59 protein-coding genes and 1 tRNA gene (2 of these 60 cut by a window edge) are annotated in these 56,584 nt (G+C 68.4%); 30 read left to right on the top strand and 30 right to left on the bottom strand.

The window, feature by feature from the left end; translation table 11 throughout:
• Positions 1-194: the end of an actin-like salactin gene (locus RYH79_RS11690; RefSeq protein ID WP_370899301.1), read on the top strand. Its footprint begins 868 nt before the window's first position; the window shows 194 of its 1,062 coding nt (coding positions 869-1,062); the start codon falls outside the window, past its left edge; the stop codon is at positions 192-194.
• A 7-nt stretch (positions 195-201) separates the two neighbouring features.
• Entirely contained in the window at positions 202-834 is a 633-nt protein-coding gene (locus RYH79_RS11695; RefSeq protein ID WP_370899303.1) for a hypothetical protein, read from the top strand.
• Here the strand turns inward: RYH79_RS11695 and RYH79_RS11700 are convergent.
• The 4 genes from RYH79_RS11700 to azf all read right to left on the bottom strand — a co-directional run bounded on the left by RYH79_RS11700 (position 795) and on the right by azf (position 4,395).
• A complete protein-coding gene (locus RYH79_RS11700) occupies positions 795-1,931 on the bottom strand; it encodes a CBS domain-containing protein (protein WP_370899305.1) in 1,137 nt (378 codons plus the stop codon). The genes RYH79_RS11695 and RYH79_RS11700 overlap by 40 nt on opposite strands.
• 152 nt (positions 1,932-2,083) lie before the next feature.
• Positions 2,084-2,407, bottom strand: a complete 324-nt coding sequence (locus RYH79_RS11705) for a zinc ribbon domain-containing protein (protein WP_370899307.1) — start codon at positions 2,405-2,407, stop codon at positions 2,084-2,086.
• Between the two features lie 63 nt (positions 2,408-2,470).
• Entirely contained in the window at positions 2,471-3,514 is a 1,044-nt protein-coding gene (locus RYH79_RS11710; protein WP_370899309.1) for a nucleoside hydrolase, read from the bottom strand.
• A gap of 107 nt (positions 3,515-3,621) precedes the next feature.
• Complete coding sequence (gene azf, locus RYH79_RS11715) at positions 3,622-4,395, bottom strand: NAD-dependent glucose-6-phosphate dehydrogenase Azf (protein WP_370899311.1); 774 nt, start codon at positions 4,393-4,395, stop codon at positions 3,622-3,624.
• A 256-nt stretch (positions 4,396-4,651) separates the two neighbouring features.
• Here azf and RYH79_RS11720 point away from each other — a divergent pair, with 256 nt between their 5' ends.
• From RYH79_RS11720 to RYH79_RS11735, 4 genes are all read left to right on the top strand, one after another.
• Positions 4,652-5,014: a dihydroneopterin aldolase family protein gene (locus RYH79_RS11720; RefSeq protein ID WP_370899313.1), complete on the top strand. Its 363-nt coding sequence runs from the start codon at positions 4,652-4,654 to the stop codon at positions 5,012-5,014.
• On the top strand, positions 5,011-5,175 hold the full coding sequence (locus tag RYH79_RS11725) for a hypothetical protein (protein ID WP_370899315.1): 165 nt from the start codon (positions 5,011-5,013) through the stop codon (positions 5,173-5,175). The genes RYH79_RS11720 and RYH79_RS11725 overlap by 4 nt, the downstream gene beginning before the upstream one ends.
• Positions 5,176-5,233: 58 nt before the next feature.
• Positions 5,234-5,656 (top strand): DUF5790 family protein, encoded by a 423-nt coding sequence (locus tag RYH79_RS11730; protein WP_370899317.1) that lies wholly within the window; start codon positions 5,234-5,236, stop codon positions 5,654-5,656.
• Positions 5,657-5,746: 90 nt separating this feature from the next.
• Positions 5,747-7,186: a CRTAC1 family protein gene (locus RYH79_RS11735; protein WP_370899319.1), complete on the top strand. Its 1,440-nt coding sequence runs from the start codon at positions 5,747-5,749 to the stop codon at positions 7,184-7,186.
• 10 nt (positions 7,187-7,196) lie between these two features.
• On the opposite strand, the gene RYH79_RS11740 is transcribed toward RYH79_RS11735, so the two are convergent.
• Both RYH79_RS11740 and RYH79_RS11745 read right to left on the bottom strand, forming a co-directional pair.
• On the bottom strand, positions 7,197-8,918 hold the full coding sequence (locus tag RYH79_RS11740; RefSeq protein ID WP_370899321.1) for a glutamate--tRNA ligase: 1,722 nt from the start codon (positions 8,916-8,918) through the stop codon (positions 7,197-7,199).
• Positions 8,919-9,179: 261 nt separating this feature from the next.
• Complete coding sequence (locus RYH79_RS11745; RefSeq protein WP_370899323.1) at positions 9,180-10,226, bottom strand: glycosyltransferase family 4 protein; 1,047 nt, start codon at positions 10,224-10,226, stop codon at positions 9,180-9,182.
• 112 nt (positions 10,227-10,338) lie between these two features.
• On the opposite strand from RYH79_RS11745, the gene RYH79_RS11750 reads away from it, so the two are divergent.
• The 4 genes from RYH79_RS11750 to meaB are packed head-to-tail and all read left to right on the top strand — an operon-like array spanning position 10,339 to position 14,548.
• Positions 10,339-12,174 carry a S9 family peptidase gene (locus tag RYH79_RS11750; RefSeq protein WP_370899325.1) on the top strand — a complete coding sequence of 612 codons (1,836 nt, stop codon included), beginning with the start codon at positions 10,339-10,341 and terminating at the stop codon, positions 12,172-12,174.
• Between the two features lie 37 nt (positions 12,175-12,211).
• Positions 12,212-12,931, top strand: a complete 720-nt coding sequence (locus tag RYH79_RS11755) for a DUF4013 domain-containing protein (RefSeq protein ID WP_370899327.1) — start codon at positions 12,212-12,214, stop codon at positions 12,929-12,931.
• Between the two features lie 31 nt (positions 12,932-12,962).
• Positions 12,963-13,388, top strand: a complete 426-nt coding sequence (locus RYH79_RS11760; RefSeq protein ID WP_370899329.1) for a cobalamin B12-binding domain-containing protein — start codon at positions 12,963-12,965, stop codon at positions 13,386-13,388.
• A complete protein-coding gene (meaB, locus tag RYH79_RS11765) occupies positions 13,385-14,548 on the top strand; it encodes a methylmalonyl Co-A mutase-associated GTPase MeaB (protein WP_370899331.1) in 1,164 nt (387 codons plus the stop codon). Before RYH79_RS11760 ends, meaB begins: the two co-directional genes overlap by 4 nt.
• A 6-nt stretch (positions 14,549-14,554) precedes the next feature.
• On the opposite strand, the gene RYH79_RS11770 is transcribed toward meaB, so the two are convergent.
• The 3 genes from RYH79_RS11770 to RYH79_RS11780 form a co-directional block, all read right to left on the bottom strand.
• Positions 14,555-16,243 carry an ATP-binding protein gene (locus tag RYH79_RS11770; protein ID WP_370899333.1) on the bottom strand — a complete coding sequence of 563 codons (1,689 nt, stop codon included), beginning with the start codon at positions 16,241-16,243 and terminating at the stop codon, positions 14,555-14,557.
• A gap of 73 nt (positions 16,244-16,316) precedes the next feature.
• Positions 16,317-18,992, bottom strand: coding sequence for an outer membrane protein assembly factor BamB family protein (locus tag RYH79_RS11775; protein WP_370899335.1), 2,676 nt, complete (start codon positions 18,990-18,992; stop codon positions 16,317-16,319).
• Positions 18,993-19,111: 119 nt separating this feature from the next.
• Positions 19,112-19,738, bottom strand: coding sequence for a plastocyanin/azurin family copper-binding protein (locus RYH79_RS11780; protein ID WP_370899337.1), 627 nt, complete (start codon positions 19,736-19,738; stop codon positions 19,112-19,114).
• A gap of 100 nt (positions 19,739-19,838) precedes the next feature.
• Here RYH79_RS11780 and RYH79_RS11785 point away from each other — a divergent pair, with 100 nt between their 5' ends.
• From RYH79_RS11785 to RYH79_RS11805, 5 genes are all read left to right on the top strand, one after another.
• On the top strand, positions 19,839-22,007 hold the full coding sequence (locus tag RYH79_RS11785; protein WP_370899339.1) for an ATP-dependent DNA helicase: 2,169 nt from the start codon (positions 19,839-19,841) through the stop codon (positions 22,005-22,007).
• Positions 22,008-22,091: 84 nt separating this feature from the next.
• The gene (locus tag RYH79_RS11790; protein WP_370899341.1) at positions 22,092-22,886 is read left to right on the top strand and encodes an alpha/beta fold hydrolase; all 795 of its coding nucleotides are present in this window, start codon (positions 22,092-22,094) and stop codon (positions 22,884-22,886) included.
• Positions 22,887-22,961: 75 nt separating this feature from the next.
• A complete protein-coding gene (locus tag RYH79_RS11795; RefSeq protein WP_370899343.1) occupies positions 22,962-24,227 on the top strand; it encodes a Zn-dependent hydrolase in 1,266 nt (421 codons plus the stop codon).
• Between the two features lie 42 nt (positions 24,228-24,269).
• A complete protein-coding gene (gene tatA / locus RYH79_RS11800; RefSeq protein WP_370899345.1) occupies positions 24,270-24,530 on the top strand; it encodes a twin-arginine translocase TatA/TatE family subunit in 261 nt (86 codons plus the stop codon).
• A 54-nt stretch (positions 24,531-24,584) separates the two neighbouring features.
• A tRNA-Arg gene (locus tag RYH79_RS11805) sits at positions 24,585-24,657 on the top strand.
• 362 nt (positions 24,658-25,019) lie between these two features.
• On the opposite strand, the gene RYH79_RS11810 is transcribed toward RYH79_RS11805, so the two are convergent.
• Positions 25,020-26,435, bottom strand: coding sequence for a ribbon-helix-helix protein, CopG family (locus RYH79_RS11810; protein WP_370899347.1), 1,416 nt, complete (start codon positions 26,433-26,435; stop codon positions 25,020-25,022).
• Positions 26,436-26,566: 131 nt separating this feature from the next.
• On the opposite strand from RYH79_RS11810, the gene RYH79_RS11815 reads away from it, so the two are divergent.
• Positions 26,567-26,851 carry a hypothetical protein gene (locus RYH79_RS11815; RefSeq protein ID WP_370899349.1) on the top strand — a complete coding sequence of 95 codons (285 nt, stop codon included), beginning with the start codon at positions 26,567-26,569 and terminating at the stop codon, positions 26,849-26,851.
• Here RYH79_RS11815 and RYH79_RS11820 read toward each other — a convergent pair.
• Positions 26,848-27,405, bottom strand: coding sequence for a hypothetical protein (locus RYH79_RS11820; protein WP_370899351.1), 558 nt, complete (start codon positions 27,403-27,405; stop codon positions 26,848-26,850). The genes RYH79_RS11815 and RYH79_RS11820 overlap by 4 nt on opposite strands.
• A 95-nt stretch (positions 27,406-27,500) precedes the next feature.
• On the opposite strand from RYH79_RS11820, the gene RYH79_RS11825 reads away from it, so the two are divergent.
• Both RYH79_RS11825 and RYH79_RS11830 read left to right on the top strand, forming a co-directional pair.
• The gene (locus tag RYH79_RS11825; protein ID WP_370899353.1) at positions 27,501-28,829 is read left to right on the top strand and encodes a dihydroorotase; all 1,329 of its coding nucleotides are present in this window, start codon (positions 27,501-27,503) and stop codon (positions 28,827-28,829) included.
• 39 nt (positions 28,830-28,868) lie between these two features.
• Positions 28,869-29,273 (top strand): hypothetical protein, encoded by a 405-nt coding sequence (locus RYH79_RS11830; RefSeq protein ID WP_370899355.1) that lies wholly within the window; start codon positions 28,869-28,871, stop codon positions 29,271-29,273.
• 15 nt (positions 29,274-29,288) lie between these two features.
• Here RYH79_RS11830 and RYH79_RS11835 read toward each other — a convergent pair whose 3' ends face one another.
• A complete protein-coding gene (locus tag RYH79_RS11835) occupies positions 29,289-29,720 on the bottom strand; it encodes an Hsp20/alpha crystallin family protein (protein WP_370899357.1) in 432 nt (143 codons plus the stop codon).
• Positions 29,721-29,881: 161 nt separating this feature from the next.
• Here RYH79_RS11835 and RYH79_RS11840 point away from each other — a divergent pair, with 161 nt between their 5' ends.
• Both RYH79_RS11840 and RYH79_RS11845 read left to right on the top strand, forming a co-directional pair.
• The gene (locus tag RYH79_RS11840; RefSeq protein ID WP_370899359.1) at positions 29,882-30,511 is read left to right on the top strand and encodes a VOC family protein; all 630 of its coding nucleotides are present in this window, start codon (positions 29,882-29,884) and stop codon (positions 30,509-30,511) included.
• Positions 30,512-30,956: 445 nt separating this feature from the next.
• Positions 30,957-32,153, top strand: a complete 1,197-nt coding sequence (locus tag RYH79_RS11845) for a mechanosensitive ion channel family protein (protein ID WP_370899361.1) — start codon at positions 30,957-30,959, stop codon at positions 32,151-32,153.
• Positions 32,154-32,156: 3 nt separating this feature from the next.
• Here RYH79_RS11845 and RYH79_RS11850 read toward each other — a convergent pair whose 3' ends face one another.
• The 7 genes from RYH79_RS11850 to RYH79_RS11880 all read right to left on the bottom strand — a co-directional run bounded on the left by RYH79_RS11850 (position 32,157) and on the right by RYH79_RS11880 (position 37,367).
• Positions 32,157-32,552, bottom strand: a complete 396-nt coding sequence (locus tag RYH79_RS11850; protein ID WP_370899363.1) for a universal stress protein — start codon at positions 32,550-32,552, stop codon at positions 32,157-32,159.
• Between the two features lie 31 nt (positions 32,553-32,583).
• On the bottom strand, positions 32,584-33,486 hold the full coding sequence (locus tag RYH79_RS11855; protein WP_370899365.1) for an MBL fold metallo-hydrolase: 903 nt from the start codon (positions 33,484-33,486) through the stop codon (positions 32,584-32,586).
• Between the two features lie 60 nt (positions 33,487-33,546).
• Entirely contained in the window at positions 33,547-34,311 is a 765-nt protein-coding gene (locus RYH79_RS11860) for a cytochrome b family protein (RefSeq protein WP_370899367.1), read from the bottom strand.
• A 22-nt stretch (positions 34,312-34,333) separates the two neighbouring features.
• On the bottom strand, positions 34,334-35,140 hold the full coding sequence (locus RYH79_RS11865; RefSeq protein WP_370899369.1) for a cytochrome b: 807 nt from the start codon (positions 35,138-35,140) through the stop codon (positions 34,334-34,336).
• Between the two features lie 4 nt (positions 35,141-35,144).
• On the bottom strand, positions 35,145-35,531 hold the full coding sequence (locus tag RYH79_RS11870) for a DUF7318 family protein (RefSeq protein WP_370899371.1): 387 nt from the start codon (positions 35,529-35,531) through the stop codon (positions 35,145-35,147).
• A gap of 6 nt (positions 35,532-35,537) precedes the next feature.
• Positions 35,538-36,185, bottom strand: a complete 648-nt coding sequence (locus RYH79_RS11875) for a plastocyanin/azurin family copper-binding protein (protein WP_370899373.1) — start codon at positions 36,183-36,185, stop codon at positions 35,538-35,540.
• A gap of 156 nt (positions 36,186-36,341) precedes the next feature.
• Complete coding sequence (locus tag RYH79_RS11880) at positions 36,342-37,367, bottom strand: DUF7319 domain-containing protein (RefSeq protein WP_370899375.1); 1,026 nt, start codon at positions 37,365-37,367, stop codon at positions 36,342-36,344.
• A 106-nt stretch (positions 37,368-37,473) separates the two neighbouring features.
• Here RYH79_RS11880 and RYH79_RS11885 point away from each other — a divergent pair, with 106 nt between their 5' ends.
• Positions 37,474-37,671 (top strand): hypothetical protein, encoded by a 198-nt coding sequence (locus RYH79_RS11885; protein WP_370899377.1) that lies wholly within the window; start codon positions 37,474-37,476, stop codon positions 37,669-37,671.
• Positions 37,672-37,764: 93 nt separating this feature from the next.
• Positions 37,765-38,244: a DUF7321 family protein gene (locus RYH79_RS11890; RefSeq protein ID WP_370899379.1), complete on the top strand. Its 480-nt coding sequence runs from the start codon at positions 37,765-37,767 to the stop codon at positions 38,242-38,244.
• Here the strand turns inward: RYH79_RS11890 and nth are convergent.
• Entirely contained in the window at positions 38,241-38,930 is a 690-nt protein-coding gene (gene nth, locus RYH79_RS11895) for an endonuclease III (RefSeq protein ID WP_370899381.1), read from the bottom strand. The two genes, RYH79_RS11890 and nth, sit on opposite strands and share 4 nt — an antisense overlap.
• 90 nt (positions 38,931-39,020) lie before the next feature.
• On the opposite strand from nth, the gene RYH79_RS11900 reads away from it, so the two are divergent.
• Positions 39,021-39,614 (top strand): DUF7529 family protein, encoded by a 594-nt coding sequence (locus RYH79_RS11900; RefSeq protein ID WP_370899383.1) that lies wholly within the window; start codon positions 39,021-39,023, stop codon positions 39,612-39,614.
• Between the two features lie 221 nt (positions 39,615-39,835).
• Here the strand turns inward: RYH79_RS11900 and RYH79_RS11905 are convergent, their stop codons facing one another.
• The 4 genes from RYH79_RS11905 to RYH79_RS11920 form a co-directional block, all read right to left on the bottom strand.
• The gene (locus RYH79_RS11905; protein ID WP_370899385.1) at positions 39,836-40,699 is read right to left on the bottom strand and encodes a topoisomerase DNA-binding C4 zinc finger domain-containing protein; all 864 of its coding nucleotides are present in this window, start codon (positions 40,697-40,699) and stop codon (positions 39,836-39,838) included.
• Positions 40,700-40,796: 97 nt separating this feature from the next.
• Positions 40,797-43,229 (bottom strand): DEAD/DEAH box helicase, encoded by a 2,433-nt coding sequence (locus RYH79_RS11910; RefSeq protein ID WP_370899387.1) that lies wholly within the window; start codon positions 43,227-43,229, stop codon positions 40,797-40,799.
• A 180-nt stretch (positions 43,230-43,409) separates the two neighbouring features.
• Entirely contained in the window at positions 43,410-44,258 is an 849-nt protein-coding gene (locus RYH79_RS11915; RefSeq protein WP_370899389.1) for an ABC transporter permease, read from the bottom strand.
• Complete coding sequence (locus RYH79_RS11920) at positions 44,255-45,199, bottom strand: ABC transporter ATP-binding protein (protein ID WP_370899391.1); 945 nt, start codon at positions 45,197-45,199, stop codon at positions 44,255-44,257. The genes RYH79_RS11915 and RYH79_RS11920 overlap by 4 nt, the downstream gene beginning before the upstream one ends.
• A 149-nt stretch (positions 45,200-45,348) precedes the next feature.
• Here RYH79_RS11920 and RYH79_RS11925 point away from each other — a divergent pair, with 149 nt between their 5' ends.
• Positions 45,349-46,566: an outer membrane protein assembly factor BamB family protein gene (locus RYH79_RS11925; RefSeq protein ID WP_370899393.1), complete on the top strand. Its 1,218-nt coding sequence runs from the start codon at positions 45,349-45,351 to the stop codon at positions 46,564-46,566.
• Positions 46,567-46,627: 61 nt separating this feature from the next.
• Positions 46,628-47,053 carry a PPC domain-containing DNA-binding protein gene (locus tag RYH79_RS11930; RefSeq protein WP_370899395.1) on the top strand — a complete coding sequence of 142 codons (426 nt, stop codon included), beginning with the start codon at positions 46,628-46,630 and terminating at the stop codon, positions 47,051-47,053.
• Positions 47,054-47,062: 9 nt separating this feature from the next.
• Here the strand turns inward: RYH79_RS11930 and RYH79_RS11935 are convergent, their stop codons facing one another.
• Complete coding sequence (locus RYH79_RS11935) at positions 47,063-47,587, bottom strand: DUF7984 family protein (RefSeq protein ID WP_370899396.1); 525 nt, start codon at positions 47,585-47,587, stop codon at positions 47,063-47,065.
• A 213-nt stretch (positions 47,588-47,800) separates the two neighbouring features.
• On the opposite strand from RYH79_RS11935, the gene RYH79_RS11940 reads away from it, so the two are divergent.
• Positions 47,801-49,723, top strand: a complete 1,923-nt coding sequence (locus RYH79_RS11940) for a beta-CASP ribonuclease aCPSF1 (protein ID WP_370899398.1) — start codon at positions 47,801-47,803, stop codon at positions 49,721-49,723.
• 1 nt (position 49,724) lies between these two features.
• Here RYH79_RS11940 and RYH79_RS11945 read toward each other — a convergent pair whose 3' ends face one another.
• The 3 genes from RYH79_RS11945 to RYH79_RS11955 form a co-directional block, all read right to left on the bottom strand.
• Positions 49,725-50,102: a hypothetical protein gene (locus RYH79_RS11945; protein ID WP_370899400.1), complete on the bottom strand. Its 378-nt coding sequence runs from the start codon at positions 50,100-50,102 to the stop codon at positions 49,725-49,727.
• A gap of 268 nt (positions 50,103-50,370) precedes the next feature.
• Positions 50,371-50,733 (bottom strand): hypothetical protein, encoded by a 363-nt coding sequence (locus tag RYH79_RS11950; protein ID WP_370899402.1) that lies wholly within the window; start codon positions 50,731-50,733, stop codon positions 50,371-50,373.
• Positions 50,734-50,744: 11 nt separating this feature from the next.
• Positions 50,745-51,899: a hypothetical protein gene (locus RYH79_RS11955; protein WP_370899404.1), complete on the bottom strand. Its 1,155-nt coding sequence runs from the start codon at positions 51,897-51,899 to the stop codon at positions 50,745-50,747.
• Between the two features lie 245 nt (positions 51,900-52,144).
• Here RYH79_RS11955 and RYH79_RS11960 point away from each other — a divergent pair, with 245 nt between their 5' ends.
• The gene (locus RYH79_RS11960) at positions 52,145-52,489 is read left to right on the top strand and encodes a hypothetical protein (protein WP_370899406.1); all 345 of its coding nucleotides are present in this window, start codon (positions 52,145-52,147) and stop codon (positions 52,487-52,489) included.
• A gap of 35 nt (positions 52,490-52,524) precedes the next feature.
• Here RYH79_RS11960 and RYH79_RS11965 read toward each other — a convergent pair whose 3' ends face one another.
• The gene (locus tag RYH79_RS11965) at positions 52,525-52,851 is read right to left on the bottom strand and encodes an MTH1187 family thiamine-binding protein (protein ID WP_370899408.1); all 327 of its coding nucleotides are present in this window, start codon (positions 52,849-52,851) and stop codon (positions 52,525-52,527) included.
• 101 nt (positions 52,852-52,952) lie between these two features.
• On the opposite strand from RYH79_RS11965, the gene RYH79_RS11970 reads away from it, so the two are divergent.
• The 3 genes from RYH79_RS11970 (at position 52,953) to RYH79_RS11980 (ending at position 55,347) form a co-directional block, all read left to right on the top strand.
• Positions 52,953-54,011, top strand: coding sequence for a YihY/virulence factor BrkB family protein (locus tag RYH79_RS11970; protein WP_370899410.1), 1,059 nt, complete (start codon positions 52,953-52,955; stop codon positions 54,009-54,011).
• A 26-nt stretch (positions 54,012-54,037) separates the two neighbouring features.
• Complete coding sequence (locus RYH79_RS11975; protein ID WP_370899412.1) at positions 54,038-54,310, top strand: hypothetical protein; 273 nt, start codon at positions 54,038-54,040, stop codon at positions 54,308-54,310.
• A gap of 203 nt (positions 54,311-54,513) precedes the next feature.
• A complete protein-coding gene (locus tag RYH79_RS11980) occupies positions 54,514-55,347 on the top strand; it encodes an NAD+ synthase (protein WP_370899414.1) in 834 nt (277 codons plus the stop codon).
• A 7-nt stretch (positions 55,348-55,354) separates the two neighbouring features.
• On the opposite strand, the gene RYH79_RS11985 is transcribed toward RYH79_RS11980, so the two are convergent.
• Positions 55,355-56,584 carry the 3' portion of a succinic semialdehyde dehydrogenase gene (locus RYH79_RS11985; RefSeq protein WP_370899416.1) on the bottom strand. 351 nt of this gene lie beyond the right edge of the window, so only the last 1,230 of its 1,581 coding nucleotides appear in the window; its start codon lies off the right edge, out of view; it ends in the stop codon at positions 55,355-55,357.

The raw sequence follows: 56,584 nt of genomic DNA on the forward strand, positions 1-56,584 counted from the left end.
CGTACCAGATGGCGTTGTCGAGCCCCATCGCGCTCACCGGCGGGATGGCGTGTCTCCCGGGGCTCCCGGAGGCGTTCGAGGAACGACTCGCCGCGGAGCTCGACCGCGAGGTGGACGTCGTGACGCCGCCCGCGCCGGACACGGCCGCCGCCGAAGGGGCGATGCGGATTGCCAAGCGACTCACCGGCGACTGAGCCGGGCGTGGACGGGAGTTCGCGGGCGGCCCGTCCGGACGGCGGGGGGGTGCCGGAGCGTGTCGCCGCGCTCACCTACGCCGGCGAGGAGCCGACTGCGACGCTGCCCGTCCGGGACGGCTGTGTCGTCGCCACGACCCACCGACTGCTCGTGTACACGCCCGAGGGAGACGGGGCGAACCTCCGGGCGGTCGAAGCGCCGAACGTCGTCGGCTTCGCGGCCGGCGTCCGCGGCCGGCCGACGGTCCAACGTGTCGGCGTGTTCGGCGTGTTGGCGGGACTCACCGGGCTCGTCGCCGGGCGGCTCGTCGACTTCGAGAGCCCGGCAGACGCCGTCCCGACGGACGTTGGCGTGCTCGGTGTCGGGGGGCTCTTCCGGACGATCGCGGACGCGGTCGCGTTGTTGACGCTACTGGACGAGGCGCTGACGTTGTTCGGCGCGGTCGCACTGCTGGCGGGTGGGGTCGCGCTCGCGGCCGCCGTCGCCGGACGACGGCAGACGGTGGTCGTCGCGGTCGCCGGCGGGCCGGACGTGCAGGTGCCGGCCGGACGCACGGACGCCGACGACGTGCGGGCGTTCGCAGAACGGGTCGGGGTCGACTACAGCCCGCCCAGCTTCCGGATGAGCTGGCCGCGGTAGCGCTCGTCGGCCACGACGCCCTTCAGCTCCAACACGTTCCGCTCCAGCTTGTCGAGGGCCACTCGGAAGGCGTTCTCGGCGCCGTACCCCTCGCCGGAGCCGGCGACCTGGCCGTGGCTCGTCCGCAGCCGGATCTGACACTGGAGCAACGGCGTCCCGCGCAGCTTCTCTTTGTGTTCGTGGAACCGAACGTGTGCGTGGACGACCGTCATCTCCTGGTACTTCTCGGCCACCTCGGCGATGGAGCTACGCACGGCCTCGCGGTCGAGCGTCTCCAGTAGGGCCACGTTCGTGATCTGCACGTCCAGCGTCTCTTCTTCGGTGAACGTCAGCGCGCGCAGCACGTCCGTCTTGGTGACGACCCCCGTCGCGTCGTCGTCTGTGTCGCCGGTGACGACCAAGCCCGCCACGTCGTCGTCCAGCATCCGCTGGACGGCCGCCTCGGTGGTCTCGTCCGTCGTCGCGGTGATCACCGGCGCGGTCATCAGGTCGTACACCGGGATGTCCAGCATCCGGTCTAGGTCGCCGCTGCGGTCACCCCGCCCCTGGCGGTCGTCGTCGCGGACGACGAAGTCCACGATGTCGTGGGGAGTGAGGATCCCCGTGAGTCCGCCGTCGTCGACGACCGGGAGCCGGGAGATGCCGTGTTCTCGGAGCCGGTTGATCGCCTGGCCGACGTTGGCGTCCTCGTGGATCGTGATCGGCTCTTCCGTGTAGATGTCGCCGACAGTGATCGCGTCGAGGCTGTCGAGCACTGCCTCCAAGATGGCATCGGCCGTCACGACGCCGTACAGGCCGCCGTCGTCGTAGACGGGCGCCAGCTTCACGCCCCCTTCGACGAGCACGCGGGCCACCTCGCGCACGTCCTCCCCGCGGTCGACCGAGGGCGCGGACTTCGCCAGCGCCGACGCCTTCGTCTTCTCTTCGACACGAGACCGGATCAGGTCCCGCTCGCCGATCACGCCCGTCACCTCGCCGTCCGCGACGACGACGACCCCGCGGGGCGCGTCACGGTCGAACAACGACTGAATCTGCCCCAGTCGCTCGTCGGGGGCGACCTCCACGAACTCCTGGACGGCAATGTCGGTGATATCCATGGGTCTCCCTGGAGGTACGCCGCGCCGTGTCTTCAATATTCGTTTCTCACTCGTCGTCTGGGACTCGACGACAGATTCGACTCACGACCGCGTTCGCGGCCGTCTCGCGGCCCCTCTCGCCGGGGTGGAGCACCGCGAGCGTCTCGCGGTCGTCACTCCCCGTCCGGCTCCGTCCCACACGCCGGACACGTCTCACCGGGCGCCCGCAACACCCCACACGACGGACAGCCGACGGGGCCGGAACTCCGGGCGGGCGGCCCGTCGGTCCCGTCCGACAGGAACGGGTTCGCGTCACTGCCAGGGCCGACGACCCCGCCCGGGCCACGGTCCACCTCGGCGCGGGCCAACACCTCGTCGACGAGCCGGTCGTCACGCAGACGGAGCAGTCCGCGCCACAGCCCCAGGAACAACAACGACGGAACGAGGGTCATCCCCAGTGTGACCAGGAGCGCGAGGACTGCGGAACTCGGTGCCACGACAACTGTTCACAGGCCGCAATCGGCTTCAGCCTGACGCCGGCCGTCGTGGCGACTGTCCGGTTACTCCTCGGTCGTCTCCGGCGCTACGGGGCGTCGACGATCCGGGTCCCGCGCCAGCAGGAGCCCGCCGAGCCGCTCGCGGAACGCCGTCGGGTCCACCGCGCGGACGACGCGCGTCGGCGTGTGTGTGTCGTTCTCTCCTGCCGCATCGGACGCGTCGTTCGCCTCCGGCGCGTCGGGCGCGCTGTCGAACACGCTGTGGCCGCGGGTGAGCCCCTCGCGGTCGTCCACCCGGACCGCGCCGGTCGCGGTCTCCGCCACGAGTTCCGGGTGGGCCGCGACCGCCGCCGCGAGCGCGTCCGGCTGTGCCACCCGTTCCGGGCCGGGTGTCGTCCGGCTCCGCTCGCGGGCCGTCGCCGTCGCCGCGGTGAAAAAGTCCGCCAGCTCCGTGTCGGCGGCCGCGATCCGGTCGAGCGTCGCCGCCGACAGTGCGCCGTCGCGCAGCGTCACCCCCCAGTCGACGAGCGTGACCGGCAGCTCCGCACAGACGAGTCTGGCCGCGTCCGGGTCCGCCCAGAAGTTGTACTCCGCCGCCGGCGTGACGTTGCCCGCGTGGTGGATCGCCCCGCCCATCAGCCACACCCCCGCCAGCCGCTCGGCGACGCTCGGGTCCCGGCGCCACGCCTCCGCCAGGTTCGTCGCCGGGCCGATCGCCACCACGGCCAGTTCGCCCGCGTGCTCTCGCGAGAGCCGGAGGATCGTCTCCGGACCGTACTCCCCCGTCGGGGACGCGGTCGTGTCGTGGTCCACGTCTCCCAGCCCCGTCTCGCCGTGCACCCCCGCCGCGTGCTCCCACGACTTCGCCAACGGACGCCGCGCGCCCGCCGCGACCGGCACGTCCGCGTCCACGAGCGACAGCGTGTGTGCCGCGTTGTTCAGCTGTGCGTCGAAGTCGACGTTGCCCGCGACGACCGTCACCGCGCGCACGTCCAGTCGATCCGTCTGGAGCGCGTACAGCAGGGCCTGGGCGTCGTCGCTCGCCGTGTCCGTGTCGACTACCGTCGGTACTGGGTCGGCTGTGGGTCGGTCTCGGGTTCCTGCCACTGGGTGGGCCCTCGTCCCCCGGTCACTCGGTCTTTCGGGTCGGACGACTCGCCCGACGGCCGCCCGGGCGCGTCACACACGGCAGAGACGGGTCGTACGAGCGAGAGTCACTTCGGTTCGCCGGCGAAGGTGTACTCCGCGGAGTCGTCTTGCGGGTCGTACCCCAACACCTCGCGGGCCCGGTCGATGGAGTAGTACTTCCGTTCGTTGTCGGAGATACCGTAGACGATCTCGAACTCGTAGTCGGCGGACAGACAACAGTCGAACAGGTGGGCGCAGTCGCGGTGTGACAGCCACATCGCCTGGCCGCGCTCGTACTCGATCGGCGGGTGGCCCTCGGTGAGGTTGCCGATCCGGACGCACGCCACCGAGAGGTCGGAGTGGTCGTAGAAGTGCCGCCCGATCAGCTCGCCGGCCGCCTTCGAGACGCCGTACTCGTTGGACGGCCGAGGGAGTTCCGTGCCGTCGAGACGGAGGTCGTCGTCGGTGCGGTACATCGCGGGGGTACGGTCGTCCGTCTCGTAGGCGCCGACGGCGTGGTTGGAGGAGGCGAACACGACCGTCTCCACATCCGTCTCGGCCGCGACCTCGAAGACGGCGTGGGTCCCGTCGATGTTGTTCGTGAGGACGGAGTCCCACGGGGCCTTCGGCCGGGGGTCGCCCGCGAGGTGGACGACGGCACCGACGCCCGACAGTGCCTCCCGGAGCGCGTCCCGGTCGGTCACGTCGCCGACGAACACGTCCGACTCGTCGACGCCGGCCGGTGTCGACGCCGGGGGTTCGAGATCGAACAGCCGCCAGTCGTACGTCTCCCCCAGCCCGTCGAGGATCGCGGTCCCCACCCGCCCGCCAGCACCCGTGAGAAGCACCGGGTCGTCCATTCGAGTACGACTCCGCGAGGCGAGGGTAAATATCGGACGGTCCGGCGTCGCCGCCGCCACAGCGGCACGCAGTCGGCGCACACTCGACGCGGTAGCGTGCAGTCGGGCACGGAGGCGCACACTCGACGCCGGGGCGCACATCCGGCGCCGCGGTGCACGTTCGGGTCGCGGCACCGACACGACACCGACACCGCCGCGGGCGGCCGCCGTCGCTCCGTGACGACAGCGTTACCTCGGCGACGGCCCAGCGACTCGTATGGCCACCGACCCACAGCAGGCGTGTTTCGAGGCGGGGATCAAGTTCGGTTCGCTGTACCACCAGTTCGCGGGGACACCGGTGTCGCCCGACAGCACACGGTCGTTGGAGACGGGGATCGCGGAGTCGATCGAGAACCAGCCCCACTGCGAGGCGGTGACCGTCGAGGTCGACGACGAGGCCGTCGCGGCCGACATCGACCACGAGAACGGCTACACGGAGCTGTCGGGCCACCTGATGGAAGTGGAGATGCGGATCGAGTACGCGGACGTGACCGTCCACACCCGGATGGAGATGGAAGACGGCTACCCCCGGATGAAGCTGGTCGACGTCGAGACCGACGAGGGAGAGCAGCCGGCGTGAACGGACGACTGGTCGGCGTCTGGGTCGTCGCGGTCGTCGTCGGCTACGGGCTGGCGCCGTCTCTCGCGCCGGACCCGACGGGCCTGGTGACGCTGGCCGTCGGCACCGGGCTGACCGTCGCGTTCGGTGCTGCCGGGCGTCGCCTCGTCCGGGCCGAGTGACCGATTACTTCCACTCGCGGCCGACGCTTTATACCTCGTTCCGGCGTAGTGCCGGGGTATGGGACAGACCACGTTCGACGACGACGAGCTGTTGGACGAGGCGACCGACGAGAAGCGCGAAGTCGTCCGGGAACACCTCGCAGACGCCCGGGCAGAGCTACCGACCGCCGACGCGGTCTGGGAGACGGACGCCGACAACGTCCTCGGCGCGCTCAACGGACTGTCGGCCGCACTGGACACGGACGCCGCCGTCGAGCCGCTACGCCAGGCCCGCAAGGAGTTCCTCCTGGGTCGGCAGGCCGGCGTGTTCGAGGAGAGTGACGAGCTCGGCGAGGAGATCGAGGCGGCCGTCGAGCTCGTCGACAGCCTCCAGGAGGCCCACGAGCGTGTCGGAGAGCTGACCAGTACGGTCCCGAAGCTCCGCAGCGACCTCCAGGACGCTCACGCGGAAGCCGACGACGCCGGAGCCCCCGAGGCGTAACGCTCACTCGGACGTTCTCTCCCGCGGGAAGGCGGGGATCCGTCGTTTCGGACCCTTACGCTGAAATGCTCGCAGTTCCGACCGTGTCGCGTGTTCGTCGACCGGTCCGACAGAGTACGTCCGCAGGCGGCGTTCAAGGGGTACGGCGTAGCGGTCACCCCGGGTGTGAACGGTCCGTGTGCGTTCGTCGCCGGCCACGGCTGTGCCAACCGGTTGTACACCTGGCGAGACGGTCGACTCCGCGACGTGGCGCCGAGGCCGCTCGCCGACGACGGCAGTCACGCGGTCGGGGTCGCCGCCGGCGACGTGGACGCCGACGGCCGCGAGGAACTGTACGTCCACGACACGGACAGCTACGAGGGGGAGACGACCGACACGGACCGGTTGTTGGACCCCGTCGGCGACCCGGCAGACGACCCCGACGGGCGGTGGCGCGACCTGTTCGGCCGCGAGATCAACGCCGGCCGCGACAACTTCCGGGCCGGGCGGTCCGTCGCCGTGCTGGATCGTTACGGCACCGGTCGCTACGGTGTCGCCGTCGCCAACCACGGCGAACCGTCGCGCTTCTACGAGGTGGGCGAGGACGGCGAGATCTCCGACATGGCCGCCGAGGTCGGCATCCGAGTGGCCGACCGCGGCCGGTCGCTGCTGGCCGGCCCCATCGTCTCCGACCGGACGGACCTGTTCGTCGGCGTCCAGAACGGCCCGAACCGGCTGTTCCGCAACGAGGGGGGCCACTTCACGGAGGTGGCCGCCGAGATGGGTGTCGACGCTCCGGACGTGAACGCCCGCGGCGTCACCCTCTCGAACGAACTCCTGGCCGTCTGCTCGTGGGAGGGGCCGAACCAACTGTTCCGGCCGGCCGACGCCGTCGGTGTCGAGACGGGCGACGGCGTCGATACCGAGGTGAGTGAGGCTACCGGCTGGCGTGCCGACGGCGGGTGGTTCGAGGACTGCACGCCCGCGGTGTTCGCCGAGCCCTCTCGGGTCCGGACGGTCGTGGCGACGGACTTCGACAACGACGGCCGCGACGAACTGTTCGTCAACGCCCTGGGCACGGCCAACCGACTGTTCCGACACCACGACACCCCCGACGGGCCGCGACTGGAGTCGATCGACCCCGGGCCGGCCGCCGAGCCGCGCGGGCTCGGCACCGGCGCGGCCGTCGCCGACTTCGACGGGGACGGCGTCCGCGAGCTGCTCGTCGTCCACGGCGAAGTCGAACCCCGGCCCGTGTCGCTGTACGCCGTCGCCGACCCCGGCGACCGATTCGTCCGGGTCCGGCCGCTGACGAGCGCCGGCGCTCCCGCCCGCGGCGCTGCCGTCGTCTTGGAGACGGACGAGTGGCGCCACCGCCGAATCGTCTGTGCCGGCTCCGGCTACCTCTGTCAGATGGAGCCGGTCGCACACTTCGGGCTCGGCGACGCGACGCCGGAGCGACTCACCGTGCAGTGGCCGGACGGCCGGACGGAGACCGTGACCGACCCTGCGGTCGGCCGGGCGTACGAACTGGACCACCCCGCCGGGTGACACCCGGCGTTCAGGGGTGTGCGTAGTAGGCGACCGCCGTCTCGTCGCCGGCCGGCTCGTCGATCCGGGCGAAGCCGACCCGTTCGAACTGGACGAGGTCGTCGGTCTCGTACTCGACCAGCCGCGGCTCTGCGCGACCGGTCACGTCGCCGTCGGGCGTCCGCATCACGACCGGCTCGCTGTCGTCGGCCGACACCCAGTGGACGACCGGCACCCCCTCTTCGCGCACGACTGTGATGTCCTGGCCGTCCCACGCGAGACCGTCGCCGTCCCGGCGGAGACAGCCGAACCCCTTCAGCCACACCCGCTCGCCGTCGGCGGGCACGTCGTCCGGCTCCAACAGGACCGCGTCACCGACCGGAATCTCGCGGGTCCCGCGGTCCTCGTGGTCCGGGTGGACCGGCGGGTGGCCCGCCTCGGGGTGGTCGCCGGTCACCGGCAGCCGCTGGCCGTCGCGGACGAAGAACAGCCGATCCGTCTCGTCGTCCACGAGGTCGCGGTTGTGAGCGTACACGGACGACATCGCCAGGTCCACGTCCGAGGTGGACATCCCCAGTTCCACCATCGCGTCCACGATGGCCCGACCGCGGACCCCCCGTCGGCGCAGCGAGGCGATCGTCGGCGCTCGTGGGTCGTCCCAGCCCGTCAGCTCCCCGTCGTCGATCAGCTCGGCGATGCTCGACGTGGACACTTTCACGTCGTACTCGTCGAACTGGACGTGGCCCCAGTGGAGCACCTCGGGGTACTCCCAGTCGAAGTAGTCGTAGACGAACTGCTGGCGCTTGGCGGAGTCCTGGAGGTCGATCCCACGGATGATGTGACTCACGCCCGTCAGGTGGTCGTCGATTCCGGACTGGAAGTCCAGCATCGGCCAACACCGGTACTCCGCCGCCGCCTCGCGCGGGTGCGGCGTGTCGATCATCCGGAAGGCGACGAAGTCCCGCAGCGCCGGGTTCTTGTGCTCGATGTCCGTCTTCACCCGCAACACCATCTCGCCGGCGTCGTACTCGCCGGCGACCATCGCGTCGAACTCCTCGTGAACCGTCTCGACTCCCTTCTCCCGGTGGGGACACGCCTCCGCGTCGGCCTTCAGCCCGCGGAACTCCTCTGCCGGGCAGGAACACGTGTACGCGCCGCCGCGGTCGATCAGCTCTCGTGCGTGGTCGTAGTACGTCTCCAACCGGTCCGACGCCCGGATCACCTCGTCCGGCTCGAACCCGAGGTAGTCGACCGCCTCCAAGATCGCGTCGTAGGCGTCCAGATCCGGCCGTTTCGTCTCCGGGTCCGTGTCGTCGAACCGGACGACGAACTCCCCGTCGTAGCGTTCCTTGTACGTCCCGATGACCGACGGCATCCTGACGTGCCCCAGGTGCCACGGTCCGTTCGGGTTCGGCGCCGCCCGCATCCGCACCGTGTCGTAGTCGTCGACGTTCGGCAGATCCGGGAGTGCCCGGTCGTCTTCCTCGTCGTCCGCCTCCAGCTCGGCGAGCCGGTCCGGCGCCACCTCCGCGAGCCGGTCGCGTCGCTGCGTCTCGTCCATCTCCGCCACCTCCCCGACGGCCGGGGCGGCGACGCCCGCCACCTCGTCGCCGTGCTCCCGGAACTCCGGGTTCTCGCCCATCAGCGGGCCGAGAATGGCGCCCACCTCCGGGTCGGAGTCGTGTTTGACCGCGTTCAACAACGCGTGGAGCTGTGCCTCCTCGCGGACACGGTCGCGTAACGCCTCGTCCATACGACCGCTACTGCACGCCCCCGGATAACTGACGCGGATTCCGTCATCTGGGAGGTCCGTCTCGGCTCGAACTGTCCGTGTGCGTGTGGAGAGTCGGTGTCCCACCGGCCCCGTCGTGGCCGAACGGCACACCCGGGTAGGGGTACTCGTGGGTAGGTGTCACACGGTATTGAGGCTGACGGGCGTTCTACTCGGTGGAGTCGTCTCCCGTCGGCACCGACCGCAGACCTGCGGGACTCCGACCTCGTCGGGCCACGGGACTCAGAACAGCCCGAACGCAGCGTCGGCCGCTTCGTACACCTCTGTGAACCGATCCAGGACGGCGTCGTGGTCGAACTCGGTGAACGAGTCGTCGATCGTCTCGCGCGAGACGGACCGACAGCCGACGATCTCGTCGGCCAGTTCCTGCGGGTCGGTCACGCGCCGGCCACGGTCGGCGTTCTCGACGAGTTCGTGGGCGCTGGAGCCGGCCTGGTACTGGACGATCCCGACACAGCCACACGCCAGCGCCCACAGGAGTCCGGACGCGAACGGCTCGCGGGTGGCGGTCTGGGCACAGACGTGAGCACCCTTGAGGATCGGGACGAACTCCGCGGGGGGGAGTCGACCGAGGAAGGTGACACGGTCGTCGATCCGGAGGTCCGCGGCGGCGCGCTCGGCGGCCGCGCGGCCGGGACCGTCGCCGATCACGGTCGCGCGCCAGTCGCGGTCCCGGAGCTCCGCCAGCGCGAGCAGGAACCCCTCGACGTTGGCGTGGCGGTCGATCCGGTCGCGGACGTACACGAGGTCCGTGCGTTCGTCCACGTCGGCAGCCCGGATCAGGTCGTAGTCGACACCTTCGGGGACGACACGGACGGTGTCCTCGTCTGCACCGTGTTCGCGGACGGCCGTCCGGACGAACTCCGAGGGGGCGGTGAGGCGGGTGGGCTTGCGGGCGACCTTCCGGGAGCCGTCGTCCGGGTCCCACCAGTCGACGACGACCGGGGTACGGAGGACGCGCCCGGTCGTCGCGGCGGTGGTGGCGTGGCCCGGTGGGTCGGCGACCGCGTGGACCACGTCTGCGCCGACGCGCCGGAGGGCGACGGGCAGCTTCGAGCGGAACGAGCCCGCGGCCGGCCCCTGGGTGACGGCGCGGTAGCGGACGTCGTTGCGGCGGAACTCCCGGTCGGTGCCGTCCCACCACTGCGAACAGAGCCACGCCACGTCGTGGCCGCGGGCCGCGAGCCCCTCGGCGACGCGCCGGGTCCGGCGAACTGCGGGGCCGTCGCGGTGGGCGGGCGTGTACATCGAGACGACCGCGACGCGCATTCTGCAGTGGGGTTGTCCCGGGGGGTTGTTAAACCGGGTGGTACCGGCCCGGCGCCGTCGGTCGGTCGCCGCGGCCCGAACGCTTTCGGCACCCCGCGGAGTACCCTGTTGCGTGAGTGAGAAGTCGTCACACGAGACGGGCGGCGGCGCCGCCCACGCGTACGACGTAGAGCGGTACCTCCGGATCAGAGCCGCGAGACGCGCCGACGTGGCCCGTGACGGGACGCTGGCGTTTCTGATGGACACGACCGGGACGAACCAGGTGTGGACCGTCTCGGAGCCGGGCGCGTGGCCGACCCAACGGACGTTCTACGAGGAGAACGTCTCGTTCGTCGACTGGTCGCCGACACGACGCGAACTCGCTTTCGGGATGGACCAGGGCGGCGACGAACGGACGCAACTGTACCGACTCGACCCCGAGCAGGGCCGGGTCCACGAGCTGACGGGGTTGCCGGAGGCGAAACACCGCTGGGGGGGCTGGAGCCACGACGGGGACAGAGTCGCGTTCGCCTCCAACCGCCGGGCCGGCGACGTGTTCGACGTGTACGTCCAGGGCCGCGACGAGCGGGGCGAGACGGCCGAACTCCGCCACGAGGGGGACGGCTGGCTGTCCGTCGCCGGCTGGAGCCCGAGCGACGACCGGCTGCTCGTCGGGAAGGCACACGCGACGTTCGATCAAGACCTCTACGTCCTCCACCTCGACAGCGGGGAGTTCCGACACCTCACGCCACACGACGGGGAGGCGCGCTTCGAGAGCCCGGAGTGGGGACCGGACGGCGAGTCGATCTACGTCGTCACCGACCGCGACACGGACCGGCTGGAGTTGGCCCGGCTCGACCCCGACGACGGCACGCTGTCGACGGTGGTCGCCGACTCGGAGTGGAACGTCGACGGGGTCGAGGTCGACGACTCCGGCCGACTGGTGTACTCCCGCAACGTCGACGGCTACACGGAGCTGACGGTGGGTGAACTGCGCGACCCGACGACCGTCGAGACGGTCGCGGAAGTAGACCTCCCGAAGGGGGTCGCCGGCGGCACCGCCTTCCACGAGGGCGGCGACGAGTTCGCCGTCACCGTCTCCGGTCGCACCGTGAACCCCAACTGCTTCGTCGTCGACGCCGACACCGGGGCGGCCGAGCAGTGGACCCACGCCGGCACCGCGGGGATCCCGACCGAGACGTTCGTCGAGCCGGATATCGTCCACTACCCCACGTTCGACGGCCGGGAGGTGCCGGCGTTCTTCTCGACGCCGGACGGCGCCACCGACGAGCTCCCGGTGGTGGTCGACGTCCACGGCGGGCCGGAGAGCCAACGGCGCCCCGGCTTCGACGGCGTGAAACAGTACTTCCTGGCGAACGGCTACGCCGTGTTCGAGCCGAACGTCCGGGGGTCGTCCGGCTACGGCCGGGCGTACAGCCACTTAGACGACGTGGAAAAGCGGATGGACTCCGTGGAGGACCTGAAGGCGGGCGCAGAGTGGCTCCACGACCACCCCTCCGTCGACCCCGACCGGATCGCCGTGATGGGCGGCTCCTACGGCGGGTTCATGGTGTTGTCGGCGATGACGGAGTACCCCGAGCTGTGGGCCGCCGGGGTGGACATCGTCGGCATCGCCAACTTCGTGACGTTCCTGGAGAACACCGGGGACTGGCGGCGGTCGCTCCGAGAGGCGGAGTACGGCTCGCTGGAAGACGACCGGGAGTTCCTGGAGTCCGTCTCGCCGATCAACAGCGTCGACCAGATCGACGCCCCCCTGTTCGTCCTCCACGGCGAGAACGACCCGCGGGTGCCGGTCGGCGAGGCCGAACAGATCGTCGAGGAGCTACGCGGCCGGGGGGTCCCGGTTCGGAAACTGATCTTCGAGGACGAGGGCCACGGGATCGGGAAGCTGGACAACCGGATCGAGGCGTACCGGTCGGTGGTAGAGTTCCTCGCGGAGTACGTGTAGGCAACGCTTAACTACCTGCCGACACCCCGTTCGGCAGATGATCACAGACGGTCTCTCGTACCCGGTGTCGGGCGACGACGGTCTCAAGCGACTGCTGATCGGGTCGGTGCTCGGGTTCGCCAGCGTACTCGTGTTGCCGGCGTTCCTCCTCCTGGGTTACTCCGTCCGGGTGCTCGGGGACGCCGCCCACGGCGGGACCGAGCCGCCGGCGTTCGACGACTGGGGGGAGATGTTCGTCACCGGACTGAAGGCGACGCTCGTGGCGGTCGTCTACGGGTTGGTGCCGTTCGGGCTGGTCGTCCTCCTGGCGGTAACGATCCTGAGCGGTGCGGCCGTCGGCGGGGACGCCGGTGGACTCCTGGCCGGGGTCGGACTCCTGGGCGTGTTGCTGTCGGTCGTGGCGTCAGTCCTCGTCTACTACCTCGTCCCCGCGGCCCTGACGAACATGGCCGTCGACGGCCAGATGGGTGCCGCGTTCGACCTCGGTCGGCTGAAGCGCGTGTTGCTCAGCGGCGACTATCTGCTCGCGTGGCTCGCTCCGGTGGCGCTGGCGGTCGTGTTGAACGTCGTCACGGTAATTCTCGTGGCGACGATCGTCGGGGCCCTGCTCGTCCCGATCGTCCAGTTCTACGTCCAGGTGGCCGTCCTGTACATGTTCGGCCGCGCGTACGGCGAGGTGACGGGGACGGCCGAGGGGCGTCAGACGCCGACCGGCGCCGGAGCTGGCCGGGACAACTCAGACACGAAACTCCGTTAGAGTGAACACGACGGCTCACGAAGACCGTGGTATGAGTACACAACAAGAACCGGGCGAGCGGACGATCCGGTGTCTGATCGCCAAGGTAGGGCTAGACGGCCACGACCGGGGCGCACACGTCATCGCGCGGGCGTTCCGCGACGCCGGCTTCGAGGTGATCTACTCCGGGCTCCACCGTGCGCCCGACGAGATCGTCCAGGCGGCCGTCCAAGAGGACGTGGACGTCCTCGGGATCTCTATCCTCTCGGGGGCTCACAACACGCTCGTCCCGAAGATCGTCGACGGGTTGGAGGAGTACGGCGCCTTCGAGGACACCCTGTTTCTCGTCGGCGGGATCGTCCCGGACGAGGACCGCGAGACGCTGAAGGGGCTGGGCGTCGCCGAGATCTTCGGCCCGGGCACGCCGATGGAGGAGACGATCGAGTTCGTCGAGGCGAACGCCCCCCAGAACCGATGACGAGCGCCGACCAGGGACAGGGGATCGACCCGGACGACGCCGACCGCGACGGCGGCGGCGACGGGCGAGACCCCGAACGCGACGACGTGGACGACTCGGACGACGACCACGCCGCACTGGTCGAGGAGCTGTTGGAGGGGCGTCACCGCGCGCTGGCGCGGGTCATCACCAAGATCGAGAACCGTGCACCGGGCTACCGAGAGATCGTCTCCCGGCTCCACGAACACACCGGCGCCGCGAGCGTCGTCGGGATCACCGGCTCGCCCGGTGCGGGCAAGTCGACGCTGGTCGACAAGCTGGCGAAGGCGTACCGCGACCGGGGGGAGACGGTCGGCGTGATCGCGGTCGACCCCTCCTCGCCGTACACCGGCGGCGCGGTCCTGGGCGACCGGATCCGGATGGCGTCGAACGTCGGCGACATGGACGTGTTCTTCCGGTCGATGTCCGCCCGCGGGAGCCTCGGCGGGCTGTCGACGGCCACCTCGGACGCGGTGAAGGCGTTGGACGCCTTCGGCAAGGACCGCGTGATCGTCGAGACGGTCGGCGCCGGCCAGAACGAGGTGGACGTGGTCAAGACCGCAGAGACCGTCTGTGTCCTGGTCCAGCCCGGATCCGGCGACGACGTACAGATGCTGAAGGCCGGCATCCTGGAGATCGGCGACGTGTTCGTCGTCAACAAGGCGGACATCGACGGCGCCCAACAGACGGTCGCCGAGCTGGAGGAGATGCTCCACATGCGCGACGACCCGACGAAGAACCTGAACACGGGTCACCACGGTCCGGTGTCGACGGACGACCTCGGCGCCGACGGCGACGACAGTGACGACGACAGAGACGCCTGGGAGCCGACGGTGTTGGAGACGGTCGCCACCGCCGGCGAGGGGGTCGAGGAGCTGATCGAGACGGTCGACGACCACCGCGACCACCTGGAGGCCACCGGGCAGTTGGCCGCCCACGCCCGGACGCGCTACGCCGAGGAGATCAGACAGCTGTTGCGGGCCGACACCGCGACGTTGTTGGAGGGGGAGTTGGCCGCCCGCGGCGGCGTAGAGCGGCTCGCCGAACGGGTCGCCGACCGCGAGACGGACCCGTACGCCGTCGTCGACGAGATCGTCGAGCCGTTGGCGGACTGTCTCGACGGGCGGCGGCCGGACGACTGACGCCGGTCAGGCTCGCTCGACGGCCGCCCCGACGACCGGCTCGGTGGCGGTGCCGGACTGGGTGTCGTCGGCGACCGGGAGCCGGAGTCTGACGACACTCCCCCGCGGCTCGTTTTGCTCGTACTGGAGTTCACCACCCAGTCGCGTCACCGCCCACCGCACCGCCCACAGTCCCAGCCCGCTGCCGTGTTCCAGCGGAGTCTCTTCTCCCTCCTCGATGGCCGTCCACTCGTGGGTCGGGATCCCCGGGCCGTTGTCGCGCACCGTCACCTCGACCGGGTACGCCCCCTCGCAGTCCGTCGTGACGGTGACGACGACCCGCGGGTCGTCGGTGTCGTTGTGGACGACCGCGTTCTGTGCGAGGTGGCTCAGCGAGCGGTACAGCAGTTCCGGGTCCGTCTCCACCCGGGCGTCCGGCGGGACGTTCGTCTCGACGGTGAGACTCGCCGCCTCCTCGTGGAGGTCGGCCGCGATCTCCGAGACGAACGACCCCAGGTCCACTTCGCGGGTCTCGGGGTCGTGGTCGAACAGCTGTGCGGCCTCGCGGGCCCGTTCCCCGAGCGTGATGAGGTTGTCCGACGCCTCCACGATCCGGTCGGCCGCCAGATCGTTCGACACCCCCTCGTTGCCGATCTCCTGTGCGAACCCGCGGACGACCGACAGCTCGTTGCGGAGGTTGTGACGGACGACCCGGTTGAGAACGGCCAGCCGTTGCTCGCGGAGCTTCTGGTCCGTGATGTCGGCCAAGACGACGATCGTGCCACGGACGCGGTCGCGGTGGTCGTGGAGCTGTGACACCCGCGGGGCGAACTGGCGGCGACCCTCGTCGGTGATGAGTTCGACGCTGTCCGTGGCGACGAGTTCCGAGAGGGTGGCGCCGATCACGGCCGGCAGCGGGTCACCCGTAGCCGCCGCCTCCTGCACCTCGAACTGTCGGTCGAAGGCGTCGTTCGTCTCGATCACGTCGCCGTCGGCGTCCAGGAACGCGACGGGGTCGGTGATCTCGTCGGCCAGCCGGCGGCGGCCGTACCGGCCGGCCGCGGGCGTCGTGTCGAACACGTCCCACAGGGTCGTGCCGCCGCCGACGGCGACACCGCCGACGAGCGTGGCGACGGCCAACGACGACGCCGGCGCCGGCGTCGCGCTGGCGAAGGCGACGGCCAACAACGGCGCCGCGACCGGCAGCCACAGCGCCGCCCCGGCGGACGACTCGACGCTGTCGTACGCGAGACTGCTGTACAGGTGGAGCGCACTCCCGCTGACGACGAGCAGGAACGTCCCCAACACCGCGACCGAGGCGGCGACGGCCACGAGCGGTGAGTCCGAGAGCCCGGTCGGCAGTCCGACCGTCGCGCTGACGAGCGTCCAGGCCGCGAACACGACCGGCGGCGTCGCCGCGGCCGTCACCCGGGGCCAGGTGGCCAACTCCCCGTTGCCGGTGTACTGGAGCACGAACACGAGCCACGGGACGGTCGCGGCCACGGTCGCGGCGCCGACGAGCGCTCTCATCGTCGTCGTGTCGCCGGGCGCCGCGACGACGACGGCCGCGGTGGCACCGGCGGTGACCAGGAGCGTGGCCGTAGCGAGGCTGTTCGTCCCCGCTTCGTCCGACCGGAACGCCGCGAGCGTCCCGACGGCGTACAGGAGTCCGCCCACAGTCGACGGGAGGACCACCGTGACGAACGGGGATAGCATACGGATTTCTCCGGTGCTTTCCTACATAAAATCCCGGTCCGGGTATCCGCGTCGGTAGCCCCGAGACAGTGTGTCAGTCGCCGTCGGAGTCGATCCGGCGGGCGACCGCCGCGAGGACGGCCACAGTTCCCGTCACCACACCTAATCCGGGTGCGCGTGTCGCGGTCGACTCCGTCCGCGGCTCCGTCGCAGTCGCCGTCCGCGTCGGGGTCGTGGTCGGCGACTCCCTCGTGGTCGGGGTCCGGGTCTCCGGCGTGGCGCTCCCCAGCGTCGCCAGCGTCGCCCGCGACCCGCGTCCGGAGCCGTCGTGTGTCTCGGTGATCGCGTACACGCGGCCGGCACCGTCGGCGGCGTAGACGACGCCGCCGGCGACCGTCGGCGGAGCCGCGACCGGTGTGTCGGCCTGGAACGACCACACTGGCGTCCCGTCGGCGACGGAGACGGCGTACAGGCTGCCGTCGGCGCTGCCGGCGTACACGCGGTCGGCGGCGACGGTCGGCGCCGACGACAGCTCCCCGTCGGTCTGGAACCGCCAGCCGCCCGTCCCGTCGGCGCCGACCGCGTGGAGCGTCCCGTCCTCGCTGCCGGCGTAGACGACCCCGTCCGCGACCGTCGGCGCCGCCGACACCCCGCTACCGGCGTCGTACGTCCACCGGCGGTCGCCGGTCGCGGCGTCGACCGCCGACAGCCGGCCGCCGTCGTCGCCGACGTACACCGTGCCGTCCGCGACCGTCGGCGCCTCCCGGACCCACCCCGCCGTCTCCAGCGTCCACCGACGGCTGCCGTCCGCGCCGACGGCGAGCAGCCGCCCGGGGCGACCGCTGCCGACGTAGACGGTCCCGTCGACGACCGTCGGCGCCGTGAGTCCGTACCCCTTCGGGGTCAGTGTCCAGCGGGTCTCTCCCGTGGCCGCGTCGACCGCGTACAGCGTGTGGTCGTAGTCGCCGGCGTAGACGACCCCGTCCGCGACCGTCGGCGACGACCGGATCGTCCCGGTGGACAGCCGCCACCGAACTGCGCCGGTCGCGGCGTCCAACGCGATCAGTTCGCCGTCGTCGCCGTCGCCGCCGACGCCAGCGTACACCACGCCGTCCGCGATCGCCGGCGCCCCGGCGACGTAGCCGTCCAGCCGACGACGCCACCGGATCCGACTTGTCTCCGTGTCGACCGCGAGCACCGCACCCGCGTCTGTGTCGGCGACGCCGACGTACGCCGTCCCGTCGACGACCGTCGGGGCTCCGTACACCGGGCCACCGGCGGCGACGGTCCACTGGACGCCGACATCGACCCCCGAGACTACCGTGTCCGTGTCCCCGTCTGCGTCGGTGACCGCGAGCCGGACGGGCTTGGTTCCCGGCGTGTCAAAGGATACCGCCGTCGACCGGCCGGTTCCGACGGGCTCGCCGTCGAACGACCACTCGTACGACAACGGCGTCGCGCCGCCGGTGGAGTCGCCGGCGTCGAGTCGGACGGCGTCACCGACCTCGGGGTTCGGGTCGCCAGACCGGATTCGGGCCGTCGGCCCCGGGACGGCTCCGTCGCCCATCGCCAGTTGCGCGCGAGAGTCGGCGCTCGTGGCGTCCCCCTCCGTCTGGGCGGCCAGGAGGCGGTCCGGTCGGCCGACCCGGTTCTCGACGCCGTACAGCGTCCCGTCGACGACGAAGAGCCCGTGTGCGTGCCAGTCGGCTCGGAAGCGTCGGCGGCGACGCCCGGTTCCGGCGTCCAGCGCTGCGACACCGTCGGCACCGTCGACGCAGACGACCCCGCCCGCGACCGTCGGGGTGACGGGCTCTACGTCGACCCGGCTGTGCCAGCGTCTGTCGCCGCTCTCGGGGTCGAGTGCGACGAGTGACCACCCGTCGCCGTCGTCTGCCGTCGGCACGAACAGCCGGCCGCCGGCGACCGTCGGCGTGACGGCCGCCGCCCCGACGGTCGCGCGCCACCGTGTCTCGCCGGTCGCGGCGTCGGCGGCGACGACCGCTCCGTCCCCGTCGACGACGTAGACCGTGTCCTCGACGACGGTGACGCCGCCGGCGTCGAACCGGTTGACCCCGGCCGGGCGGTCGGACACCTGGAGTCGCCACAGTTCGTCGCCGGCGGCGTCGAACGCCCAGACACCCGTCCGGTCGACGGCGTACACGCGGCCGTCGGCGACGACCGGCGCACCGTTCACCGGCTCGCTCGTCGACGCCCGCCAGCGTTCCGTCCCGTCGTCGGCCGCGACGGCGTGGACGCTCCCGGCCACGGTGCCGGCGTAGACCGTGTCGCCGGCGGCGGCGACGGCCGCGACGGGCGGGCCGTCGAGTCTCGTCTGCCACGCCCGCTCGCCCGTCTCGGCGTCGACGGCGGACAGTCGCCCGTCAGCGTCTCCGTTCGGACCGAGTTCGCCGCCGCCGACGTACACCGTGCCGCCCGCGACCGCGGGCGTCGCGCTCACGTCCCGCCCGGTGGTGTGCGTCCACCGACGCTCCCCGGTGTCCGGCCGGACCGCGACGACTCGGCCGTCGGAACTGCCGAGACAGACGACGCCGTCACCGACCGCGACCTCGCCGCGGACGTAGCCGCGGACCGGTTCGCGCCACCGGAGTTCGCCCGGAGTCGCCGTGGCCGTGCCCGTCGCGGCCGTCAGCCCGGTCACTCCGGCACCGGCGGCCGCCAAGAGTCGCCGGCGGGAGACTGCGCTGTGGTCGGTCGTCTCACTGTGCGCCGTGTCCGTGGCCGTCCGCCGGCCGTGTGGCTCGGGTGACATCGTCTGCGGGGGTGGCCTCCCCCGACGCGACTGCAGACTGGAGGGTCAGGCGGGGGAGTGCTCGTATGGTCCAGGGACGGAGGTCCCAGTAATAAATCGGGCGGTCGTAGACGGAACGGCTACTCCGGCGGACTGTAGTCGCCGCCGTACTTCACGAAGAAGTACGTCAGCCCGAGCGTCGTCACCATCGCCACGCTGGCGGCGACGCCGATCGTCTTCGCGGAGTCGGGGATCGTCGGGGCGCCGCCGGCACCGCCGCCCCCGCCGCTCGACGACTCGACGGCCTTCGTCGCGACGTCGCCGCCGACCGCGATTCCACCGACCATCCCGAGGCCCTTGTGGGGCTGGCAGTAGTACTTGTAGAGCCCTCCGCTCTCGAAGGTGATCTCGTGGGTGAAGCCGCTCCCTTCGAGCCCCTCGTGGCCGGAGACCCCGGCACCGTCTGGCATCGCCTCGAACAGGACGTTGTGCGACTGGTTGCCGACCCACTCGAACGTCACCTTCGTCCCGGTGTCGATCCAGAGGTTCGTCGGCGCGAACGCGACGCCGCCGCCGGCGCCGACCTTCACCGTCACCTCCTTACTCCCGCGCTTGTCGGCGTAGTCCCCACCCTTGGCGCCGTCCGTGTAGCCGCCGAAGTCGGGCTGCTTGCTCTGTGCAGTCGCCGGCGCCGACGCCCCGGCACCGAGTGCCGTCGCGCCCGCCGCCGTCCGCACGAACCCACGGCGACTCATCCCGTCGCTCATAGCCGCCCGTAGCCTGCTGGGGGACGTGAATCCATCGGTTCGCCCTCCCCCGCGGGCGTCCGCCGTCAGTGATTCATACCGTGGAGAACCAACTCCGAGCGTGGCGACAACAGACGACCACCTCCGTTTCTTCCCGTACGAGGAGCCGTACCCGAACCAACGGGAGGCGATGGACCGGGTCGGCAACGCCCTCGCGCGCGGCCAGGACGTGTTGTTCGAAGGGGCGCCCGGAACGGGCAAGACGCTGTCGGCGCTCGTGCCGGCGCTGAACCACGCCCGTGAACACGACCGGACGGTGGTCATCACGACGAACGTCCACCAACAGATGCGGCAGTTCGTCGCCGACGCTCGCGCGATCAACGAGGTGGAGCCGATCGACGCCGTCGTCTTCCGCGGGAAGTCGTCGATGTGTCACATCGACGTGGACTACCAGGAGTGTCAGACGCTACGGGACACGACCCGGACCCTCGTGGAGGACCAGCAGGACCGTGATCGACTGGAGCGGCGCGCCCGCGAACTCCGAGACCGGATGCGCGAGGGTGACGACGACGCCGCGGAGGCGTACGAGGCGGTGGCCGAGGAGTTGGAGGAGTTGGACGACCAGATCGACGAGGAGGCGGCGAACGTCTGTGACTACTACCGACAGAACCTCACGGGCGACACGGACGACTTCTTCGCGTGGCTGTTCGACGACGTGCGGACACCCGACGAGATCTACGAGTACGCCGGCGAACGCGGGTTCTGTGGCTACGAACTGCTGAAGGAGGGGATGGAGAACGTGGAGTTGGTGGTCTGCAACTACCACCACCTGCTGGACCCGACGATCCGCGAGCAGTTCTTCCGGTGGCTGGACTGTGACCCCGAGCAGGTCGTGACGGTGTTCGACGAGGCCCACAACGTCGCCGACACCGCCCGCGACCACGCCACGCGGACGCTGACGGAGAACACGCTGGAGTCGGCGCTGGAGGAACTGGAGGAGACGGACGACTCGCGGGCGGAGCCGGCCCGGAACGTCCTCACCGCGTTCACGGAGGCGCTGCGGGAGACGTACGAGGACGGTCTCGGCTTCGGCGCCCGCGAACGGGTCGACGAGAACTGGGAGGACGTCCCCGTCGCCAACGACGACCGCCGGGACGACCTCACGCTCGCGTTCCTCGACCGCTACGAGGGCCGCGGCATCCGCGCGGAGTGTGACCTGGCGCTCCAGCTGGGCAAACGGCTGGACGAGCGCTACGAGGAGGCGTACCGCAACGGGGACAGTGCCACCCGGCGAGAGTGTCAGCTCCTCCAGGCCGCCGACTTCGTCGCCGCCTGGATGGACGACAACGGCGAACTGGGTCAACACCCCGTGGTGGCCGTCCGGCGCGACGGCGGCACCGGCGACGTGTACGGCCGGGCGGAGCTGTACACCTGTATCCCGCGACAGGTGACCGGAGAGCTGTTCTCGGAGGTGTACGCCTCCGTGTTGATGTCGGCGACGCTGCGGCCGTTCGACGTGACCGAGGACGTGCTCGGGCTGGAGTCGCCGGCGACGCTGGCGTACGACCTCGCGTACCCCGAGGCGAACCGGCGGACGTACGCCGTCTCCACGCCGGCGTTGTTCGCGTCCGAACGCGACGACCCCGCCACCCAGGAGACGGTGGCGAGCACACTCGCCGACGCCGTCCGGACGACGCCCGGCAACAGCCTGTTGTTCTTCCCGTCGTACGCCGAGGCGGAGCGTTACCACGAACTGCTGTCGGGCGACCCGGAGTTGGGCCGGCTCATGCGTGACGAGGCCGGCAGCCGGGCCGAAGAGCTCCGCCGGCGGTTCGTCGACGCCGACGACGCCGCTCTGTTCACCTCGCTGTGGGGGACACTCGCGGAGGGGGTGAGCTTCGACGGGGACGCCGCCCGGACGGTCGCGGTCGTCGGCGTGCCGTACCCCCACCTCTCCGAGCGGATGGAGGCCGTCCAGGAGGCTTACGACCGGGCGTTCGCGGAGCGGACCCGCGACGCCGGCTGGGAGTACGCCGTCGAGATCCCCACCGTCCGGAAGACCAGACAGGCGCTCGGGCGGGTGATCCGGTCGCCCGACGACTACGGCGTCCGGCTCCTGCTGGACGAGCGCTACACGACCGCGGACATGGGACAGTACTCCGTCCGGGACGCGTTCCCGCCGGCGGAACGCTCGGAGCTCGTGGACGTGGAGCCGGAGAAGCTCCGCTTCGGGATGCGCAACTTCTACGTCGACCACGACGCCTACGACGGCGACCCGCCGGCGCCGTGATACGGCGGAGGCGGCCGAGCCACGCTGTGCCGTCCCACCACTCACTTAATGATGGTCGCGAGTACGTACTCTCGTGACTCTCCCGTGACGCTCCCGGACGGGTGGACGACCGACGCGGTCGAGGCGAACGGCGTCGAGCTACAGTACTACCGGACGGGCGAGGGGCCGCCGTTGGTGCTCGCACACGGGTTGTTCGACACGGGGCGGTGTTGGGCGCCGCTCGTCGCCGACCTGGCGGCCGACTACACCGTGGTGACGTACGACGCCCGCGGGCACGGCCGGTCGGCGGCGCCGGAGACCGGGTACGGGCTCGACGACCGAGTGGCCGATCTCGTCGGGCTGTTGGACGGCCTGTCGGTGACCGACCCCGTGCTGGTCGGCCACTCGATGGGCGGCTCGACGGTCGCCTGGGCCGCCGCACGCCACTCCGAGCGTCCGCGCGGGGTCGTCCTCGAGGACCCGGCCGGGCTGCACGGCGACCCGGAGACGGGACCGGACGAACGGGCCGCCGCCGTCCGTGACCGGGTCGAGACACGCGCCGAGCAGTCCGTGGCCGAGATCGCCACGGAGTACGACGACCGCGACTCGGACCTCGCACGCCGGCTGGCGGTCGCCGACCGGGAGTGTTCGCCGACGGTCGCGGAGATCGTCCGTCACGGCTTCCCGCCGCTCGGGGACGCGTTCGCCGAGATCGACGCCCCGACGCTCGTGTTGAACTCCGACGCCGAGCCGTCGACCCGGGCGGCGGATCTCGCCGTCGCCGACGAACTCCCCGCTGGTCGGCTCGTCCACGTCCCCGGCGCCGGCCACTGTGTGTTCAGAGACCGGTCCGACGCCGCGGTCGCCGAGCTCCGGACGTTCCTCCGTCGGATCGAGTGAGCGACGACGGTCACGGGCCGTGCCTCGTTCACCGCCGCCACAACGGCCAAGCCCTCGCCGCTCCGACTGAACGGCGTGAACCTCACTGTCGACGCCGAACGACTGCGGGCCGACGTGGAGCGGAACGGGGAGTTCGGCGCCGTCCCGACGGAGCGGGGCCACGCCCGCACGGTGCTCTGCGGGACGGACGCCAACCGCCGGGCGCGGGAGTACCTGATCGAGCAGCTGCGGGGCGCAGACGCCGAGGTGACGGTCGACGCCGTCGGCAACGTCGCCGGCACCTGGTGTCCGCCGTCGGCCGACTCCGACGCCGCGCCGGTCGCGGTCGGCAGCCACCTGGACTCCGTTCCGGACGGCGGGATCTTCGACGGCCCGCTGGGGGTGTACGCCGGGCTGGAGGCGGTGCGTACGCTCCAGGACGCCGACGCGCGCCCGGAGCGACCGATCACCGTCGTCTCGTTCACCGAGGAGGAGGGCAGCCGCTTCGCCGACGGACTGCTGGGGTCGTCCGTCGCCGTCGGCCACCGGAGCGTCGACGACGCGCTCGCGCTGACGGACGCCGACGGCACCACGCTCGGGGAGGCGCTGTCGGGGATCGGGTTCCGGGGGGAGGGTCGGCTCGACCCGAGCGAGTGGGGTGCGTGGTTCGAGCTCCACGTCGAACAGGACACCGTCCTGGAGTCGGCGGCGGTCCCGGTCGGCGTCGTGACGACAATCACCGGGATCACCCACTGTGAGGTGCGGATCGACGGGGAGGCGGACCACGCCGGGACGACCGCGATGGACAGCCGGACGGACGCCCTCGCGGCCGCGTCGGAGCTCGTCCTCGCGGTCGAGCGCGCGGCGAACGAGGTGACCGCGACGGACAGCGCCTCGGCGGTCGCCACCGTCGGCTCGTTGGACGTCTCGCCGAACGCGACGAACGTCGTCCCCGGAGCCGTCACGGTCGGGATCGACGTGCGGGACGTGCGCCAGGCGTCGATAGAACGGATCCTCGACCGTGTTCGGGAGACCCTGGCGCGGGTGGAACGCGAGCGTGGCGTCGAGACGACACTCGAACGCCCGTTCGACCTGGCGCCGACGGGGATGAGCGACCGACTCCGGCGGGCGGCACACGACGCCGGTGCACAGGCCGGGCTGGAGACGACCGACCTCCACTCCGGAGCCGCACACGACACGATGCACGTCGCCGACGCGACGGACGCGGCGCTCCTGTTTGCTCCCTCCCGGGACGGGATCAGCCACAATCCGTTGGAGTGGACGGACTGGGACGACTGTGCGGCCGCAACGCGGGTGCTCGCGGGTGCCGTCGCCGACGCAACCGGAGTGACGAGCGTCTGAGCAAAAGGCCTATAATACACTCCGGGTTATCGGGTGGTAGAGATGCTACCCACAGCACCACTCTTCGGGGCGATCCCGGGCGGGCCGGAGATGATCGTCATCCTGCTCGTGCTCGTCCTGTTGTTCGGCGCGAACAAGATCCCCAAGCTGGCTCGGTCCACCGGGCAGGCGATGGGCGAGTTCAAGAAGGGACGTGAAGAGATCGAAGACGAGCTCGAGGAGATGCAGGGCGACGACGAGGACGCGGACACGGACTTCGTCGAGACGGAGATGGGCAGCAACAGCAACAACAACAACAGCTGAGACCACCCGAAGATCGTTTCTGTCCCGTTTTCCAGGCTGTGAGATAGATCTGTGGGGCGTGTGGCCAAGTGGACACGGCGAGCGGTTCCTAACCGCTAGATCGCGGGTTCGATCCCCGCCACGCCCGCTGTCGTGTCGAGCGGAGCGAGACCGACAGCGGTCGGTGGCGGGGATCGAAGCAGGGAGCGGAGTGAGCGTTAGCGAACGGAGCGACCGTGGTTCGACTTCCGTCACGCCCGTTCGTCCTCACTCGCTTCGCTCGTTCGTCCTCACGGGCGTGACGTAGTCACACTCGCTCCCTCCGGTCGCTCGCGTGACTCCCGTCACGCCCGGTGCGAGGCCGAACGGAGTGAGGCCTCGATAGGCGAGCGGCGAACGCAGTGAGCCGCGAGCCATGTCGTGTCGAGTGCCAGCGAACGGAGCGACCATGGTTAGATCTCGTCGTCAGGAAGTACTCGGTGAGTGGAGCGATGCTCGGGTCTGGTGGAATTAGTCTGCCACTGTCTTGGTAGAATCAGAGCTGGACGATCCTGTTCCGGGGAGAATATCGATCTCCGATTCCGTTCTAGATGAAGCAGTCTCCTCACAAGGCACGCTCTCTCGATCAAAGAAGTCGTCTAGTTCTATGTCGAACCCTGTCAGGAACCCTGTTACTCGAATCTCCGTCTTCTCCACTGTTCCAGGTTGAATCACAACACGACTACTCCAGACGAGTTCCCGTGCACTGTCACTGATCGAACTGATGATGCTGTCGATTCGGCCGGACGGAGAGTCCACCTCCGGGCCGGCGGTAAACGTCAGGAGAGCCTGATCCGCACGCCTAGACTCGATGTCAACGTTAGTGTACTGAAGTAGCCGATCAGACAATTCATCGTAGGTTTCTCCAAGTGCTGTGTCGATTGTCGAGTCGAGCAGAACAGAACGGTTGCCGTTGCTGAGCTTTTCCAGTAACGACTCTGCTTTCTCTGTCGTGTAGAACTGACCGATGTCTAAACAGATACTTGAAATGAGGTGGGCGATGTTGTTGTTAATTCGACATAATGCCTCACTCATCGAGACCGCCGGGTCTGCAGAGACTCGATCAGCGTCCAACACGGCGAGAGTGTCAGAGACGGCATCTAATCGTTCTAGTCCGTTTCGAGCCCGGATCACCTTCGAGTCGTCTGTTCTGAACGGAAGTGTAGCGAGAGAGACCGTGACAGCACCCGACTCCTGTGCCATCTTGGCGAGTTCGGGGGCGACCGCAGTCCCCGTTCCGCCGCCGAGGCCAGCAACCACAAAGACAAGGTCCGCGTCACCGATCATCTGTCGAATTACCGGCCGTGAGTTGTCGACCGCCTTGCGAACTGTCTCGACATCACCGTCTGCGCCCTGACCGTCGAACTTGTCTTTAGCGAGCACCGCCCGGGTGTCCGCAGCGTTGGCGTTGAGATGGGTGATGTCGGTGTCAATGATAGCTGTCTGACCCGTGTCGTCGTTGCGCTGGTAGACCTCACTGGCGATTCTGACGCCACCACCACCGCAGCCAGCAACTAAGATATCCGCGTCGTCGTCCTCGTCAAGAAGGGTGCCGAGGTCACTCTCGACGAGAGTGCTGACCTCTCCGAGTGAGTTTCCACCAACGATCATACGGCCAACAGCGTCGTTACTGTCGAACGTCTCTCGCGCCTCCAGAGACATTCGGTCCACCTCTACTCGGTCTCGGACCTCTTCTAAGGGGAGAGTCTCTTCACCCTCAGTAGCTTCTGCTTGGATCTGGTTGTGATCTAGCCGCGGCTCGGCGTCAATTCCGTCACGGAGAAGTTCACGGACGAACTCAGAACGACTTCCGAAGCCTCTCGCCTCCTCCTTTTTATCAATCTCGTCTAGAAGGGGCTCTGGCACCCGCACGTTCAGTGGCTCCATCTTGTCTTACAATCGTAACACAGGATACTTCACCTTGTCGGTGTTTAGAGGGTTTGTTTCGTCTATCCAATAGCCGTTAAGATACGCATCCGCCAGCAATTTACGACCCCAGTGCGACGTACAACCGTTGCGTGAAGGTAGAATTCACATACGCCGGACAAGAGAGCTTGCGTCAACTCAACTCGGGCGCACAGGACGCAGTTCTCTCTGTTCTAGATGATCTCAATGGTGGTCATAAAGACCGTTCAGAAGTGTTGGAAAAAGATGCAGGAGGAAAGTACCACTATTTCGAGTTTGAGTTCTCTGGTGAGAGCTACACTGTAGTTGTGGATTTGACCCGGCACTACAGCGGGCTTGAGGACGAACTCGCAGTCGTCGATATGGGGCCGACATCTGACTTTTTGTTGGATAGTTAGTGATCAGTAGAGACACTGACCTGTTCTGACGGTGGTCGAGTCGTGTGCTCGTCTTCCAGCGATATCTGTTCCAAGTTGTCGCTGTGTTTCTCGTCTATAGAGAGGTTAGACTCCAGTTCGCACAGTACCTCGATACTACTCTCGTGAAGTTCGATAGCCGTCTCGCGCAACAACGCTACGTTCGGAGGCGAGATCTCCTCACAGTCGTCGATTGCCGCGAGAAGTCGCTGGAACTGGTTGCAACGAGAGTAGTACCGCACCACGGTTTCGTTTTCGTCACGGGAGAGGAGGCCGAGTGAGCCTGCATTCGATGTGTACACGGTGGTTGTGACCGTATCTTTCGGAAGAACGACATTAGAGGCGGACGGGTCTACTGTTTTTAATCTCGTCGCAACCGGTTCGGTGTGCTCGGAGTTTTCTCTAACTTCGACGTATAAACTTCGTCTGAGCTGTTTTCGTCGCCTGCTCTGTTTGTACACTGTATGTAAAACACGAGCGGCGACACCGCCGGCTGCACCCGCCAAGGCACTGACAAAGAGCGAGACACTAGCCATCGTCCTGTAGAAGTTCGCAGTTCAAAATAAAGGTATGTGGAGGCCAGTAGATCCACCACACGATTTACCACCCGACCGCCCCCACACCCGGACAGATGCTGTTCACTGCCGCCAGCCTCGCGGACGGTCGGACACGGGACGTACGGGTGACAGACGGGGAGATCACGGCGGTCGCAGAGTCGTTGGACGCCGACACCGGGGAGACGGTGATCGACGCGGCGGGGCGACACCTCCTCCCGGGCGCGGTGGACGTGCACGTCCACTTCCGCGAGCCGGGGTTCTCGCACAAGGAGACGTGGGCGACGGGGTCGCGGGCGGCGGCCGCCGGCGGGGTGACGACCGTCGTGGATCAGCCGAACACGACGCCGCCGACGACGACCGGTGCGGCGTTCGACGAGAAGGCGGGGCTGGCGCGGGAGTCACTCGTCGACTACGGGGTGAACGGCGGGGTGACGGCCGACTGGGACCCCGAGAGTCTGTTCGACCGCCCGGTGTTCGCGCTGGGGGAGGTGTTCCTGGCGGACTCGACGGGGGAGATGGGGATCGAGACAGAGTTGTTCGAAGGCGCGCTGGCGCGGGCCAGCGAGGCGGGCGTGCCGGTGACGGTCCACGCCGAGGACGCGACACAGTTCGAGTCGGCGGCGCTGGACGAGGCCGGCGACGGCGTCGGGCGGGCGGCGCCGGTAGACAGGTGGAGCCGGTACCGACCGGCGGCGGCGGAGGTGGCGGCCGTGGAGACGGCGTTGGCGTCGGCGGCGACGGCCGACAGCCAGGTCCACGTCGCCCACACCTCGACGCCGGAGGCGGTCGACGCGGTCGCGGCCGCAGACCGCGCGGCCGACGACCGCCGGGTGACGTGCGAGGTGACGCCCCACCACCTCCTGTTGTCACGGGACGACGGCGAGCGACTCGGGACGTACGGACGAATGAACCCCCCGTTGCGGTCGGAGTCGCGCCGCGAGGCGCTGTACGAACGAGTCCGCGACGGGACGGTGGACGTGATCGCCACGGACCACGCCCCGCACACGACCACAGAGAAGGAGGCGACGCTGGCAGAGGCACCCTCCGGTGTGCCGGGCGTAGAGACGATGCTGCCGCTCCTGTTGGGCGAGGTGACGGCCGACCGGCTGTCGCTCGAACGGGTCCGGGACCTCGTGGCGGCGAACCCGGCGGAGATCTTCGGCCTCCCGCGGAAGGGAACGGTCGCGCCCGGGACGGACGCGGATCTGGTGCTCGTCGATCTGGACGCGACGGAGCCGGTCCGGGGGGACCGACGCCACACGGACTGTGGGTGGACGCCGTTCGAGGGGCGGACAGCGGTGTTCCCGGAGCTGACGCTCGTCCGCGGCAGCGTCGTGTACGACGGCCGCGACGGAGAGACGTTCGGCGACGCGGTCGGTCGGAACGTCCGGGCCGCCGACTGAACCACAAGCTACACGTCGCCGGCGGGGCCCGAGAGAGACGTGTCTACCCCTCCACCGGACGGAGAGCGACCCAGCCTGTCGCTCACCGACGACTCGAGCGGACTGTTCGTGTTGTTCCTGGCGTTGCTCACCCTCGTGTACGCGCTGATCGCGATCGGGAACATCCTGTTCGGAGTGTTTCTGGCGACCGTACTCGTCGGGGGATTCCTGACGTTCCGGCTCGCGCGGCGATTGCTCCGGCTCGCGGAGCGACTCGTCGCGGCCCGCGAACGCCGGGCACGGGCCGCAGAGGCGGAGGCCGCCGTCGCCGCCGAGTCGGCGGCGAACGTCACGTTCGAGCAGTCGACGGACGGCGGACGGGCGGGCGACGAGAGCGTCAGCGAGACGAGAGACGGAGACGCGAGCGGCGAGACGGAGACCGAGAGCAACGAGTGGGCGGACTGATGCCCGGCTGTCGGGTCAGTTCACTTCGATGGTCGTGCCGTCGACGTCGTCGTGGTCCGGCGTCGCCAGCGTGACCGTCAGGACACCGTTCTCGTAGGTGGCCGTCGTCTCGTCGTCGACGACCTCCTCGGGGAGCTGGACCCGCCGTTGGACGGAGCGCTGCCGTCGCTCCCGGCGGTGGAACGTCGTCTCGTCGTCGCCGACCTCGACCGTCTCGTCGCGTTCGGCCGTAATCGTCAGGTCGCGGTCGACGAGCGACACGTCGATGTCCTCGACGTCGAAACCGGGAAGGTCGACGACCACCACGACTTCACTGTCGCGTGTCGCTACGTCCACGTTCGGCCCACGCCGGAGCGTCGGCTCGAACTCGTCGCCGACGGCGGCCAGTTCGCGGCTCATCCGGTCGAACGCGCGCTCGATCTCGTCGATTGGACTCCGTCGTGTCATACCCGAACGTACGCTGTCGACCGTAATCAATCTGTCCCCACTCGTGGGACGGAACACCCTGATCGGGCGTGTCGGTGGTGTACACCGCCGGAGAGCCGTGTTCCGACGAGACACACGCAACGGCAGGGAGCGTTTATGTCCACGCCGGACCAATTCGGAACGTGACAGACGACACGACAGACGACGCGGACGCGCCGGCGGTCACGGCAGCGCGGCCGGACAGCCCGATCACGACGACCGGAACGGACCACGTCACCATCTGGGGCTCCAACGAGGAGGACACCCTCGCCTTCTACCGCGACCTGCTGGGGATGCCGTTGGTGTTGCGCCAGCCGAACTTGGACGACCCCTCACAGACACACCTGTTCTTCGACACCGGGGACGACCGCATCCTGACAGTGTTCGTCGGCGACCGGCCGTCGGCGGCCGGCCAGCGTCCGGGGACGGGTGCGGTCCACCACCTCTGTTTCTCCGTCGCTCCCGGGGCGTTTCGGACGACGATGGAGGCGTTGGAAGACGACGGTCGCGGCTACAACGTGTTCGACCGCGGCGTGTTCCTCTCGCTGTACACCCGGGACAACAACGGGCTCGTGATCGAGCTGACGACGGACAAGTACGACATTCCGGACGGGGAACGGGGTACGGTGTTGGCGACCGCACAGCGACTCCGGGAGGCCGACGGGGCGGAGTTCGCCGAGGACGAACACCTCAGACGGGCGCTGGAGGAACACGGCTACGACGCCACCCCGAACGATCTGCCGGACGCACCGAGCGGGGCCGGCCTGGAGTGAGCGCGGAGACGCGAACGACGGCCTGGAGTGAGCGCGGAGACGCGAACGACGGCCTGGAGTGAGCGCGGAGACGCGAACGACGGCCTGGAGTGAGCGCGGAGACGCGAACGACGGCCTGGAGTGAGCGCGGAGACGCGAACGACGGCCTGGAGTGAGCGCGGAGACGCGAACGACGGCCTGGAGTGAGCGCGGAGACGCGAACGACGGCCTGGAGTGAGCGCGGAGACGCGAACGACGGCCTGGAGTGAGCGCGGAGACGCGAACGACGGCCTGGAGTGAGCGCGGAGACGCGAACGACGGCCTGGAGTGAGCGCGGAGACGCGAACGACGGCCTGGAGTGAGCGCGGAGACGCGAACGACGGCCTGGAGTGAGCGCGGAGACGCGAACGACGGCCTGGAGTGAGCGCTCCGACAGTCTCTTTATTGCCCACCAGTTGGTGTGGATATGTTCGCGACGCTCGTCGACGACCTCCAACGGTACCTGGAGGGGTTCGTCACGACCGAGGCACGGCTCGCGGCGACGGCGTTCCTGTTGGTCGTCGCCGCGGTGGGTGCGCTGGTCGCCGCTCCGCGGGTCGTCCGGGCGGCGCGGCGAGTCGTCGTCGGGAGACTCCTAGAGAGCCCCCGGGTCCCGGTCGACGCCGGACGGTTCGACTGGCGAGTGCCGACGCGGCTGCTCGTCCGGCTGTCTCAGTCCGGCGTCGTCGTCGGCGCCGTCCTGTCCGTCCTCGTCGTCTGGGGGTACGTCGACACCGCGGAGACGACAGTCGGCTTCCTGGCCGGGCTGGTGCCGACGGTGGTGAGAGCCGCCGGCACCATCGGGGTCGTCGCCGGCGCCTTCGTCGGGATCGACGTGTTAGAGACCTGGCTAGAGTCGTACGCCGCCGAGTCGGACACGCTGAACGAACACCAACAGGGGATCGTCTTCCGTGTGCTCCAGTTGAGTGTGCTCGCGGCCGGCGCCGTCGGTGCGCTCACCGTCTGGGGGGTGAACTTGGACGGCCTGTTCGTCGGCGCGGGGTTCCTCGGGATCGTCGTCGGCACCGCCGCCCGGACGACGCTCGGCTCGCTGATCGCCGGCTTCGTGTTGATGTTCTCTCGCCCGTTCGAGCTGGGTGACTGGGTGGAGGTCGACGGCGACGAGGGGATCGTCACCGACATCACCGTCGTCAACACCCGTATCCGCAACCAACACGGCGAGGAGGTCGTCCTCCCCAACGAGCGGGTCGCCAACGCGACGATCACCAACCGGACGCGGCTGGGTCAACTCCGCTTGTCCGTCGACGTCGGCGTCGACTACGACGCGGACGTGCCCGAGGCGGAGTCCGTCGTCGCCGACGCCTTGGACGAGGTGCCAGAGATTCTCTCGAATCCGACGCCACAGGTCGTCCCGAAGTCGCTCGGCGACTCTGCAGTCGTGTTGGAGTGTCGGTTCTGGATCGATCACCCCAGCGCGGCCCGGCGGACGATGGCGAAGGCGGCCGTCGTCCGCGCGGTGAAGGCGGCGCTAGACGAGGCGGGCGTGAAGATCCCGTACCCGCAGCGGGAACTGCTGGGCCGCGAGGAGTCCGGCGGCTTCCAAGTGGAGTCGAGAGCAGAGCGGACCACTCCGACGACCGACGGCGGCCACGACGGAGAGTAGCCGTCAGGGGACGACCGTCACCGGCACCGTCGCCCCGCGAACCATCGTCTCGCTGGCGCTGCCGAGGATGGCCCGCTCGACCCGGCCGGCGCCGTGGTGACCGATCACGATGTGGTCGATCTCCTCGTCGGCGGCGTACGTCAACAGCTCTTTGGCTGCGGCGTGGGCGCTCCGAACGGGCATCTCCGACACCTCCAACAGCTCTAGGTCGGCGTCGACGGCCATGTCGGCGACGACCTCGCGTGCCTCGTCCAACACGGCCTCCGTCGCTCCCGTCTCCGCGTCCGAGACGTGGACCGCGTGGAGCGTCGCGTCGAAGTTCACCGCGAACTCCGTGGCGAACGACAACGCCCGCATACTGTTGTCCGATCCGTCGATGGCGGCGAGAACGTGATCCATGTCCACCGTGGACGGCGGGGAGAGTATGAAGCTACCGCTGTCGGATCTCGACCGTCTGGCCGTCGTGCGGGAAGGCGACCCCGTCGGGCGCGTCCGGGTCGTCCGCGTACGCTGCCGACAGCGCTCGGTAGTCGGCGTATGTCCGGGCGTACTGGTGACCGAGGTGCGAGAGGAAGGTTCGTCCGGCGTCGACGGCTGCGACCCGTTCGAGCACCGCCTCGTGTGAGAGGTCGTCCGTCTCCAGTCGCGGCGACCGGAGCCGCTCGCCGTCCGGTCCGTGCCCGAACGTCCCACACTCGAACACGAGCGCGTCCAGCCCGTCCGGCAGCCGGGACACGTCGAACCGTCGGGCGTCGTCGGCGACGACCGCCAGTCGGACGCCCGCCCGCTCGAACACGAACGCCGTCGCCTCCCGCGGGGCGTCGTCGTCCAGTCGGTACGGAAGCGCCCGCACCGTCACGGGCGGCCCGCCGTCGGACGCCGACAGCGTCGCCGGCTCGTCGTCCAGGAACCGGGTCTCGACGAAGCCCTCCGAGACGAGGTACGGCAGCACACCGACCGTCTCGCAGGCACGGTCGTACACCGCACGGGTCGTCACCAGCGTCGGTGCGGTCCGTCGCTTCGCCTCCTGGAAGGTCTCGTCCGGCTCGCGGTCGGTTGGCCGCATCGACAACGCCCGGACGCCGCCGGCGTGGTCCGGGTGCCAGTGGGTGAGGAGACACCGGTCCAGCCGGTCGACGTCCCAACGGACGAGACTGTCGGCGGCCTGCTCGGGCGTGTCGATCACCGCGCCGACGGCCGGGAGGAACAGACTGTAGCCGCGTCGGGCGTCCGGCGGGCCGTCGGCCGCCGCCCGGCACACACGGCAGTCACACGTCGGCAACGGAATCGGCTGGCTGCCGCCCGTGCCGAGGAACTGGAGTCGGAGGGTCACGACTGTGGAACGACGACGGGAAGAGAAGGTCGTTTCGGCTACGGGACCGAAGGAGGCGGGCTACTTCGGCGGCCGGAGCCGGTAGTACCGACGGTTCAGGTCGTACATGTACCCCTCGCGCATCGTCTTCAGCACGGCGTACGACACCGCCGCGGTGACGATGGGCAGGAGCAGCGTCAGGTCCTGGAGCAGCTTGATGTTCATCGGCAGGAGGTTCTTCACCGACAGCATCGAGATGGTGAACGCGAACGTCACGCCGGAGATGCCGACGGCGGCCCAGAACGGCTGCTCGACCGGTCGTCGGGCGGCCCCCTTGTTGATGAACGGCACGATGGCGACGAAGCCGACGACCACGACGTTTGCGAGCACGCCGTACGTCCGGTCGGCCATCAGCTTCTGCCCGCCCAGGATCGACAGCTCGGGGTTGAGGAACCCCATCTTCAGCAGGCCGAACGACCAGTAGAGGTACCAGTCCGGCAGGATGATCGCGGGCGTGCTGCCGGAGTCGGCCGGCGAGGCGATGTGGGGCGGCATCGTCGCCGCCAGGAACAGCATGATCCCGACGAAGAACGAGCCGATAGCGAGGTTCCGGATCACCTCGTGGGGCCAGGTCGGGAACGCCAACACGTCCCGTTCCACGTAGTCGGACTCTCGCCGGAGATCCTCGTCCTCGCGGCGTGCCCGCTCGAAGTACTCGTACGTCAGCCGGGAGAGCCCCTCCGTGCGCTCCTTCCGCTCGCGCCAGGTCGGGGTCTCGTCGTCCGGCGCGACGATCCCGGTGCCGCCGCCGTCCGTCCGTGCGTCTGCGTCGTCTTGGTCACTCATGGATTTGTGTGTGGTGTGGTGGTCAGTGCGGCTCTGCGATCCCCTGCACCCAGACGATCCCGATGTGGATGGCGATCAGCGAGGTGACCACGAACGGGAGCAGGAACACGTGCAGGATGTACATCCGGATCAGCGTCGACGGACCCAGCGAGAACCCGCCGAAGATGAGCTGGGCGACCCACTCGCCGACCAACGGGATCGAGAGGCTCATCTCGACGCCGATCTGGCCGGCCCAGAACGCCAACTGGTCCCACGGGAGCAGGTAGCCCGTGTAGCCGAACACCATCGTCAGCGAGATCAGGACGATCCCCAGCAGCCAGTTGAGTTCGCGTGGCTCCTTGTACGCCCCGGTGAAGTACACCCGGAGCATGTGGAGGAACACGGCCGCGGTCATCACCTGTGCGGACCACCGGTGGATCGACCGCAGCATGAACCCGAACTGGAGGTCCGTCATGATGAACGCGATCTGGTCGTACGCGGCTGTCGCCTCGCCCGCGGCGCCGCCGACTGCCGACGGGGTGTAGTAGAACCCCAGCAACGCGCCGGAGATTGCCGCGACCACGTACGCGAGCGTACTGAAGAACCCGAGCGTGTACAACGGGTACCAGTACCAGAACTTGTTGTCTAAGTCGTACTGTTCCGTGTGGGACTTGGGCATCTGGAGGTTGACCCTGTAGTAGAGGGTCTCCAGCAGTTCCAGGTAGTCGACGATCCGGAACCGCTTGTCCAGCCAGATCAACGCCGTGAGGAACGTCGTCTCCACCGGCGTCAGGTCCTTCTCCTTCAACCAGGCCTTGTGGTCGTAGTCGTCTTTCTTCTGAAGGCTCATACTGTCACCGTGATCTGTAGGGGTACACCGCGCGCTTCACCTGATCCCAGGCCCCTTCGCCCAGGGTGGTGCCGTCCACGTCGTCCTCGCTGATGTACAGGTCCTCCCACTTGCGACGACGCTTCTTGACGATCACGACGTCCGGGAGGAACTCCTTCCGGTACAGCGCCAGAATGAAGGCGAGATCGATGAAGATCGCCGCCAGGATCCCGCCGAGGAACATGTTCCCGGTGTCACTCAGCCCCCAGCCGCTGACGAGACCGTACGTGAACAGGAACACGAACACGATCTCGACGACGGTCAGGAGGATGATTGCGATTGTCGCGGCTGTGCTCTCCCGTGCCGGCTCGTACCGGTGGATGTCGCCGTAGGTCGATCCTGTGGATGACATTGTCTGTTACCTCCCGGTCCCCGTGTGGGGACTCTCGCCGTACTTGAGGACGTAGAAGGAGAACACCACGGTCATGACGATCCCGAGGATCGTCGCCGCCCCGACCCAGTGCGCCTGGATCGGCACGCCGAGCTCGTGGAGTGACTTCCCGCCCCCGCCGCCGACGGACTTCGTCGCCACGTCGCCGCCGACCGCGATTCCACCGACCATCCCGAGGCCCTTGTGGGGCTGGCAGTAGTACTTGTAGAGCCCTCCGCTCTCGAAGGTGATCTCGTGGGTGAAGCCGCTCCCTTCGAGCCCCTCGTGGCCGGAGACCCCGGCGCCGTCTGGCATCGCCTCGAACAGGACGTTGTGCGACTTGTTGCCGACCCACTCGAACGTCACCTTCGTCCCGGTGTCGATCCAGAGGTTCGTCGGCGCGAACGCGATACCACCGCTGCCGACGCCGACCTCCACCGTCACCTCCTTGCTGCCGCGCTTGTCGGCGTACGATCCGCCCTTGGCGCCCTCGGTGTAGCCACCGAAGTCGGGCTGTTTGGTGCCGCCACCGCCGCCCTCCTCCGCTGCGGCCGCGGTGCCGGCCGTGGCCGACGCCCCCGCACCGAGTGCGGCGGTCGCGCCACCGGCGGACCTGACGAACTCCCGCCTGTTCATGTGTAGGCGGCTCTCCGTCTCCGTCGCGCATAAACCCTCCGACCCTGGTCGACGGTCTCGCCCCGACGTGTCGGGGTTCTCCGCCGTCGCGAGCGGGCGACACCCTGGGTTCTGTTCACACGACAGCGCCGTACCGAAGCCCGGGTGGATCGTAGCTCACGCCCACGACTCGCCTGCCGGATCGTCGGGGTCGTCGGCGCCGTCGGCGTCGGACTCCCCGTCAGTCGCCGGCTCGTCGTCGGGCTCCTCGTCCGTCGCCTCCGCGGGCAGCCCGTCTCCGTCCAGCGTGGTCTCGACGACCTCCTCGAACGGGAGGAACTCCGGGCGGTCCTCGTCGGTGATCCCGGACTCCCCGTCCGTGATCCCGGCGGCGCGGAGTCGGTCGCGGTACTCTTCGGCACGGAACCGGTCGGACAGCCGGGCGTTGGCCACGACGAACAACAACAACAGCCCGACCCCGAGGAAGAACACTGCCAACACCGGCACCAGGAGGTTCGTCGTGTTCTCCGGCGACGGGATCAGCCCCGTGAACAGCCAGATCCCGAGGATGCCCAGCCCCGCGAGCACCTGTGCGGCCGCAATCAGCTGCATGACGTTGTTGCCGAACTCCCCGGTCCCGGCCTGGACCTCCTCGGGCGAAGGGAGCTCGTACGCTTCCGGCGGGTCGGCCACCTCGTAAGAGTCCATCGAACACAGCGCGATGGTGGGCTTCACGTCCCGCAGCACCGTTCCCTCTCCCTCGACACTCCCGTCCGGGTAGACGATCGCCCACCCCTCGTCGGAGTAGGCGACGACGCGGTCCGGGTCCTCGGCCCGCTCCAAGACGGCGAACACCTCGCGGCGGGCGATCCGGCTGCGGAGGTCCTTCTCCACCCGCGCCAACAGCTCGTCGCCGGTGATCCACGTCTCCGGGTCGAAGGCGGCCTCCCACTCGCGGGCGCTCATGTCCGCCATGTCCGACGGAGAGAAGTTGTCGAAGTCGTACTTGTCGTCCACCTCCTCGCGGAGCGCCTCCAGGTCGGCGTCCGCGGGATCCTCGTCGGCCGACGCCGCGCGGTCTGCGGCCGCCGCCTCCGCGTCCGACGCCGCCTCGACCGACTCGTCGCCGTCCCGCGTCGCCGGATCGGACGCGCCGTCGGCGTCTTCCGTCTCCCGCTTGGGCTCGTCGGAGGATTCGGCCATCACTCCTCGTTCGACCGGGCGACAGGTTAGCGTGTTGGTTCGGGCGAATCCGAGGAGTGGGCGAAGTGGCGTAATCTGTAATAGGCCTGACGACGACCCGTCGGTCGTGAATACGAGAGACACACACGCCGAAGCCGACCGGTACGCTGCGAGTCTCGCACTGTTCGCCGGATCGCTCGCAACCGCCGCCGTGTTCCTGCTGTCGGAGTTCGTCGCCATCTCGCGGCCCGTCGTCGTCGCCGCGACGCCGGTCGTGGTGGTCGGGGCCGTCGTCGGGGCGGCGATCCTGATCCGACGGGGGTGACCGCGTCGACTCGATGGCTCCCGGCTCGCCGTCCGCCCGACCCCGACGGCCATTCCACGCCTCTTTACACGCTGGCTCCCCTCTCTCCGTTCGATGGTCGCCGACCGAACAATCGCCGTCGTCGCCGCGGTGATGGTCACCGCCAGCTTCCCCTTCTACCTCTACGGGGCCTGGATCATGATCGACCGGGAGACGGAACACGTCACCTGGGAGATTCTCGTCCGCCACCTGCGGATGATCTTCCCGGGGCTCGTCCTCACCACGATTCCGGTCGTCACCTGGATGGGGCCGCGGCTGTTCGACCAACTGGAGGGGCTGGCGATGGTCCACGCTTTCCTCGGGCTCCAGGCGTACGCCCTGCTGGGGTTCGGACTCACGGGTATCGTCCGGATCTTCCAGGTGAAACGCGACAACGAGATGTACGACGTGAGCGACCCGGACGTAGATCTGAACGACCTCCACGAGAACATGAGTGCCTGGCGCGGCCGGCTCCGGATCGGCGTGTTCGGCTACGTGATCCTGTGGATGCTGGCGTACTCCGTCGGGGTGTACCGGTTCTTCCTGATTTACTAGGCGTCCCACGCCTCGCCGCTGGCGAGGTCCACCTCGGCGTCACTCCGCTCGGACGGACAGATGTCCGCCAACACACACGTCTCACACTCCGGGCTCTGGGCCGTACACGTCGCCCGCCCGTGTGAGATCATGAGGTGGGTGAGCATTTTCCAGTCGTCCTCCGGGACGATCTCCTGGAGGTCCGTCTCGATGGCTTCCGGTCGTTCCTCGTCTGTGATCCCCAGCCGACGGGTGAGCCGTTGGACGTGGGTGTCGACGACGATCCCCTCCACCACGTCGTGGCCGTGTTGTAACACGACGTTGGCCGTCTTCCGGCCGACGCCGGACAGGTCCGTCAGCGCGCTCATGGTGTCCGGTACCTCGCCGTCGTGCTCCTCGGCGATGATCTCGCCGGTCTCGCGGAGGTACCCCGCCTTGTTGTTGTGGAAGGTGATACCGTAGATGTCCTCCGCCAGTTGGTCTTCCGTCGCGGCCGCGTAGTCCGCGGCCGTCTCGTACTCCTCGAACAGTTCCGCGGTCACCTCGTTGACCCGTTCGTCCGTACACTGTGCCGAGAGGATCACCGCGACGAGCAGTTCCAGCCGCGTGGAGAAGTTCAGCGAGATCCCGCTGTCGGGGTACGTCTCGTACAGCCGGTCCAACACTTCGACGACCTGGTCCGTCCGCGAGTCGAGCGCCGTTCCCATACCCCGTCCACGGCCGGGCGGTGCTTGAACGGTTCGTCCACGCCGCTCGGACCGACGAGTTTTACAATCCGCCCGAACAGTCACCCGTGTATGTCCGAGTCACACCCCCTCGCGGGGGCTCGCGACGCCTGGGAGGCCGTCGTCGACGACATGGCCGCCACGGCCGCAGAGTACCGCGACGCGGGGTTCGAGACGCTCGCGCTCCACCCCGGTGACGTGACCGTCCTGCCGACGCCGGCTGCGGCCGCCGGCGACATCGAGATCGACCGTCTCGGGCTCGACGTGCTGCTGCCGGGCGACGAGTTCGAGTCGCTCCAGGGCGCCGTCGCCGACCACGAGTTCGAGGCGTACGACGCCTACCGCGCGGGCGAGGGTGGGCTCGTGTTCCTCGTGATCGCCATGAAGTCCGTCGACGACTCGTTGGCGGTGTTGTTCCCCGTCTACTACGAGGTGTCGACCGCGCAGCTGATGCTCGCCCGCGTCGCCGACCGCGGGGAGATGCGGACGTACCTCCGCCCGTTGGACGACTCCGAGCGGGTCGTGTTCTCCCAGTCGGACCCGGAGAACCTGCTCCCCGAGGGGTTCGACCCCAAGAGCGTCGACGAGGAGACGATCGTCTCGAACGCCGACGACCTGGAGGTGTCGCCCGAGACCGCCGTCGACGACGTCGAAGACGGGCTCTGACCGGTCGGCCGTCGTCTTCCGTCCCGTCGGCGGCCGCTCCGCGCTCCGTCTCCGTCGATCACCCCGTGGTCTACAGATGAACAAGGCGAGTGCCTCGGGGTCGTACGGAAATCGGAGATTTCCGTGATGACGAGACGCCTCCAGCGTCTCGAACCACTTGACCCCGAGGCGGTTCACAGGCGGTACGAGGCGAGTGCCTCGGAGCTCGATCCCGAGGCGGTTCACCCCTCGTCGCCGACCGTGTCGCCGTCGGTTGGCGTTTCCCCGTCCCGGTGATCGTCGGTACTCCCTTCTCCGTCCTGCTCCCGGTCGTCGCCGTTCTCCTCGTCGGCGAGTTCGTCGTGTGGACAGCCGGCGTCGAGACACCGCGTGCCGTTGTCGCGTTCGAACACCGGCAGCCCGCAGACGCAGTCGCCGACGACGACACCCGCCGGGATGGAGAAGGCGGTCTCACACTCCGGGTAGTCGTCACAGCCGAGGAACTGTCGGCCGCGGTGGTCTTCCACCCGGAGCGTCGCCCCGCAGTCCGGGCAGTCCAGCCGACGGTCCAGCGCTTCGTGGACCGCGTCCGACAGCGGGCGACACGTCCGGTCCAGACACACCCGGAACCGTTCGCCACGGCGGACCACGAGCTCCGGTAGTCCACACTCCGGACAGGTCTCGTCGGTCACGCGACCACCCTGTGGGACGGCGTAGCCGTCGCCACACCGCAGACAGGACACCTCCCCGCCCGACGACACGAGCTGACCGTCACAGACGCAGTCACCGACCGGGGTGCCGGCGACAGTGGTGACGTGGCCGGCGGTCGTCGGCTCCGGGTCGAAGGCGACAGTCAGTCGTTCGTCGCCGTCGACCGCGACGAGTTCCACCCCCTCGCCGCCGTCGTCGACGCGGGTCTCTGCCGCGCGGGTGAGCCACGCCACCGGCTGGTAGCCGTCCGTGTCGTGGACCAACACGGTGTCGTCCGGCTTTATCAAGACGACGACCCGGCCGCGGTAGACTCGTTCGTCGTCTCCCGGGCGACCGTGGGCGGTGGTGAAACGGGCAGTGCAGTAGCCGGCGTAGATTCTGACAATCTCCGTCACCGGGTGTTTGCCCGCGGAATCCGTCTTGAAGCTTCGGCCGGTCGGGCGTCGACCCGGACCGCCGCTCGGTCGGGCGTCGACCCGGACCGCCGCTCGGTCAGTCGTCGATCCCGACCGTCCGGCTGTCGCGCTGCGGGCGCAGGGGAAGGTCCGGGTACACCACCTCGACGGCGTACGACACGGTCTCCGCCTGCGGACTGCCGAACACCGCCACCGGGACGGTCGTCTCTCCGTCGAAGTACAGTGTCTTCTCGTGCATCTCGGTGTCGTTGGCGGTGACGCGCACCCCGGCGCGGGCCGGCCCGCCCTCGTTGCGGACGGTCACCTCCCGCACGTCGTTGTCACCGACGGCGATCCGGTCCGGGAACGACCCCCACTCGACGCTGGCCCGCGGGAGCTCCCCGGCCTGGCTCACGATCCGCTCGGCGACGCCGGCGGTGAGTCCGGCGTTCGTCAGCTCGGTGGCGCCGGCCGCGACCAGGTCCGCGGGCGTCGTCAGGTCACCCGCCGCCAGCGTGTCCGCCCGTCCGGCGCCCACGCCGTCGACGGCCGTCAGCCCGACCGCGTCGGCGGCCACCCCGTGTTCCACCCGAGCGGCCACCCGCGCCACGAGGCCGGCGACCCGCGGACCGGCGAAGGTCTCGGCGGACTCCCGCAGCGCAGCCAACAGCCGCAGCGCGTTCTGGCGGATCACCCAGGCGTCCGACCGGAGGTCCGCCGGGACGCTGTCGGCCGCCGACGCCCGGAGGATCGCCAACACCTTCCGGGTGCCGTCCGCGAGGTCGTCCGTCGCCGGCGCCCCGACACGGCTGTCGACGCCCGACAGCGTGGAGACGACTCCCCGTGAACCGGAGAGGATCGTGTCGACGGCGTCCCGCTCGGAGCTACGCGGTGAGACGGAGTCGAACTCGCTGGCGGCCGCCACGGTCCGCAACACGTCCGGCTCGGCGAGCGACTCTCGGTCCGTCAGCTCGCGGAACCGCTCTGCGGTGTCCAGTCGGAGGTAGTAGTCCGAGGCGAGCCGGCCGAGCGCCGTCGGCTCTAAGCCGAGTTGGTCGTCCGTCTCCACGAACCCGCGAGCGACGAGCCGATCGACCGTGCCGCGCACCCGGTCGCGCAGGTCCGGGAAGCCGTACGTCTCCGGCCGGGACTGCGCCCGGACGTAGTAGAACGTCGTCTCCAGCCAGTCCATCACGTCCTCTAACCCGCCGACGGTGCCGAGGGCGATCTCCGCGTTGAGGTGAGCCGCGAGGTCGCCGACGGCGGCGTCCCCGTCGCCGTCGCCGCGACCCGCGAGGTGTGACTCGATCTCTTTGCCCTCGCGGAGCAGCCGGCGGTACTTGTCCGCCTCCGACCGGTCACACACCACCCAGCCGTAGCCCACGTCGTCGTACCCCGGGCGGCCGGCCCGGCCCAGCATCTGGAGCACGTCCAACGGGCTCACGTCTACGTCACCCTCCAACGGGTCGTGGTACTTGGTGTCGCGGATGACGACACACCGCGCCGGGAGATTCACGCCCCACGCGAGCGTGGAGGTGGAGAACAACACGCCGACGGTTCCCTCGCGGAACCACTCCTCGACGGCGTTACGGTCGTTCGTCGACAGCCCGGCGTGGTGGAAGGCGACCCCGTCCGGGATCGACTTCCGGAGTGTCTCGTCGTCCAGGTCCGCCGCCTCCGTGTGGAGGTCGTAGTCGCCGCGGGCGCCCATCGGCACGTCCCGTTCGGCCAGTTCGTCGCGGGCCTTCTTGGCCGCCATCACGGCGTCCTGGCGGGAGGCGACGAACACGAGCGCCTGGCCGTCGTCGCGGACGTGTGGCTCCGCGAGGTCCAGCGCACGGTACAGCCGACGGTACTTGTCGGCGAAGGAGTTCTCCCCGTGGGTGTACGTCTTCACGCCCGTCTCCAGGTCGACCGGGCGGTAGTCGTCGCCGAACTGGAAGGTGGCCGACGGCGGCGCGTCCAGCCAGTCGGCCACGTCCCCGACGTTCTTCATCGTCGCCGACAGCGCGACCACCCGCGGGTCACACAGCCGGCGCAGCCGCGAGACGGTCACCTCCAGCACGGAGCCTCGGCGCTCGGAGTCCAAGAGGTGGACCTCGTCGATGACGACACAGTCCACGTCGGTGACGAAGCTGTACCGAGCCGACTCGTGTTTCCGGGTGGCCGAGTCGGCCTTCTCGGGCGTCATCACGAGGATATCCGCCCGTTCCGCGCGTCGGGGGTCCAAGTCTCGCTCGCCGGTGACGACGTACACGGAGTAGCCCATCGCCTCGAACCGTTCCCACTCCGACTCCTTCTCGGTCGTCAGCGCCCGCAGGGGCGCGAGGAACAACGCGGTCCCGCCCCGCGAGAGCGTGCGGCAGATCGCGAGCTCCGCCAGCGCGGTCTTGCCGGAGGCCGTCGGCGCGGCCGCGACGACGTTGTCGTCCGTCTCCAGGACGGCCGGCAGCGCCGCCTCCTGCATTCGATTGAACTCGTCGAACTCGAAGGCGTCTGCGAACTCCGGCACGGCGTCTGCGACGTTCATGATTGAGGGGGTGCGGCTCCCGCCGCTGGTGTCGTCTCTCTCTCCGGGCAGTGACGCGAAAAGGCCTTTCTCTCTGGGCCGCTCGTCGGCACAGCCGCTCGGGTGCCCGGTCGTCCGCCCGCTCGGGTGCCCACTTTCCCGCTCGCCCGCCCGTCGGTCTCGCGGCCGCTCACCGGCTCGCTACAGGTCCGTCCGCTCGAACCGTGCCAACCCGGCGATCGGCGGGACGACGAGCCACACCGCCAGCATCAACACCGCGGACAACTCCGTCGCCTGTTGGAACGCCTGACCACCGGCCGACGGCGGCGCGAACAACGTCCCCGAGAGGAACTCCCGAGAGACGATCTTGAACGCCCCGGTGGGGTTGAGCACCTGCATCAGCGTCTGGAGCTCGGAGACTGTCAGCGGGAGCCACGCCGGGCCGCCGTTCAGCCCGAGCACGAACGGGAGCGCGTTGTTGATCCCGCCGAGCACGACGGTGAACAGGAAGTACACCCCGACGGCGGCCGCGACCGCGACCGTGCTGGAGCCGGTGGCCGCCGAGAACCCCACCGCGATGGAGACGTACACCGCAGCCAACACGACCATCAGGAGGAGGTAGCCGACGTAGTCCAACGGCGCGAACTGGAGCGGACCGACCGCCGCGACCAACGCCGGCACCAGGAAGCCGACGAACAGAGGGACGCCGACGGCCGCCGTCCGGCCGATCACCTTCCCGGCCACCACGTCCGCCCGGGAGTGTGGCAGCGACAGGAGGAGCTTCAGCGAGCCGGACTCCCGCTCGCCGACGACGGCGCCGTACGCGACCACGAGCGCGATCAGCGGGACGAGGAGCGTGGTGAACCCACCGTTCATGAACCCGAGAATCGCGCTCGTGGAGAACGTCTGGGCCTCGGACGACGAGAGGAACTGCGCGCCGATCAGCATGAAGCCGGTGGCGATCACCACGAACACCGCCGCCAGCCCCAGCAGCCACCGCGACCGCACCGCGTCTCGGAAGTCCTTCCGAGCGACGGCCTCGACGCTCACCCTCCCACCTCCGTCGCCGCGGCGGGCTCGTCGCCGTCGTCGCCGGCGTAGTGGAGGAACAGGTCCTCCAGCGACGTGTCGTCCGTCGTGAAGTTCTCGACCACCACGCCGGCGTCCTCCAGCGCTCCGACGACGTCCGTCTTCGCCGCCGGATCACAGTCGACGGTGACCGTCCCGTCGCCGTCCGTCTCGGCCCGGTCGACGCCCTCGAGCGCCCGCACGGCCGCCAGGTCGTCGTCGCTCGCGGCGTCGACGGTGACGATCAGCCGCTCGCCCGTACCGACCGCCTCCCGGAGCTCGTCGATGCTGTCCTCGGCGACGAGCTCCCCGTCACGCATGATCCCGACGCGGTCACACACCGTCTCCACCTGCCCGAGGACGTGCGACGAGAAGAAGACGGTCGCCCCCCGGTCCGCCTCCGACCTGACGATCTCTCGCATCTCCTTGGCCCCCTCCGGGTCCAGTCCGGTCGACGGCTCGTCGAGAATCAGCAGGTCCGGGTCGCCGACCAACGACATCCCCAAGACGAGCCGTTGGCGCATCCCCTTGGAGTAGCCGCCGGCCTTCCGGTCGCCGTCGCCGTCCAGACCGACCCGTTCTAGGATCGCGTCCGGGTCCGCCGTCGCCTCCTTCGACTCGATGGCGAACTCGACGTGTTGACGACCGGTGAGTCGGTCGTACACGTCGTACCCCTCCGGCAGGACGCCGATCCGCTCCCGGACCGCCGTCGGCTCCGCCTGTGCGTCCAGCGACAACACCTCGACGCTCCCGGCGGTCGGCCGGACGAAGTCCAGGAGCATGTTGATCGTCGTCGACTTGCCGGCGCCGTTCGGCCCGAGGAAGCCGTAGATCTCCCCGGACTCGACCGTGAGGTCGAGATCGCGGACGGCGACCACGTCGCCGTACCGTTTGGTGACGCCGGACAACGAAATCGCGGTCATACGGTCGGATTCTGCCGGTTTCGCTTAAATGGTTTGGGACGGTGGCGCGCGGCGGCGGTGTGCGAGGTGCGGCCTCGGTCGCCGACCGTGAGAAGTAGTCCGACTGAACTGTAGGAGGCCTTTAATTCCAGAAGTCGAACGTCCACCGTATGGACACGCCGACGAAACGGGATGTCCTCCGAACGTTCGGCAGTGGCCTCGTAGCTGCGGTGGCCGGCTGTGGCGGTCGCCGCTCCACGGAGACACCGAGTCGAACCGTGACGCAGTCGCCGACGCGAACCAAAGTGACACCGGCGGCAACCGAGACACCCGACGAAGCCGCGCCACCCACAGAGACCGAGACACTCACCGAGACTCCGAGGCCGATACCGCGCGTCGCGTGGCGTCACGCGACGGGTGACGACATTCAGTCGTCGCCGGCATTCGCCGACAAGACTGTCTTCGTCGGATCACGCGCGGAGACGGTGTCGGCGCTCGACACCGCTGACGGGACCGTACGGTGGACCGTCGAGACGGCTGCACCCGTAGTCGGCGGCGCGACAGTCGTGGATGGGACGGTGTACATTGGTACCGAGGAGGGAGTGTACGCGATCGCCGCCGCCGACGGGAGTGTCGAGTGGGATACCCGTCGCGTCGGGTACATCCGTTCGCGGCCGACAGTCGAGGGTAACACCGTCTACGTCGGGAGTCGTGACAGGTACGTGTACGCGCTCGACGCCGAGAGTGGGACCGTTTCGTGGGAGAGTGAGGTCGGTGTGACCCAGCACTCACAGATTCTCTGTTCACCGGCCGTCGCCGATGGCACTGTCGTCGTCGGAACTGGCGATCGAAACGCGGTCGCAGTCGACGCCGAGACGGGAGAGGAACTGTGGCGGAGCAGCGTCGCCGGTCGGGTGTACGCCGATCCACTGATCGACAGAGATGTCGTGTACATCGGTGACTCCCGAGGTTTGGTCGGCTTCGATCTCTACTCCGGCGACCGCGTCAGTCGTGTCGAGACGGACAGACGTGTAGAGGGCCTCACACGCGGGCCCGACGGACTGTATCTCGGGGGTGCCAGAGGCGACATCGGCGGCTCGGTCGTCGCCGTCTCGTCCGACGGGAGACGTGTCCGGTGGAAGCAGACGCTCGGGCAGTCGGTGGGCTGCGCGTCGTCCGTTGCCGACGGGACCGTCTACGTCGGGACGACAGATCGGAACAACAGAGGACCACCCGGACGTGCCTTCGCGCTCGACACCGAGAGCGGTGCCCCCGACTGGAGAGTTACACTCGACGCCGGTGTACGCACGGACCCCGCGGTCACCCCGGAGGCGATCGTCGTCGGCACCGAGGCCGGCGACGTGATCGCGCTGGACCGTTCAGTTTGATCCACCCGCCGCCGTCACCGCCATCTCAAACCCTTTCCCGAGCGCCCACGACGTTCCAGTCATGCGACACCGCGAAGTCGAGACGGACGCGGAGTACCTCGCCCGGATGGAGACGGGCGCAGACTGGCGCGAGGAGATCGAGGCGCTGGCAGACGAGGAAGACGTGGACGCGGGGTGGTTCGCCGCGATGGGTGCCGTCCGGGCGGCCGAGCTGTGGTTCTACGACCAACGCGAGAAGGAGTACCACGCCGTCGAGTTCGACGAGCCGTTGGAGGTGGCGGCGTGTGTCGGCAACGTCTCCCTGCTCGACGGGGAACGGTTCGCCCACACTCACGCGGTGCTGTCGCGGGAGAACGGCCAGGCGCTGGCGGGCCACCTGAACAACGCCCGCGTGTTCGCCGGCGAGGTGTACCTCCGGTCGTTCGCGGAGCCGTTGGAGCGGGCACACCACGACCAGACGGATCTGGACCTCTGGCTGAACGACTGACTCCGTCGCTCACTCCACGCCGAAGGGGCTCTCGGCGGCCGTCCAGTCCCAACCGGGGAGTCGCGTCTGGAAGCCGGCCGCGAGCGCGGCGTCCAAGTCGTCGACGCCGGCCGGGTCGTCCCCGTCTTCTCCGAGCGCGTCGGTGTCTGGGGGGTCGGTGTCTGGAGCGTCGGTAGCGAGGGCGTCGACGACGTGGAACGTCGCCTCCGCCAGCGTCGCCAGGGGCTGGCCGCCGGCGATACTGCTCGCCAGGAGTCGGCCCAACTGCTCGTCGACGACGAACCCCGGGTAGTCGTCGGTCACGTCCAACTCCCGGAGGAGGCCGGCGAGCGCGGCGACGTTGACCGCGCGGTCGCCGTCGGCGAAGACGGCGTCCACCTCCGCGCGGTACGCCGTCGCGTCGACCGGGTCGACGGTCGTGTCGAACGCCGTCCCCAGCCGCGCGCGAGTCTCGTTGATCGTCGCCACCACCGTCGGAGCGCGCTCGTGGAGCCGGTCTCGCTCGGCCGCGACGCGCTCGGGGGTGAGTCGCACACCCCCACGACGGCTGCCTGCGGTTTGCAGTTTGCGAAGGCTTTTGTAATCGGGCGAGTGAAGTGGGTGGTAAGCGGGTTCTCGTCGCCTATCGAGCGACTAATCGTCGAACCCGACTCCGGAGAGGGCCGGGTCGGACGGCACTCGTCGGGTTCGACACCGCAAAACCACCATGTCACGGGTCAGATCCACGCTACACCCGTTCTCGCAGCCATGAGCCAAGTCGAACGTCAACTCGAAGAGACGAAGGCACAGATCGAGGCCGAGATTCCCGACGATATCTCCGTCACGGACGTCACCTACGAGGGGCCAGAGCTGGTCGTCTACACCAGACACCCCAAACAGTTCGCCCGCAACGGCGACCTCGTCCGCGACCTCGCCTCCGAGCTCCGCAAGCGCATCACCGTCCGGCCACACCCGGACGTGTTGTCGCTCCCGCGGGAGGCGGAAGACGACATTCGGGAGATCATCCCCGACGAGGCCGGTGTCGCCGACCTCGACTTCCACCAAGACACCGGTGAGGTGGTGATCGAGGCGGAGAAGCCCGGACTGGTCATCGGCCGTCACGGCTCCACCCTGCGGGAGATCACGAAACAGGTCGGCTGGACGCCCGAGGTCGTCCGGACACCTCCCATCGAGTCGTCGACGGTGTCGAACGTCCGGAACTTCCTGAAACACGAGCGCGAGGAACGCCGAGACATCCTGGAGAAGGTGGGCCGACAGATCCACCGCGAGGAGATGTCCGACGAGCAGTGGGTTCGGATCTCCACGCTGGGCTGTTGCCGCGAGGTGGGTCGTGCGGCGTTCGTGCTCAACACGGCCGAGACACGGGTGCTGATCGACTGTGGCGACAAGCCCGGCTCCGACGACGTGCCGTACCTCCAGGTGCCGGAGGCGCTGGGCGCCGGCGCGAGCAACCTCGACGCGGTCGTGCTCACACACGCCCACCTGGACCACTCCGCGTTGATCCCGCTCCTGTTCAAGTACGGCTACGACGGGCCGATCTACTGTACGGAGCCGACCCGCGACCTGATGGGGCTGCTCACGCTGGACTACCTCGACGTCGCGACCAAGGAGGGGCGGACGCCGCCGTACGACTCCGAGCAGGTCCGGGAGGCGATCAAACACTGCATTCCGTTGGAGTACGGCGACGTGACGGACATCGCGCCGGACGTGAAGCTGACGATGCACAACGCAGGCCACATCCTCGGGTCGGCGGTGTCGCACTTCCACATCGGCGACGGGCTGTACAACGTCTGTTTCTCCGGCGACATCCACTACGAGGACACTCGACTGTTCAACGGGGCCGTCAACGACTTCCCGCGGGTGGAGACGCTCGTGATGGAGTCCACCTACGGCGGCCGGAACGACTACCAGACGGACCAGGAGGACTCCGAGGAGAAGCTGTTGGAGGTCATCAACGAGACCCACGAGCGCGGCGGGAAGGTCGTGATCCCGGCGTTCGCGGTCGGTCGGTCACAGGAGATGATGCTCGTCTTGGAGGAGGCGATGCGAACCGGGAAGATTCCGGAGATGCCGGTCCACCTGGACGGGATGATCTGGGAGGCGACTGCAATCCACACCACGTACCCGGAGTACCTGCGTGACGACCTCCAGGACCGGATCTTCCACGAGGACGAGAACCCGTTCCTGGCCGACCAGTTCAACCACATCGACGCCGGCGAGGAGGAACGCCGGGAGGTGGCCGACGGGGGGCCGTGTATCGTCCTGTCCACCTCCGGGATGGTCACCGGCGGCCCGATCATGTCCTGGCTGCGTCACCTCGGCAGCGACACGGACTCCACGCTCACCTTCGTCGGCTACCAGGCACAGGGGACGCTGGGCGACAAGATCCAACGCGGCCAGGACCGCATCCCCGTCCAGGATCCGGACGACCCGCGGCGCAACAGCACACTCAGCCTGGAGATGAACGTCGAGACCGTCGACGGCTTCTCCGGTCACGCCGACCGCCAGGGGCTAGAGAACTTCGTCCGGACGATGAACCCCCGCCCGGAGAAGGTGCTGTGTGTCCACGGCGACGAGCGGTCGGTACAGGACCTCTCGTCTGCGCTGTACCACGACTACAACATGCGGACGTTCGCGCCGAAGAACCTGGAGACGTTCCGGTTCGAGTGAGTCAGGCGTAGATTTCGAGAGACAGCTTCACCACCTGGCCGTCGTAGATTACGAACCGACCGACCTCGGAGTCGTCGGGGTGGTCTGGAAGTCGTTCGTAGGCGCGTACCGTAGCCCGCAGTTGGGGGCTCGGGACGCCGACGACGACCGGCTCCGCCGTCCCGTTCGACTCGAACGCGGCGACCGCCTGCTCCGTCGCGCGCCGGATCTGTCTGTTCTCGACTTCGGACAGCGGCACCGGATCGACGCCGGACGGTGCCGACGAGACGACGATCGCCTCCATTTGACCGCCGTTCGTCGGTGTTCCGACACCGATGCCAGCACAGCCGGTAGTCAGGAGGAGCAAGGCGACGACGAACGTTGCAGCCAGCGGTCTCATGCGACTGTGAAGTCTGCTTGTTGCTCTTCGTTAAGCATTTTACTATACATCAGTCGTATTTTGTAGTTTCTTATGCACCGGTGGCCGACCGCTCTCGAGAATCAAACTCCGCTTCGTTTTCTAAACTGATTCCCTTCGATTCAACCCCACACTGTCAAGTCATCAAAGGATGGCACTCTTTGCCTGTGCCTATACCACGGCCACGACGTGTAGACGTTCACTCCGGTGGCGTGGGAACGTTCCAGCCCGGGTAGATCGACACTCGCGGTTAGCTGTAGACGAGTAGAAGAACTCTAACCACGCGATCACGGTAGACTACAAACCGCCCCAGACTCTCCTCCGCCTGGCTCTCGGGGAGCCGTTCGTACGCACGTTCCGTCTCGTCCAGTGCCGGTCGCGGAACGGGAATGGTGACGGTCTCGGCTGTTCCGTTCGAGTCAAACGCGACGACTGCCTGCTCTGTTGCCCGCCGGATCTGTTCATTTTCGACTTTGGACAGTGGCGTCGGATCGACATCGGAAGGTGCCGACGAGACGACAACCGCCTCCACCTGCCCGCCGTTCGTCGGCGTTCCATTAGTCACTCCTGCACATCCGACAACACTGACTACCAAGAGAACTCCGACAGCCACACTCAGCTTTTTCATACCGTTATATTTAATTTTTCCTCTCCGTGGATTATTGTAGTGGCATAGCAACTGTCTCCGCCTGCTGCTCCATTATGAGATGCGATCATCAGCGAACGGCCGTTCTCTACATTATACCAAGGCCCGCCAGAATCGCCATCTTTCTCGTTTCCTTTTCCAGCATACACCCTACCTTTTTCACCTCCAGAGTAATTAGTAAACTTCATTTTATTTCTCCCAGTTGTCTTTCCTTGTCTATATATTTCTTCATTTGAAGATGCCATATCTTTTAATTTGTCTTTTGCTATTACTCCATATATTTCCAGTCCCATATAGTTGTTCTCTCCTTTGTCAGCAATATCATATTTTCTAGATTCCCCATTTGAGTGGAACATACCGATATCGCCTTCTCCGTAAGGAGTGTACTTCTTACTCTCACCGAGGAATGTTGTACAACAAGTTGCTGGCTGATATATATCCACCCCTTTCTGTCGTTTTAAGACGTGTGCTGCGGTGATCCATCCTGGTTGTGAGTTCCCCATGTCATAGGCTGGACATCCAATAGTTCCATTGCTAAAGTCTCCACGCTCTAGCTGACATCCAGCAGGAACCGGCCTATATAATGAGCTGTACACTGCGCTCTGTTGTAAAGATTCTTTTTCCAACATAATTGGAATATTACTAATACGATGAGATCGGCCGTCATACTCCACTGTTCCTGAGGTAGCATCTGGAAGGCGCTGTTGAACCTTATCAAGTGAAACGGGGGGTTGGCGTTTGATTTCTTTGCCCTTCTGTTCTGGACCCGATCTGATCGTAGTATAAGATACACGGATGACAGTCTCACTATATTTATTGCTGTTTACATCTGGAGTTACTGATACAAATGGAATGTCTTTTACTTTATTCCTGATTTTTTGTGCAGCATTATAAGCTGTCTCAGTGCGGACCCACTCATCCCGTGGAATCGTGTGGAACTTAGCTTCGCGCGTTGGTTTCGCGCCGTTCACAACCGCCCTGTGATTCGTGTGCTGGTACGAGTGAGTCCGGACGATCGTATTAGTATCGTCAGCAGTCGCTGCTGCAATCTCCTCAATCTGCCCAGTAGCGAGTGCCGTTGCCGATACACCGAGTCCAGAGAGGCTCTTGACGAGACGACGCCGCCCCATCACACGCAGTTTTCGTTCTGTCGACCGCTGTCTCCCGTTCAACGCGGTCTCTGCGACAGGTGTGTTGTTACTGTTCGTCTCGGCCTGATTACTTTCGCCCGTTATAGATTCGCTTATGACACACCTACTTTATAGCTTTTTTATAAACTTTTGACATTCATGAGCAGGACCGTCAGATGTAGTCGAGACGCTGTCTGGTCGGAGAACAACCCCTATGATTAATCAGCACGCCGTCGCACTGGTGTAGTATGAAACGGCTCTGGGGGGACGAGGGCACGACGGAGGCGTTCAGACGAGAGTTCGCGGGGTGGGCCCGCGACCACGGCGGCGAGCTCGTCGACCGGGCGGACGACGCCGTCTTCTGTCAGTTCGACGCGACGGACGAACACGCCAGCTTCGAGATCGGCGTGTACGAGGCCGGCGGCCAGCACGTCCTCCGGTTCGACACGATCCGCGAGGAGATCGAACTGAAGGTGTTGGCGGAGTACGCTATCGACGGCTCCACGCTCGTCGTCAAGTCCGACCAGGGGAGCCGAGAGTTCGAACTCGACGTGGCGAGCGGCAACTGGAGTGTCCGGAAACGGCCGATCTGAGCCGGTGGCTCAGCCGTCGTCCGGGTCCTGGTGGCTCAGCCGTCGTCCGGGTCCTGGTGGCTCGTCGCCGGCCGTCCAAGCGCCTCCTCGACAGCGTCGACTTTCTCGAAGGCGCGTTGGTCCGACGCTCGTTTGTCGTCGATCTTGAGGAACGTGCTCACGCGGTCGCCGTCGACGGCCTCGTGGGCCGCCTGCACCGCGTCCAGCAGCGTCCCGATGTCGTCCGTCTCGATCACGGTGCCCATCGGGTTCGTCTCGTAGGCGACGCCCGCCTCGTCTAAGGCCGCGACGGCGTCGGCCACGTCTTCGGCCATGCTGTCTTCCGTCACCGGCGCGACCGACAGGAGTGCGATGACTGTCACGGACGCCACTCCGGGCGCGTCCGGCAAGACGTTGTGGGACACGGCGGGACACCCCAGGATGGGCCGCCCCCCTTTTTACGGCCGACCGTGTAGTCAGCGGCGTGTCACGAGCGACGAGAGCGGTCGAACTCGGGCGGGCGGTGGTCCACGAGGCGCGGGCCGAGCAGCTGACGTTCCTCGCCGGCAGCATCGCCTACCACGCGTTCGTCTCGTTGCTGCCGCTCCTGTTGCTCGTCTTGTTCGTCCTGTCGGCGTTGGGCGGGCTCGCGCCGACGGAGGCGGTGTTCGCGCTCGTCGCCGCGGCGCTGACGGACGGCACCGCAGACGTGTTGTTGGCCGAGCTCCGGCGGGCCAGCGCCTCCCGACAGCTGTCCCTCGCGGGCGTCGCCGTGCTCGTGTGGGGGACGCTCCGGGTGTTCCGTGGGCTCGACACCGCCTTCTCGGACGTGTACGAGACGGAGTCGGCAAACGGCTTCCTGGACCAACTGCGGGACGGGCTCGTCGTCTCCGGGGCGTTCGGGCTGTCGGTGGTAGTCGCGGCGACGCTCCACGCCGCGGTGCCGGCAGACGGTGCCGGCCTCGGTCCGACGCTCGCCAACCGGCTCGTGCTCGTCGTCGGGCTGGCGGTGACGCTGTACCCGATGTACTACGTCTTCCCGGACACGGACGTGACCCCGGCGGAGGTGGTGCCGGGGACGCTGCTCGCCGCGACGGGGTTGACTGCGTTCGTCTCCCTGTTCGGACTGTACGTCCGGTGGAGCGGCGAGCAGCCCGAGGAGAGCGTGCTCGCGGCGATTCTGGTGTTCCTGACGTGGCTGTACGTCTCCGGGTTCGTGGTCTTACTGGGCGCGGTGGTCAACGCGGTGTTGTCGAACCGGAGCGCGGACGTGTCCGTACGGCCCGTGATCGGCGACGCGGCGGGCGACGACGGACCCGGCGACCGCCGTGGCGCCGCGACGGCGCCGACGGACGCCGACCTCGCGGCGCTGGAGCGGCTGCTCGCGGACGGCGTCGTCGAAGTCGGCGGCAGCGACGACGCCCTCGCGCTGCCGGCACCCTCGGCCGTCGCGGTCGAGCGCGACGGCGACGGCCCGCGCGTGACGCTGTCGTGGGACGGCGACGGCGCCACGGCCGACGGCGACCGCGGCCGAGGGGATTAGGTCGCTGGCGTCCGGAGTCGGAGTCGATGTACCGGTCACACCCAGTGCGACGGCTGTGTGAGGCGCCGACCGCCGGAGAGACGGTGACGCTCGTCGTCGGGTTCGACCCGGAGACGACGGACCGAGACACGCTGACGGCGGAACTGTCCGCGGACGCGACCGTCGTAGCGTTGCCGTACGACACTCTTCGGGTGACGGTGCCACAGCCGGCCGTCGCCGACGTGTGCGAGCTCGACGGCGTCGTCCGGGTCGAGACGGCGAACGTGATCGACCTCGGGGACGCGGGCGAGGACGTGTAACGGCCTCGGGACGCGGGCGAGGACGTGTAACGGCCTCGGGACGCGGGCGAGGACGTGTAACGGCCTCGGGGAATCGAAGAGAACACGCCCCCGTGCGCCGCAGGACCGAACGAACGTCCACCGAGAGGCGAGAAGCTGGACGGACGCTCGTCGCTCTAGCGTGATCGGTAGCGTATTAGTCGTCCGGGCCCGAACAGTGTGTGATGAGTGGTCAGACGGTTCTACAACGCGACGACGTACCGCTCGACCTCCGGCTGTCGGAGGCAGAGTTGGAAGCGACGCGGGAACACTTGGTCGAGTTCGTTCGAGAACAGGTGGAGACGGCGGGTGCCGACGGGGCCGTCATGGGTCTGTCCGGCGGAATCGACTCCACGACCGTCTCGCACCTGGCCGTCGAGGCGCTGGGTGCCGAGAACGTCCACGGTCTGGTGATGCCGTCGGAGGTGAACGACGACGAGAACATGAGCGACGCCGAGCGGGTGGCGGAGCTCCTTGGAATCGACTACGACGTGGTCGAGATCGAGCCGATCGCCGAGCAGTTGTTCGACCAGCTGCCGGAGGCGGCCGACGACCAGATGGCTACGGGCAACGTCCGGGTGCGGCTCCGGGGTGTCACGAACTACTTCGTCGCCAACGCCGACGACCGGCTCGTGCTCGGCACGGGTAACCGGAGTGAGGCGCTGACGGGGTACTACACGAAGTACGGCGACCAGGCGGTCGACTGCAACCCCATCGGCAATCTGTACAAACAACAGGTCCGTCAGTTGGCCGACCACATCGGCGTCCCGACGGATCTCGTCATGAAGACCCCGTCGGCAGGCATGTGGGTCGGCCAGACGGACGAGGAGGAGCTGGGCCTGGACTACGACACGCTGGACTCCATCCTGGCGGTCCACATCGACGGCGGGCTGTCGACGAGCGCGACGTGTGAGACGCTGGACGTGACGGAAGACCAGGTGTCGGCCGTCCGCGAACTGTACGAGTCGTCGGCACACAAGCGGGCGATGCCGCCGGCGCCGGACGCGCTCGGGCTGTAGAGTAGCCTCAGCGAATCCAGCGAGGTACTTTTCGCAGGAGACGGGCGACAGTGGACAGCCCGGCGGCCCACAGTCGATCCGGGACGCCCTCGGGGCCGACCGGCACCGGGCCGCCCGTGGCGACCGTCTGGGCGTCCGTGTACCGGAGCAGTCCCTCCGGGCCGTGGCGACGGCCGACGCCAGAGTCGCCGCGCCCACCCATCGGCGCGTCGACGGCCGCCCAGGCGGCGGCGTACCCCTCGTTGATCGAGACGGTGCCGGTGTCGATCCGGCGAGCGACCGCCCGGCCGCGTTCCTCGTCGCCGGTCCACACCGCGCCGTGGAGGCCGTACTCCGTGTCGTTGGCCCGCGCGACCGCCTCGTCCGTGTCCGAGACGGGGTAGAGCGCGACCACCGGCCCGAACGTCTCCGTGTCGTGTGCGGTCGCGTCCGTCGGCACGTCCGCGAGGACGGTCGGCTCGTGGAAGTACGGTCCCAGGTCCGGGCGCGGCTCCCCGCCCGTCAGAACGGTCGCCCCGCGTTCGCGGGCGTCGTCGACGTGGTCGCGGGTCTTCTCGAACTGTGCCTGCGACAGCAACGGCCCCATCTCCGCCCGCCAGTCGTAGTCGAACCCGAGTCGGATCTCCTCGACCGCCTCCACGAACGCGTCGCGGAACTCGTCGTACACGTCCTCGTGGACGAACAGCCGCTCGGTCGTGATACACAGTTGGCCGGCGTTGGCGAACGACGACCGAACGGCCCCCTGGGCGGCTGCCTCCGGGTCGGCGTCGTCCAACACGAGCAACGGGTTCTTGCCGCCGAGCTCCATCGAGACGGGGACGAGGTTCTCGCCGGCGAGTGCGGCCACCTCCCGCCCGGCCGCGGTGCTGCCGGTGAACGAGACGTAGTCGACCCGTTCGACCAGGTTCGGCCCCACCTCCGGCCCGCGGCCGGGGACGATCTGGAACAGGTCGGCGGGCACTCCGGCCTCGACGAGCAGTTCCTTCGCCCGGGCGGCGACGTGGGTGGTCGCCTCTGCGGGCTTGCAGACGACGGCGTTGCCGGCGACCAACGCCGGGAGCGCGTCGGAGACGACCAGCGTCAGCGGGTAGTTCCAGGGGGCGATCATCCCGACGACGCCGAGGGGGTGGTGGTGGACGTCCGCCCGGGTGAGCAACGGGATCACGCCCTGGCGGCGCTCGTCGGCGAGCGTGCTCGCGGCGGTGTCGGCGTAGTAGCCGGCGGTGACTGCCACGTC

The sequence above is a fragment of the Halobaculum sp. MBLA0143 genome, from assembly GCF_041361465.1.
GTDB lineage: Archaea > Halobacteriota > Halobacteria > Halobacteriales > Haloferacaceae > JAHENP01.

Coding starts and splice junctions, on each gene's coding strand:
- RYH79_RS11700 (WP_370899305.1), bottom strand. CDS start 1,931: ATGGATATCACCGACATTGCCGTCCAGGAGTTCGTGGAGGTCGCCCCC.
- azf (WP_370899311.1), bottom strand. CDS start 4,395: ATGGACGACCCGGTGCTTCTCACGGGTGCTGGCGGGCGGGTGGGGACC.
- RYH79_RS11720 (WP_370899313.1), top strand. CDS start 4,652: ATGGCCACCGACCCACAGCAGGCGTGTTTCGAGGCGGGGATCAAGTTC.
- RYH79_RS11730 (WP_370899317.1), top strand. CDS start 5,234: ATGGGACAGACCACGTTCGACGACGACGAGCTGTTGGACGAGGCGACC.
- RYH79_RS11740 (WP_370899321.1), bottom strand. CDS start 8,918: ATGGACGAGGCGTTACGCGACCGTGTCCGCGAGGAGGCACAGCTCCAC.
- RYH79_RS11745 (WP_370899323.1), bottom strand. CDS start 10,226: ATGCGCGTCGCGGTCGTCTCGATGTACACGCCCGCCCACCGCGACGGC.
- RYH79_RS11755 (WP_370899327.1), top strand. CDS start 12,212: ATGATCACAGACGGTCTCTCGTACCCGGTGTCGGGCGACGACGGTCTC.
- RYH79_RS11760 (WP_370899329.1), top strand. CDS start 12,963: ATGAGTACACAACAAGAACCGGGCGAGCGGACGATCCGGTGTCTGATC.
- meaB (WP_370899331.1), top strand. CDS start 13,385: ATGACGAGCGCCGACCAGGGACAGGGGATCGACCCGGACGACGCCGAC.
- RYH79_RS11770 (WP_370899333.1), bottom strand. CDS start 16,243: ATGCTATCCCCGTTCGTCACGGTGGTCCTCCCGTCGACTGTGGGCGGA.
- RYH79_RS11775 (WP_370899335.1), bottom strand. CDS start 18,992: ATGTCACCCGAGCCACACGGCCGGCGGACGGCCACGGACACGGCGCAC.
- RYH79_RS11780 (WP_370899337.1), bottom strand. CDS start 19,738: ATGAGCGACGGGATGAGTCGCCGTGGGTTCGTGCGGACGGCGGCGGGC.
- tatA (WP_370899345.1), top strand. CDS start 24,270: ATGCTACCCACAGCACCACTCTTCGGGGCGATCCCGGGCGGGCCGGAG.
- RYH79_RS11810 (WP_370899347.1), bottom strand. CDS start 26,435: ATGGAGCCACTGAACGTGCGGGTGCCAGAGCCCCTTCTAGACGAGATT.
- RYH79_RS11820 (WP_370899351.1), bottom strand. CDS start 27,405: ATGGCTAGTGTCTCGCTCTTTGTCAGTGCCTTGGCGGGTGCAGCCGGC.
- RYH79_RS11825 (WP_370899353.1), top strand. CDS start 27,501: ATGCTGTTCACTGCCGCCAGCCTCGCGGACGGTCGGACACGGGACGTA.
- RYH79_RS11835 (WP_370899357.1), bottom strand. CDS start 29,720: ATGACACGACGGAGTCCAATCGACGAGATCGAGCGCGCGTTCGACCGG.
- RYH79_RS11845 (WP_370899361.1), top strand. CDS start 30,957: ATGTTCGCGACGCTCGTCGACGACCTCCAACGGTACCTGGAGGGGTTC.
- RYH79_RS11850 (WP_370899363.1), bottom strand. CDS start 32,552: ATGGATCACGTTCTCGCCGCCATCGACGGATCGGACAACAGTATGCGG.
- RYH79_RS11860 (WP_370899367.1), bottom strand. CDS start 34,311: ATGAGTGACCAAGACGACGCAGACGCACGGACGGACGGCGGCGGCACC.
- RYH79_RS11865 (WP_370899369.1), bottom strand. CDS start 35,140: ATGAGCCTTCAGAAGAAAGACGACTACGACCACAAGGCCTGGTTGAAG.
- RYH79_RS11870 (WP_370899371.1), bottom strand. CDS start 35,531: ATGTCATCCACAGGATCGACCTACGGCGACATCCACCGGTACGAGCCG.
- RYH79_RS11875 (WP_370899373.1), bottom strand. CDS start 36,185: ATGAACAGGCGGGAGTTCGTCAGGTCCGCCGGTGGCGCGACCGCCGCA.
- RYH79_RS11880 (WP_370899375.1), bottom strand. CDS start 37,367: ATGGCCGAATCCTCCGACGAGCCCAAGCGGGAGACGGAAGACGCCGAC.
- RYH79_RS11890 (WP_370899379.1), top strand. CDS start 37,765: ATGGTCGCCGACCGAACAATCGCCGTCGTCGCCGCGGTGATGGTCACC.
- nth (WP_370899381.1), bottom strand. CDS start 38,930: ATGGGAACGGCGCTCGACTCGCGGACGGACCAGGTCGTCGAAGTGTTG.
- RYH79_RS11900 (WP_370899383.1), top strand. CDS start 39,021: ATGTCCGAGTCACACCCCCTCGCGGGGGCTCGCGACGCCTGGGAGGCC.
- RYH79_RS11910 (WP_370899387.1), bottom strand. CDS start 43,229: ATGAACGTCGCAGACGCCGTGCCGGAGTTCGCAGACGCCTTCGAGTTC.
- RYH79_RS11920 (WP_370899391.1), bottom strand. CDS start 45,199: ATGACCGCGATTTCGTTGTCCGGCGTCACCAAACGGTACGGCGACGTG.
- RYH79_RS11925 (WP_370899393.1), top strand. CDS start 45,349: ATGGACACGCCGACGAAACGGGATGTCCTCCGAACGTTCGGCAGTGGC.
- RYH79_RS11930 (WP_370899395.1), top strand. CDS start 46,628: ATGCGACACCGCGAAGTCGAGACGGACGCGGAGTACCTCGCCCGGATG.
- RYH79_RS11940 (WP_370899398.1), top strand. CDS start 47,801: ATGAGCCAAGTCGAACGTCAACTCGAAGAGACGAAGGCACAGATCGAG.
- RYH79_RS11945 (WP_370899400.1), bottom strand. CDS start 50,102: ATGAGACCGCTGGCTGCAACGTTCGTCGTCGCCTTGCTCCTCCTGACT.
- RYH79_RS11960 (WP_370899406.1), top strand. CDS start 52,145: ATGAAACGGCTCTGGGGGGACGAGGGCACGACGGAGGCGTTCAGACGA.
- RYH79_RS11975 (WP_370899412.1), top strand. CDS start 54,038: ATGTACCGGTCACACCCAGTGCGACGGCTGTGTGAGGCGCCGACCGCC.
- RYH79_RS11980 (WP_370899414.1), top strand. CDS start 54,514: ATGAGTGGTCAGACGGTTCTACAACGCGACGACGTACCGCTCGACCTC.